We start from the raw sequence: 55389 nt of genomic DNA, 5'->3' as shown, positions 1-55389 counted from the left end.
CAGCGCCGGCCCTGCTCGCCGGTCAGGAAGCCGCCGGTTCGGCGGGCGGCCGCGCGGTCGGCCGCCCGGCTCCAGACCACCATGCCGATCGCCGCGACGGCGTAGGGGACGGAGGTGACCAGGCCCTTCTCGATGGTGTCGAGCTTGGTGCCGTACTGCTGCTCGAAGCCCGAGACGATGGTCGGCAGGAAGAAGCCGAGCGCGTAGAGGCCGTAGGTGACCCCGAAGTAGACGAAGGCGAGCGCGAGGATGCGCGGGGCGGTGAGGGCGCGCCGCAGCGTCCAGTGGCCGCCCGACCCCGCCTCGACCTCCTCGGCCTCCGCGTCGAGGCGGCGGCGCAGCCAGCCGCGCTCGTCCTCGGCGAGCCAGCGCGCCTGCTCGGGGCGGTCGGTGAGCGCGAACAGCGTGACGATGCCGAGCAGGATCGCCGGGATGCCCTCGAACAGGAACATGACCCGCCAGCCCGAGAGCCCGAACAGGCCGTCACCCGCGGAGATGATCAGCGCGCTGACCGTCGATCCGACGGCGGTCGAGATCGGCACCGCGACCATGAACCAGCCGACGGCGCGCGCCCGGTACTCGGCCGGGAACCAGAAGGTCAGGTACAGGATGATCCCGGGGAAGAACCCGGCCTCGGCGACGCCGAGCAGGAACCGCAGGATGATCAGCACGGTGGCGTTCGGGGTGAACGCCATGGCCGTCGCGACGATCCCCCAGGACACGAGGATCCGGGTGATCCACCGGCGCGCCCCGAAGCGGTGCAGCGCGAGGTTGCTGGGCACCTCGAGCAGCAGGTAGCCGATGAAGAAGATGCCCGAGGCCAGCCCGAACACCGTCGCCGTGAGGCCCAGCTCGGAGTTCATGCCGTTGGGCCCGGCGAAGCCGATGTTGACGCGGTCCAGGTAGTTGACGAAGTAGAGCAGCCCGAGCAGGGGCATCAGGCGCCAGGCGACCTTGCGCAGCGTCCGCCGACCGACGTCACCGTCCGTGCTTGATCCGCTCGTCTCCGTCGACATCCGTTCAGTGGACCAGGTGAGTCAGGTCCGTGTGAAGTCCCGGGGACTGTTCAGTGCGTGGTCAGCCGGGTGGTCAGCCGCAGCTGCGCAGCGCCGTGACGTCCGGCGATCCTCCGCGCTCGAACGAGATGTGCACGTGGTCCTCGTGGTTGGCCGTGGCGCCGCCGCGGTCCTCCATCTTCTCCCAGCCGGACCCGGTGTTGATCCGCTGGTTCCAGATGACGTACTCGACGCCGAGGTCGCTCGCGTTGTCCATGACGCAGTCCGCGATCGCGTCGCCGCTGGTGGTCATGAAGTCGAGCGCGTAGCCGCTGGGGTGGTCGGACGCGTTGCCGCGGCTGCCGACACCGAGGACGTCGTGACCGGGGAAGACGCACTCCATCGCGTTGCCGACCTCCTGCACGGAGTCGGCCACACCGCCGTACGAGCCCGACGCGCCGCAGTTCGTCACCGATGCGGTGCGCTCCTGCTCGGCGGCGGCCTGCTGCGCGCGCTGCTGCTCGGCCGCGCGCGCCTCGGCCTGCCGCGCGGTCTCCGCGGCGGCGGCGCGGCCGCGCTCGGTGGCCTTGATGAGGTCCGCCGACGCGGCGCTCGTGCCGGGGCCGCTGACCGGCGAGACCGCGGCGGCGGGACCGGACGCGCTCGACGTGTCCGCGAGCGCCGCGCCCTGGGCGGAGAGCTCCAGGGTGGTGGCCGCGTCGTCGGTGGTGTCGGGCAGGGCGATGACGGCCGGCCCGACGAGGGCCAGCGCGCTGCCGGTCAGACCCGCCGCCACCGCGCCGTGCCGGATCGCGGAGCGTCCGTTGGAGCGGTGCCGGGAGCCGCCGCGGACGGCGCCTTCCGGCATGACGAACGGGACGGTGCGGGGCTCGCGCGATGCTGCGTGCGCGTCACGGCCCCAGGGGGAGCGTTGCCGTGTCACGTGCTGCCTTCCGGTCACGGAACGGCGTGGCGGCACCGTCGGGGTCGGTGGTCGCCGGTTCGGGGTGGTGCTGGGCGAGAAGATCACTGTTGGGGGAGCCGTGACCTTCTCGTAACCGTTCCGTGAGCGACAGTAGACGAACCGGACGGCGAGATCAGGTCGGGTTGCCTGCGTGACGGCGGGCGGGTCGTCCGGCGCGGTCGACGGTCACGACCAGGTCACGGGGCGCGACGATCGGTCCTCAGCAGACCACGCGGGTCGCGATGGCCCGGCCGAGCAGCGTCCCGGAGCGCCAGGCCGTCTCGACCTTCGGGCTGCCCCAGGCGTCGCCGCAGAGGCCGACGAGGTCGTCGGTGAGCACGAACTCCTCGTCGCGCGGCTGCGCCGGGCTCGCGTACGACCACCGGTGGGCGTGGGTCCAGGCGGGCGCGTCGTCCAGGCCGAGCAGCTCGGTGACGGCGGCGACCACCGGGGCGACCGCGCCGTCGGGGTCGTCGAGGTGGCGGCGGGCGCGCTCGGCGGTGGTGTGCGCGACGAGCACCGGGGCGCCGTCGCCGCGCCGGTCGCCGTCGTCGGCGATCAGGTCGAGGTCCGGGTGGCCGTTGACGAAAGCGGCGGGCAAGGGGTCCCAGCCGCGGTGCCCGTAGCCGAGCGCCACGGAGATCACCGGCTGCCACTCCCGGTCGGCGACGAGCGCCGCGGCCCGCAGCGCGGGGTGGAGCAGGCGCGCGGCCTGCGGGTCGGGCATGGCGAGCACGGCGGCGAGGGCGGGGGCGCCGTCGACCGCCGGGCCCGGCTCGACGGTGGTGACGGTGCGGCCGGTGCTGACGGTGACGCCCCCTGGGATGTCGTCAGCGAGGTCGGCCACCAGCGAGCGCAGCCCGCCGGGCGCGCACCAGCGCTGCGGGCCCTGGCGCGACGACCACGAGCCGTCCTCGTCGCGGCTGGCGAGCGTGTCGGTCCACGGGCGGGCGAGCCCGCGCCGCTGCCAGTCGTCGACCACCGCGGCGAACTCGTCGTCGCGCACGGTGAAGTAGGCGGCGCCGAGGTCGACGACATGATCGGCACCTTCGGGGAGCGGCCGGCTCGCCATCCGCCCGCCGACGCGGTGCGAGCGCTCGAGCACCCGGGCGCGCACCCCCGCCGCGCCCAGCGCGCGGGCGCAGGCGATGCCGCTGATGCCCCCGCCGACCACCAGGACGTCGGAACGCACGGCATCGATGGTCGAGCTCCGCTGCGCTCCGTCTCCCGCCGGCGCGCTCACGCCCGCGACCGCGTCACGTGCGTGCTGTCGCGGACCGTGCCGACGTACTCCTCGACGAGGTCCTCGAGCGCGACCAGCCCGACCGTCGTGCCGTGGTCGTCGACGGCCCGGGCGAGGTGCGAGCCCTCCCGGCGCAGGGCCGCGAGGGCCTCGTCGACCGGCGCCGACAGCGCCAGCTCGGGCAGCGCGCGCACCCGCTCGGCGGGCACCGGGCGGTCGGCGGCCTCGTCGTCGGACTGGCCGTCGCCGTCCCCGTCGCCCAGGTCGAGGACGTCCTTGACGTGCAGGTACCCGTCGAGCGCCACCACCGGGGCGTGCTCGGCGGTGCCGTCGCCGTGCGACGGGCCGATGGGTGTCGTGCCGGCCTCGAGCGGGCGGGTGTCGAGGCGCGGGTGGGCGTCGGGCGCCTGGGGGGCCTGCACCGGGAACCGGGAGAACCCGGTGCGGGCGACGGCCTCCTCGACCGCGCCGACCGTCGGGTTCGGCGGGAGCACGGTGACCCGGTCCAGGGGGATCGACACGTCCGCGACGGTGCGCTCGGCGGAGCTCAGGGCCTGGGTCAGGCGGCGGGTCTGCGAGGCGTCCAGCAGCCCCTCGCGCCGGGATTCCGACAGCATCTCGGCGATCTCCTGCGGCGTGTACGCCGCCTCCCGCTCGTCGACGGGCGTGACGCCGAACAGCCGCAGCACGTGGTTCGCGCACCAGTTCAGCACCGTGATGATCGGCCGCGTGACCTTGAGGAACGCCACCAGCGCCGGCACCAGCCACAGCGAGGTCCGCTCCGGCCCGGCGATGGCGATGTTCTTGGGCACCATCTCGCCGATGACGATGTGCAGGATCGTCACGATCGTCAGGGCGACCACGAAGGCGATCGGGTGGATGAGCACGGACGGGACGCCGACCGGTTCGAGCACGCGCTCGAGCTGGTGGGCCACCGCGGGCTCGCCGAGCGAACCGAGGGCCAGCGAGCAGATCGTGATGCCCAGCTGGGCGGCCGCCAGCATCATCGAGAGGTGCTCGGAGGCCCGCAGCACCGTGGCCGCGCCGGACACGCCCTCGGCCTGCAGGGCCTCGAGGCGGTCGCGGCGCGCGGTGATCAGGGAGAACTCGGCGCCGACGAAGAACGCGTTGGCGAACAGCAGCGCGATCATCAGGAGCAGCGCGACGGTGTCGCTCATGCCGGCGCCTCCACCCCGTCGGTCGTCACGGCGGCCGGCACCCGGGGCGGCCGCACCACCCGGACCTCGGCGACCCGCCGGTGATCCACGCGGGTGACGATCAGCTGCCACTCGTCGCAGGTGACGGCGTCGCCGACGTTGGCCAGGCGCTGCAGCTCCGCGACGATGTAGCCCGCGAGCGTCTCGTAGACCTCGCTCTCGGGGAACGACCAGCCGACGGCGTCGGCGAGCTCGTCCGGGCGCAGCATCCCCGAGACGATCCAGGCGTCCTCGCCCTCGTCGCGCACCCGCGCGGCCTCCCCCCGGTCGTGCTCGTCGCGGACGTCGCCGACGATCTCCTCGACGAGGTCCTCGAGGGTGACGATGCCCGCGGTGCCGCCGTACTCGTCGACCACCAGGGCCATCTGCAGCCCGGCGCCGCGCAGGCGGTCGAGCAGCTCGTCGCCGTCGAGGGAGTCGGGCACGGTCGTCGCCGTGCGCATGAGGTTGCGCAGCTTGGTGGTCGGGCGCTTGGCGCGCGGCTCGGAGAACGCCTGCTTGACGTGGACGACGCCGCGGATGTCGTCGAGGTCCCGGTCGACCACGGGGAACCGCGAGAACCCGGTGCGCACGGTGGCGGCGAGCAGGTCGTCGACGGTGTCGTCCTGGGACAGCGACTCGACCCGCACGCGCGGTGTCATCAGCTCGTCGGCGCGGCGCTCGCCGACCCGCAGCGAGCGGGCCATCACCTCGGCGGTGCCCTCGTCGAGCGTGCCCTGCTGGGCGCTCGTGGCCACCAGCGAGCCGAGCTCCTGCGGCGAGCGCGCCGAGCGCAGCTCCTCGGCGGGCTCGACGCCGAGGCGTCGCACGATCCAGTTGGCCGAGCCGTTGAGCCCGCCGATGAAGTACGAGAACACCCGCGAGAAGCCGGCCTGGATGCCCGCCACCATCCGGGCGGTGCCCATGGGGCGGGCGATCGCGAGGTTCTTCGGCACCAGCTCGCCGAAGGTCATCGACAGCGCCGTGGCGACGATCAGCGCGATGATCGCCGCGGTGCCGCCGGCCGCGCCCGCGGGCAGGCCGAGGTCCTCGAGCAGCGGGGAGATCAGTGTCGCGATCGCGGGCTCGGAGAGGTAACCGGTGATCAGCGTGGTGATCGTGATGCCCAGCTGGGCGCCGGAGAGCTCGAACGAGAGGTTGCGGTGCGCGCGCTGGACGATCTTCGACCGGCGGTCGCCGACCTCGGCGACGTGGTTGTCGATCTGGCTGCGCTCGAGGCTGGTCAGGGAGAACTCGGCCGCCACGAAGATCGCGGTGCCGAAGGTGACGGCGACGAACCCGACGAGGCCGAGCACCGACAGCAGGACGTCCACGGTCGTTCGAGTCCCCGCCTCAGCCCGTCGCCAACCGGGCCGGGAAGCCGCCGGTGGCGATCGGCCCCCAGCGTTCCACCGACAGGCGGATCAGCGACTTGCCCTGACGCGTCATCGCCTCGCGGTACTCGTCCCAGTCGGAGTGCTCCCCGGAGATCGAGCGGAAGTACTCGACCAGCGGCTCGAGCGCGTCGGGGAGGTCGAGGACCTCGGCGGTGCCCTCGACGTGCACCCAGGGGCCGTCGAAGTCGTCGGAGAGCACGCACATCGCCACCCGCGGGTCGCGGCGGATGTTCGTGACCTTGGCGCGCTCGGGGTAGGTGGACACGAGCAGGCGCCCGTCGGCGTCGATGCCGAGCGTGACGGGCGAGGTCTGGTCGCCGCCGTCGGAGCGCCGGGTCACCACGATCGCCTTGTGCCGCGTCCGCAGGAACGCGTCGAGCTCCTCGCGTCCCACGCGGTCGTTGGTCGCCACGTTCACCATGGCGACGAGCGTAGTCGCGGACCCGGGGCCGCCCCTTACGGTGATCACCGTGGGAGCGCTCGACGGTCGGCGTGTGGTGGTGACGGGTGCGTCCTCGGGCATCGGGGCCGCGGTGGTGCGGGCGGCGGCCCAGACCGGGGCGCGGGTCGGGCTGCTGGCCCGGCGCGCGGACCGGCTGTCCGCGCTGGCCGGGGAGGTCGGCGGGCGGGCGGCCGTCGCCGACGTCACCGATGCGGCCTCGGTCACCCGGGCGGTCGACGAGCTCGCCTCGGGCCTCGGCGGCGTCGACGCCGTGGTGGCCGCCGCCGGGACGATGCACCTGGGCGCGGTGGGGGAGACGGACCCGGAGCGGTGGCGCGAGATGTTCGACGTCAACGTGCACGGCCTGCTCGCCACGGCCCGCGCCGCGCTGCCGCACCTCGGCGACGGCGCGAGCTGGGTGACGATCTCGTCGATGTCGGGCCGGCGCGTCCCGTCGGCCGCGGGCGGGGTCTACGCGGCGAGCAAGCACGCCGCGCACGCCGTCGACGAGACGCTGCGCCGCGAGGCCGGCGCCCGCGGCGTGCGCGTCACCACCGTCGCGCCGGGCTTCGTCGCCACCGACCTGATGGCCGGCGACGAGGCCGGGCGCGAGGACGTCGCGGCCTTCCGCGAGCGGATGCACGGGCTGGGCCTCACGCCCGAGCACGTCGCGGCCGCCGTCGTGCACGTGCTCGGCCTCCCGCCCGAGGTGTGCGTGGTGGAGTACGCGCTCGTCCCGACCGCCCAGCAGCGGGAGTGAGCACCCCGATCGGTGACCTGCGCCGCAGGCGGTGGCGGGGAACCCGTGGCCCACGACGACAATGTCGCGCCATGTGCACGGAGGGCGGGAATGAGTAGCCACCCGCGGAGCCAGAAGGGGAGCACGCCGACAGGGGAGCCGGGTTCGTGAGCGGAAGCCCGTTCGTCGACTTCGACCGCGGGTCCTGGGCGCAGCTGCGCGACACCAGCGCGGTGCCGCTGACGGCCGAGGAGCTCGAGGAGCTGCGCTCGCTCGGCGACCCCGTCGACCTCGACGAGGTCCGCGACGTCTACCTGCCCGTCTCGCGCCTGCTGGACCTGCACGTCCGCGCGAACGCCGGGCTGCTGGACGCCTACCGGACGTTCCTGCGCCAGGACGAGGAGGCGACGCCGTTCGTCATCGGCATCGCCGGGTCGGTGTCGGTGGGCAAGTCGACGACCGCGCGGCTGCTGCGCCTGCTGCTGGCCCGCTGGGACGACCATCCCGACGTCGCCCTGGTGACCACCGACGGCTTCCTGCACCCCAACGCCGAGCTGGAGCGCCGCGGCCTCATGCGCCGCAAGGGCTTCCCGGAGTCCTACGACCGGCGCGCCCTGCTGCGCTTCGTCGCGGACATCAAGGCGGGCAAGCCCGAGGTGCCCGTCCCGATGTACTCGCACCTCGTCTACGACGTCCTCGACGAGCAGCGCATCGTGTCGCGCCCCGACATCCTCGTGCTCGAGGGCCTCAACGTGCTCCAGCCGGCACCGCAGACCGGCGAGCGGGCGAGCGCGCTGGCCGTCTCCGACCTCATCGACTTCTCCATCTACGTCGACGCCCACCCCGCCGACGTCCGGCGCTGGTACGTCGAGCGCTTCCTGGCCCTGCGCGAGACGGCCTTCCGGGACCCGGCGTCGTACTTCCGCCGCTACGCGGAGATGGACGAGGCGGCCGCCCGGGCGCAGGCCGCGCGGCTGTGGGACGAGATCAACGGCCCGAACCTGCGGGAGAACATCGCGCCGACGCGCTCCCGGGCCGGGCTGGTGCTCACCAAGGGCGGCGACCACTCGGTCCGACGCATCCGCCTGCGCAAGCTGTGACCGCTCCGGCTCGTGTCGATGGTCGAGCTACGCTCCGCTGGGTCTCCCTGCCGTGGGACGATGAGGTATGTCCACTTCCGCCGCCGGGACACAGGCCGGGCCCTCGAGCGGGTCCGCAGCGTCGGACGCCGACCTGCCGTCGCGCCTGCGACTGGCCGTCGGCCGGCTGAACCGCCGCATCCGGGTCGACTCCGCGGCCGCCCTGCCGCCGCTGCAGACGTCGGTGCTCGCCACGCTCGAGGACCACGCCCCGTTGCGCCTCTCGGAGCTGGCGCGCCGTGAGGCGGTCACCCCGCCCACGATGAGCCGGGTGCTCGCCGCCCTCGACGAGGCGGGCCTGCTGATCCGCACGCCCGACCCGCAGGACGCGCGCTCCGCGCTGATCCACCTGTCCGAGGAGGGCCACGCCGCGATACGGCGCATCCGCACGGAGCGCACGGCGTCGCTCGCCCAGCGGCTCGACCGTCTCGATCCGGAGCAGCGGGCGGCCCTCGAGGCGGCGCTGCCGGCGCTCGAGGTCCTCGTGGAGGAGTAGCGGATCCCCCGCGCGGTGTAACGTTCCGCGCTCGGCTGACGACGGACGGTGTGTCAGGTGTGAGCGAATCGACTCCGGGAGAGCCGGTGCTGTTCCAGGCCCCCCTGCAACGCCGCCCGTCCCCGCCCGAGGTGGCCGACGAGCGTGAGGCCCTCGAGGGCTGGCTCGACTACTTCCGCGCGCTCGTCGTGCACGCCCTCGACGGGCTGGACGAGGAGACGCTGCGCCGGCGCGTGCCCGACGACGACGGGCCCAGCCTGCTCGCGATCGTCAAGCACCTCACCGAGCTCGAGCGCACGTGGCTCGTCGAGCGCTGGGGCGGTCGCGGCGGGCGCCACGTGCCCAGCTACGTCGACGAGGACGTGCCCGGGTTCCGGCTGGCGGACGTCGAGAGCCCGGACGACGTGGTCGGCAGCTACCTCGAGGTGTGCGAGAAGGGGCGTGACGCGCTCGCGGGCGCCGAGTCCCTCGACGACGCGGTCCGGGACGACCGGCGCGGGCACATCGAGCTGCGCTGGATCCTGCTGCACCTCGTCACCGAGACCGCCCGGTACGCCGGGCAGGCGCAGGTGCTGCGCGACGCGGCGGCCGCGCTGACCGGCGCCCACCCGGAGCCCCAGGACGACGAGCCGGTCTGATCACACCGGCTCGGCGGTCACCGTCAGGTCGTCGTGCGCGAAGCAGACCAGGTCCTCGATGGCGCGCGACTCGTCGGTCGGCGTCTCGTACGACCACGCGGCGTCGGGGATGAGCCGCCCGTCGGGCAGGCGCACCGAGTAGTAGGTCGCGTAGCCCTTGTACGGGCACACCGTGCGCTTCTCGGAGGGCTCGAGCGTCGCCGAGACGGACTCGCGCGGGATGTAGAGGCGGTCGACCAGGCCGGTCTCGCCCAGCAGGATCCCGCCCTTCGCGTCGGCCACGGACACCCCGTCGGCCGTCGTGACGGTGACGTGGCGGCTGGTGTGGCGCAGGCTGACGCGGTGGTACGGGTCGGGCAGGCGCCCGATGACCTCGTCGTCCTCGTCGAACCAGCGGTCCGCCGCCTCCGGCGCCAGCACCGCGAGTCCCGCGAGCCACGACGACTCCGGGATCGGGTCGGGGTAGGCCCAGACGGCGTCGGGCACGACGCGGTCGCCCACCCGCAGCGAGCGGTAGGTCGCGTCGCCCTTGAAGGGGCAGTGGGTGGTGGTGTCGCTGGGCTCGAGGAGGTCGGTCCGCAGGTCCTCCTCGGGCACGTAGAGCTGCGGCGGCAGCCCGGTCTCGAACAGCAGCGCGCCGCGGGTCGTGTCGAGCACGGTCACCCCGTCGACCTCCGCGCGCACGCGCCGCGTGAACGGCTCGAGCAGCAGCGAGTGGGCGGGACCCTCGACGGTGAACGTCCGGGTCTCCGGCACCTTGCGCGACAACGGGCCACCGAACATGGTCAGGGCCACGACGACCTCCTGGGCTGGGGATGCACCTGTGCGGTGCAACCCCGCCGCCGACGGCCGTTGTTCCCGGTTCAGCCGCCCGACGCGGCGGCGCCCGCCCCGGCCGCGACGGCGACCGCGGCGTAGAGGTCGGCGATCGCCTTGCGCACCGCCTCGCCGGCCCACTCGCCCTCGGCGATCACCTTGCTGCGGTCGCGCAGCGCGCGCTTCGGGACCTGTCCCTCGGGGACCACCTTGTGCTCCGCCTTCACCGCGCGCAGCAGGGCGACGAGCGCGGCGTCGTCGGCGCCCGGCGCCACGCCGTCGACGAGGACCGACCGCATCCGCGCGGCGACGGCGTCCCGGCGGCGACGGTCGACGGCGGGGTAGAGCGGGGAACGCGGGATGCCGAGGAACGTGCGCTCCTCGAGCCGCACGGACCCGTCGTGCACCAGGCCGGCCATCAGCGGGTCCTTGATCCGGCTCTGCAGCTTCTCGATCGCGGCCTTCGGGGTCGGGTCCGCGGGGAGGCGCTCGAGGGCGAGGTCGAGCACGTGGTCGCCGGTGGTGCCGCGGTCGCCGATCACCAGATGGGTGTTCCACCGCCGGTCCTCGAGGCGGGCGCGGTCGTCGAGCACGAGCTGCAGGACGACGGCCCCGGCGAGCGCCCGGGGCAGCGACGACGAGTCGACGAGGGGCGCGCCGGACTCGGGGTCGTGCAGGAGCAGGGCCAGGTCCTCGGCGGTGCGCATGACGTCATGGTGGCGGGGCCGGGCCCCTTGTCGCCTCCTCCTCGTGGCGGAGATCGTGTGTGGTGGCCCTCCGCACGGGGGACGACCGGGGCGTGAGCGAGCCCGTGACGCGCGAGGCCCCGGGCTACCGGGGGCCGACGATGATGACGCAGCGCTGGCTCGACGTCGCCTTCCTGCACTGGGCGGTCGACCCGGCGCTCGTGGCGCCGCTGCTCCCGCCCGGGGTGCGCCCGGACGTGCACGACGGCGTGACCTACGTGGGTCTGGTGCCGTTCCGGATGGTCGGCGCCGGGGTGCTGCGCGGGCCCGCGGTGCCGTGGCTGGGGACGTTCGCCGAGACCAACGTGCGGCTCTACACCGTCGACGAGCGCGGGGTCCGCGGCATCGTGTTCCGCAGCCTCGACGCCTCCCGGCTCGCGGTCGTGGCGGGCGCGCGGGCCGCGTTCGGGCTGCCGTACCGGTGGGCGTCGATGCAGGTCGGCGACGAGGCCGGCGGGCGCACCTACGTCACCCGCCGGCCGCATCGGAGCCGGGTGCGGATCCGTCCTCGGGGTGTACGGGAACCCGGCCCGCTCGAGGACTTCCTCACCGCCCGCTGGGGCCTCCACGAGCGCCACCTCGGCGTCGACTGGTACGTCCCCAACGTCCACGAGCCCTGGCCGCTGCACCGCGCCGACCTGCTCGAGCTCGACGACACGCTCGTCGCCGCGGCCGGCTTCCCGGGCCTCGCGCAGCGCCCGCCCGACCACGTCGCCTGGTCGCCCGGCGTGTCCGTCCGCTTCGGGTTCCCCCGGCCCCGGCGTCTGCGGCGGCTCCGTCGTCGGTGATCACGGGCGTCCTCATCCACCCGGGCGGTGCCCGCGACGTGGACAGGACGCTCCTGATCTCCACGTCCGGGGCCGTCACCGCCGGCGCAGACCCTGGGTCCACTGGAGGTCGGCGAACACCGCGACCGCCGCGGCCTGGGCGATCACGACGACCACGCCGAGCACGGTCAGCTGGTCCCAGGCGCCGACGACGAGCGCGAGGCTCATCAGCACCCAGGCGCTGTTGCCGAGCACGACGACCCACGTCAGCAGGCGCGGGATCGCCCGCAGGCCCGCGAGCAGCACGAGCCCCGTGGCGTAGACGACGAGGAAGACGCCGACGCCGAGCAGCAGCGGCGTGGAGAGGCCGATCAGGGTGTCGAGCACCCCCGCGCCGGCCGCCGCGGCGACGCCCAGCGCGCCGGACGCCGCGGCGTCGAGGCGCAGGACGCCGCGCAGGGAGCGCCGGGTGTCGGTGGTGGTGGCGGTCGTGGTGCTCATGGGGTCCTCCTCGGTCGGGCTTGTCGAGGAGAACCCTGCGGCGCGGCGGGTAAGCGGGTCGATGACCTCGTAGGTCATGGCCGCGGGCCGCGGGGCGCCCTAGCGTCGGCGCGGTGACGACGCTCGAGTTCCGGCCCGCCCCCGGCGACCTGCTGCGCGGCTGGCGCACCCGCCGCCGGCGCAGCCAGATGGACCTCGCCCTCGACGTCGGCGTCTCCACCCGGCACCTGAGCTTCGTCGAGACCGGCCGGGCGCGGGCCAGCCGCGAGCTGCTGGTCGACCTGTGCGAGCACCTGGAGGTCCCGCTGCGCGAGCGCAACACGCTGCTGCTCGCGGCGGGCTTCGCCCCGACGTACAGCGAGTCGCGGCTCGACGCCCAGGCCCTCGACGCGGTCCGGGGCGCGCTCGAGCACCTGCTGACCGGGCACGAGCCGTTCCCCGCCCTGGTCGTCGACCGGTGCGGCGACGTCGTCATGGCCAACCGTGCCGTCAGCGCGCTGCTGGCCCTGCTCGACCCGGCCCTGCTCGAGCCGCCCGTCAACGTCTACCGCCTGAGCCTGCACCCCGACGGCCTCGCGCCCCACGTGCGCAACCTCCCGGAGTGGGCCGGGCACCTCCTGCACCGCCTGGAGCGCCTCAGCGACCTCACCGGCGACCCGCGCCTGCTCGCCCTGCGCGAGGAGCTCGCGGGCTACGCCCCGCCCGCCCCGACCGGCGCCGCCGCCCGGGCCGCGCACGTCATGCTGCCGCTGCACATCGCCCACCCCGATGGGGACCTGCGGCTCTACTCGACGATCACGCACTTCGGCGCGGCCTGGGACGTCACGCTCGACGAGCTGTCGCTGGAGTCGTTCGTCCCGGCCGACGCCGAGACCCGCGCGGCGCTGGAGCGGCTCGCCGCGCAGGGGTGAGCCGGCTCCGTCGCGACCGGTGCCCTCGGCAGGCGACACGAGCCGGCGATCATGCGCACCGCGCCGCTCGCGCCGGCCCCCGGTTACCGGCGGACGGCGTGCACCGCGACCACCGGGTCGTCGGTGGAGGCCCGGCGCTGTGCGACCGGCTCGTCGAACGTGCCCGCGTCGCGGAGGTAGGTCGCGACGATCGCGGCGCGCTGCCCGTCGTCGGCGGACAGCCAGCCGCGGATCGCCTTGGTGGGGAAGCAGCGGTTCGAGAAGGTCAGCGCGAAGGTGCCGCCGGGCCGCAGCACGCGCCCGACGTCGGCGCACACGGCCACGGGCCGGATCAGGTAGTCGATCGACACGGTGCACACGACGGTGTCGAAGGACGCGTCGGCGAAAGGGAGCGACGGGTCGGCGTTGAGGTCGCGGACCACCCGCTCGTCGGCCATCGGGTTGGCGTCGAGCTCGGCGGCGTTCATCCCGAGCACGGTGAGGTGTCGCGGCCGGGTGCGCAGGTGCGAGACCCAGGAGCTCATGAGGTCGAGGACGTCGCCGTCGACGCCGATCTCGTCGTAGAACGCGCCGACGGCCGCGATCGCCCCGTCGTCGATGTGCTGCACCAGGCGCGGCGGGGCGTAGAAGCGGGTGTCGTCGTCGTCGGCGCGGTCGAAGAACCCGGGCGGGAAGTCCGTCACGCGCCCCGGATATCCCGGGGGCGGCCGTCACATGTGATCCGGGCGGTGGCGGCGGGCCACACCGCGCGGCGTCACCGACGATGGCCCGTATGGCCGACCACGCCCCGGTCCTGTCCGCCGGACCCACGCTCGACCAGGACGGCCTCGACGACCCCGCCGCGTTCCCCGTCCTGCGCCCGATGACCCCGCGCTACGCCGACCTCGGCGGCGACGGCCGGGTGACGACGGTGGCGCTGGGCCGGTGGTTCGAGGAGGCGCGCGTCGCGGCGGCGCTGCCCCGCTTCCGGCGTCGCGTCGAGGACGGCGGCGGGTCCTTCCGGATCCTGCTCGCGGCGCAGCGCATCCGCGTGCTCACGCCGATGACCCTCGGCGGCGAGTACCGGATCGGCACCGGTGTGCGGCGCGTCGGCGGGTCCTCGTACTCGTACGGGCACGGCGTGTTCGCGGGCGAGCAGTGCGTGGCGGTGTCGGACTCGGTGACCGTGCTGGCCACCGCGTCCGGACCGTGCGCGCTGCCCGACGAGCTGCGGGCGGACCTGGCGGCGCTGGTCATCGACGAGCCCGGCGGTGCCCCGCCGCGCCCGGAGGCGTCCCGCCACGACCGTGCCGAGTACTCCCACGGGCATACGGTCACGACGCGCATCGGCGACGTCGACACCAACCGCCACGTCAACAACGTCGCGGTCCTGTCCTGGTACGCCGACGCCGTCGCGGCCTGGCAGGCGGGCCGGCTCGGCGTGGTCGACGGCGGACCGCCCGAGGAGCTCGCGCCGAGCGCCTGGGAGGTGCAGTACGTCGACGAGGTCGCGCACCCGCGCACCTACGACGTCGCGCTGTCGGTCGACGACGCCCCGGACGGCCTGCACTACCGCGCGGGCATCTTCGCCGGCGGGCGGTGCGTGGGTCTCGCCGACGGCTTCGGCGCCGCCCTGGCCTAGGTCGCGGCCCGCAGCGCCGCCGCCAGCCGCACGAACCCCTCGTCGAGGCTGACGCGCGGCGCGAAGCCCAGGTCGCGCCGCGCCGCGGTGATGTCGAACCAGTGCGCGGTGGCGAGCTGGCGGGCGAGGAAGCGGGTCATCGGCGGGTCGTCGGTGCGGCCCAGCAGCCCCCAGACCGCCTCGACGGCCGCGCCCGCGGCGACCGCGACGGGCCGGGGCACCGTGCCGGACACCGGCGGCAGCCCGCCCGCCGCGAGGATCCCGTCGATCAGCTCGCGGATCGGGCGGGGGTCGCCCGAGGTGACGAAGTACGCGCGCCCGGCACACGCGGCGCCGGGGGCCAGGCGGTCGGCGGCGTCGAGGTGCGCCTGCGCGGCGTCGTCGACGTAGGTCGTGTCGATCACCGACGACCCGTCGCCGACCAGCCGGAGCCGGCCCGACCGGGCGCGCTCGAGGATGCGCGGCACGAGCTGGGTGTCGCCGGGGCCCCACACCAGGTGGGGGCGCAGCGCGACCGTCGCGAGCTCCGGGCCGTTCGCGGCGAGGACGAGCCGTTCCGCCTCGGCCTTGGTCTCGGGATACGGAGAGTCGAACGAGGTGGCGTAGGGCAGCGACTCGTCGCCGCCGTGGAGGTCGCCGCCGCTGTGCACCACGCTCGGCGTGCTGGTGAACACCAGGCGCCCGACCCCGGCGTCCCGGCAGGCCGCGAGCAGGACGCGGGTGCCCTTGACGTTGCTGCGGCGGAAGTCCGCGGCGCGCCCGCCGATCCCGGCCTTCGCGGCAACGTGCAGGACGACGTCGACGCCCTCGACGGCGCGCCGCGCGACCGCGGGGTCGGCGAGGTCGCCGCGCACGGTGTGCACGCCCTGCGCGCGCAGGTGCGGGTAGTCGCCGCGCGCGAGGCTGGTGACGGTGTCGCCGCGGGCGAGCAGGGCCGCGACGACCGCCCCGCCCAGGAACCCGCCGCCGCCGGTGACCAGCGCCTTCACGCGAGCTCCCCGGCGGCCCAGGCGGCCAGCGCCGGGCGGTCGATCTTCGAGTTGTGCCGCGGGTCGACGGGGAGCCCCGGGTGCTCGAGCAGCGTGCGGATCGTGCGGGTGCGCGGGTCCGCGGCGGCGAGTGCGAGCAGCTCGTCGCGCCGGGCCGCGTCGAGCCGGGCCGGGCGCAGCATCTCGACGACGAGCACCGGGCGCTGGGCCCCCGACGGCCCGACGCCGACCAGCGCGCAGCGCCGCACGGCGGGGTGCGCGTTGACGACCTCCTCGCACGGGACGCTGTAGAGCGGCCCGTCGGCGGTGTGCACGACGTGCGCCACGCGGCCGGCGAACCACAGCCGCCCCTGCGTGTCGGCCGACGCGAGGTCGCCCATCCGGTGTGCGGGCGCCCCGTCCCAGTCGAGGGTGGCGGCAGCGGTCGCCTCCGGGCGCTCGGCGTAGCCGGTCCGCACCACCGGGCCGCGGACGACGACCTCGCCGACCTCGCCCGGCGCGACCTCGCCCAGCTCGGCCACGCTCGCCGCCGGGCCGTCGACGATCCGCACGAGGGCCACGTCGACCCCGGGGACCGGCCTCCCCACGCAGATCCCGTCGTCGGGCAGGGCGAGCAGCTCGCGGCTGCCGATGGTGGTGACGGGCAGGGCCTCGGTCGCGCCGTAGGGGGTGTGGACCTCGGCGTCGGGCCCGAGCAGGTCGAGGACGCGGCGCTGGGTGTCGCGGGGGACCGGTGCGCCCGCGGAGATCACCCGGCGCAGGGCGGGCAGCCGCGTGCCGGCCGGCGCGCCGCGACCCAGCCGGTCGAGCACGGCGGGCGAGCCGAACATGACGGTGGCGCCGCTGCGTCGGGCCGCGCGCACGAGGCGCGCCGGCACCACCGACGCCGGGCGGGTGGGGTCCATCCGCGGGACGACCGTGGTCATCCCCAGCGCCGGGCCGAAGAGCGCGAACGGCGGAAAGGTGGCGAGGCTGACGTCGCCGGGCCCGAGCCCGTAGAGGTCGCGGACCAGGCCGGCCTGGGCGAGCAGCGCGTCGGGGGAGTGCTCGACGCCCTTGGGCGGCCCGGTGCTCCCGCTGGTGAACAGGATGGCGGCCGGGGTGCCGGGCGGGGGCGACGGAGGCGGCGCCACCGCGACCGAGGTGCGGGCACCCTCCCGCTCCAGCCGGCGCACCGACACCGCCCCCGGCACCGGGACCCCGCCCGCCGCCACCGTGATCCGCGCGTCGGGGCACCAGCGCAGGGCCCGGCGGGCGAGGTGCGCCTTCGCGACGCCGACGAACGCCTCGGGGGCGACCTCCGCGAGACACGAGCGCACGCGGCGCACCCCGATGCCGGGGTCGACGACGACGGGCACCGCGCGGACCCGCAGCAGCGCGTAGGCCAGCACGAAGAAGTCGGCGATCGGGGGCACGAGCAGCGCGGCGCGGGTGCCCGGCCCGACCCCGGCGGCGAGCAGGCCCGCCGCGGCCCTCTCGACCCGTCGCGCCAGCGTCCCGAAGTCCGTGGTGCGGGTGGTGCCGAGCGGCCCGGGGAGCACGAGTGCGGGCTGCTGCGGGTCGCTCGCGGCGTGGGCGGCGAGCATCCCGTCCAGGGTGGTGGCGGCGGTGGCGGGCTCAGCCACGGTCGCCGGCCAGGAAGGCGGCGGCGCCCGGCACGATCCGCTCGGCGGCGTCCTCGAGCACGTAGTGGCCCGCGTCGGGGAGACGGTGCACCTCGGCGCTCGGCAGGTACGTCGTCAGCTCGTCGAGGATCCGCCCGTCGAACACCGGGTCCTTCATGCCCCACCAGATCTGGGTGGGGACCGCGTCGAGGCGCGGCAGACGCTCGGCGAGGCGGGCGAGGACGGGGTGGGCGGGGTCCGCGGGGCTCGTCGGGATGTCCTGCACGAAGGCGTGCACGGCGACCCGGTGGGCCGGGGTGTCGTACGGGGCGAGCAGGCCGCGGCGGGCCTCGGGCGGCAGCCACCGCTGCCCGGTGCCCAGCACGAGCGCCCCGCGGGAGAACGCGCCGAGCCCGCGCACGGCCAGGTCCCCGACGACGGGCAGCCGCGCGGCCTGCAGCATCCACGGGATCCGGTGGTCGCGGGGCAGCGGGAACGCGCCGGTGTTGAGCAGGACCAGGCGGTCGAGGCGCTCGAGGTGCTCCACGGCCCACGACAGGCCGATGGGGCCGCCCCAGTCGTGCACCACCATCGAGATCGGCCCGTCGAGCGCGAGGGAGTCGACGAAGGCCGACAGGTCGTCGACCCGCCGCTGCAGCGTGTGCGGGTACTCGTCGGGGCCGGGCTTGTCGGAGCGGCCCATGCCGATGTGGTCGGGCGCAATGGCCCGCATGCCGGCCGCGGGCAGCGCCGCCAGGAGCGAGCGCCAGTAGAACGACCAGGTCGGGTTGCCGTGGACGAGCAGCACGGGCGGGCCCGACCCCTCGTCGACGTACGACATCCGGTGCCCGCCGATCTCGACGGACCGGGGCGTCGCGGGGTGGCCCGGCACCGTGAGCGAGGTCGGCGCGCTCACCACCGCACCTCCGCCGCGGCGGCGTTGATGCCGCTGCCGACGCCCATGAGCATGACCCGCGACCCCTCGGTCACCGTGCCGTCCTCGACGGCCTTGCTCAGCACCGTCGGGACCCCCGCCGGGCCGATGTTGCCGAACCGCGGGTACTGCGACGGGAAGCGGTCCTCGTCGAGCGCGAGCTGCTCGGCGACCGCGCGGGTGTGCACCTTGCTGACCTGGTGCAGGCAGTAGACGTCGTAGCCCGCGGCGTCCCAGGAGAAGCTGTCGACGGCCTCCTTCCAGGTGCGCCCGGCGAGCTCCATCCCGGCCATGAGCAGCCCGCGGGTGTCGGTGCGCATCTCGTCGGCCTGCCCGACGCAGAGGTCGGCGTTGCCGGTGGTGCTCGCGCGCCCGAGCCCGCCGAGGAACCGGTGCCCGCCCGGCCCGTCGGCGCGCGAGAGGACCATGGCGACCGCGCCCGAGCCGACGGTCAGCGTGGCGAACTGTTCGTGGAACATCGTGCGCGTGGCGTCCTCGCCCGCCAGGCGCGCGACCGTCGACTCCATCGCGTAGCGGCTCGTCTCGCCGGCGACGACGAGGCCGTGGTCGATCTCGCCGCGCTCGATCATCGTCGCGACCAGGTTCATCCCGTTGAGGAATCCGAGGCACGCATTGCCGAGGTCGAAGTTCACGGCCTCCGGCGACAATTCCATCCGGCCGTGGACGATGCTCGCCGTCGACGGTTCGAGGTGGTCGCGGCTCACCGAGGTGTTGATCAGGGCGCCGATCGCGTCGCGGTCGATGCCGCTTCGGGCGAGGGCGAGCTCCCCGGCCCGCGCGGCGACCTCGCTCGGCACGGTGCCCTCGTCCCAGACGCGGCGCTCGGTGATGCCCGAGAGCTTCTCCAGCAGGCCGGGCGTGATCCGCAGGCGGGTGAGGGTGTCGCCGATCCGGTCCTCGAGCCCCTGGGAGGTGACCACGTGCGGGGCGTCGAGGTGCGCCAGCCCGGTGATCACGACCTGGTCGTAGCGCTGTGCCGCTCTCATGGTGACGACGATGCGGGCGTGGGCGCATTTCCGCCATTCGCATTTCCCGGGACACGGTGTTCGAGATACTTCGCGAACAGGTGCTACCGTCGATCACGCGAACCGGGGTAACAGGAAAGGCGACGCGATTCCTCGTCCGAATGGCCCTGCATTCGCCGTCCCGGCGGGGGCGATTCCGCGTCGTCCGCATCGTACGGCCGTACCGAGGGGTAGGTGGGCGGTCCTCGTGAGAGATGGACGGCACTCGCCGGGCGGTCGGGGAACGCGCGCGGCGGGTGCCGCGTTGGTCCCCGCGTGACGACCTTCGAGGTGACGGCGGCTCCCCGTGTCGTGGCGCCGGGCGCGCGGGCCGGGCTCGCGGGCGTGCTGCTCGCGCTCGTGGTGATCGGGGCGATGCACCTCGTCGGGCCCTCGTCGCGCGTCGACCCGGTCCGGCGCACGATCAGCGAGTACGCGCTGCTGCCGGGCGGGTGGCTCTTCGACGTCGCCGTCGTGGCGCTGGCCCTCGGGTCGGCGGGGGTGATCGCGGCCCTGGTCGCGGCGCGGCTCGCGCCGGCGCGGTCCCTGCCCGTGGTGCTGCTCGGCGCCTGGTGCGTGGGCCTGCTGCTGGTGGTGGCGTTCGAGAAGACCAACTGGTCGATCGGCCCGAGCCTCTCGGGCTACATCCACCGCTACGCGAGCCTCGTCGCGTTCATCGCCCTGCCCCTCGGCGCGCTGCTGCTCGCGCGGCGCCACCGCCACGACCCGGCCGCCCGCCCGTTCCGGATCGGGGTGCGCGTCGGCTCCTGGCTGGCGCTCGCGTCGTTCCTGCCGATCGTCGGCGCCATCGCGCTGCGCGGGGTCACCGGCGTGCCGTGGTGGCGCGCGGTGCCGCTGGGGCTGCTCGAGCGGGGGCTCGCGCTGGCGGAGGTGCTGGTGGTGGCGCTGCTCGGGGCGTGGGCGCTGGCGAGTGCCCGGCGCTCGGCGGCGGCAGGAAACGATCGGCTCGTGGAGCGCCCCGCCACGTAGCGTCCCGGGCCGTGGTGGATCAGGCGGTGTGGCACGACGCGCTCGACCGGGCACGGCGGTTCGCGGGGGAGTGGCTGGCGTCGCTGCCCGACCGTCCCGTGGGACGCCCCGTCGAGGGTGGCGTCCACCTCGACGCCGAACTGCCGGTGCACGGGACACCGGCCCCGGAGGTCCTCGACGCGCTCGCGGCCGCCCTCGAGCCGGGGCTGGTGGCCACGCCGGGCCCGCGGTACGTCGGGTTCGTCACCGGGGGTTCCCTGCCGGCGGCGCTGGGGGCCGACTGGATGGTCTCGGCGGCCGACCAGAACGTCGCCGCGTGCGTGATGTCACCGGCGATGGCGACGGTGGAGGAGATCACCGGGCGGTGGGTGTGCGAGCTGCTCGGGCTCCCCGCGGGCAGCGCGCTGGGCTTCGTCACCGGCGCCCAGATGGCCAACGTCGTCTGCCTCGCCGCCGCCCGGCACGCCCTGCTCGCGGCGGCCGACTGGGACGTCGGCACCGACGGGCTCGCCGGCGCCCCGGTCCCGACGGTGGTCGTGGGCGAGTACGCGCACTCGACGATCCTGCAGGCCCTGCGCCTGCTCGGCTTCGGCTCCGGGCGGGCCGTGCGCGTCCCCGCCGACGACCAGGGGCGGATGCGCCCCGACGTGCTGCGCGACCTGCTCGCCGCCATCGACGGCCCCGTGCTCGTCTGCGCGCAGGCCGGCCAGGTCGACACCGGCGCGTCGGATCCCCTCGACGCGATCGCCGACGTCGTCGCGGCGCGCGAGCAGCGCTGGCTGCACGTCGACGGGGCGTTCGGGCTGTGGGCCGCGGCCGCGCCGGGACGCCGGCACCTCGTCGCCGGGGCCGGGCGCGCCGACTCCTGGACCGTCGACGGGCACAAGTGGCTCAACGTCCCCTACGACTGCGGCATGGCGATCGTCCGCGACCCCGCGGCGCTGACCGCGGCGATGAGCCTGTCCGCGGCCTACCTGCCCATGGAGGTCGCCGACCCCTCCAGCCGCGTGCCGGAGAGCTCCCGGCGCGCCCGGGCGCTGCCGGTGCACGCCGCCCTGCGCAGCCTCGGGCGCGACGGCGTCGCCGACCTCGTCGAACGCTGCTGCACCCTCGCCAGCCAGGCCGCCGACGAGCTCGGCGCCCACCCCGGCATCGAGATCCTCAACGACGTGGTGCTCAACCAGGTCCTGTTCCGGCCGCGCGACGGGGACGCCCGAGAGCTCGCCGCCGCCGTCGCGCGCGACGGCACCTGCTGGGTCGGGACGACCGTGTGGCAGGACCGCCCGGCGGTGCGCCTGTCGGTGTCGAACTGGTCGACGACCCCCGACGACATCGCGCGCTCGACGGCGGCGATCACGCGCCTGCTCTGATCAGGCGGGCACCCGGGCGCGGTAGAAGGCGAGCGTCCCCATGACCCAGCGGCGCCGCCCGACCACCTCGGCGTCGACGAAGCCGGCGTCGGTCAGGAGCGCGACGACGGCGTCCGTGCCGGAGTGGTGCAGGCGCAGCGCCGGCTGCTCCTGGCCGTGCCCGTGCCCGTGGCCGTGACCGTGGCCGTGCCCATGGCCCTCGTCGCCCGGGGTCGCCCGGCTCAGCGCGTGCATCGCCGACCCGGCCAGGCGGGCGAGCCGGCCCCGCGGCTCGCCCACCATGTCGACGATGTGGATCGAGCCGCCCGGACGCAGCACGCGGCGCGCCTCCACGAGGGCGGCGGGCTGCTGGTCGGCGGGCAGGTGGTGGAACATCAGCGACGACAGCACCCGGTCGACGTGCGCGTCGGGCAGCGGCAGCGCGTCGGCGAAGCCCTGCTCCAGGCGGGCGCCGGCGGGGAGCTTGACCCGGGCGCGCTCGAGCGCCCGGGTGTCCGGGTCGAGGCCGACGAGCTCGACGTCCGGGTGGCGCCGGGCGAGCGCGGCGAGCACGTTGCCGGTGCCGCAGCCGATCTCCAGCACGCGCCCGCCGGCCGGCGGGGCGGCCTGCGCGACGAGCTCCCGGTGGGCCGGCCCGGCCCCGAGCACGCGACTCATCAGGTCGTACCAGGGCAGGAACGCGTTTCCGGCCGTCGCGGGCAGGTAGGACCGACCACCGGTGCTGGCGCGCTCCGGTTCCGTCATGGTGTGTGCTCTCCTCGTGGGACGGGATTCGGTGTCGAGCTCCACGCTCGCCGCACGCTCACCTGCCGGCAAGGAACGAAGCCCGGCCGTGATGGGACATTCTTCCGATGTACTGCTCGTCGGCTACCCACGCGCCGCGGACGGGCTCGACGTCACCGTCCGGCACGCGGTCGGCGGCGCCGCGCCCGCCGGCCCGCCCGTCCGTGAGGCTCACGCGCACGACTTCCTCGTCCTCCTGCTCGTCGAGCGCGGGACCGGCACGATGCGGGTGGACGACCGCGACGTCGCGCTCGCGGCGGGCGACGTGCTGGTGCTCGCGCCCGGCGCGGTCGTCGCCCCGCGGGCGCAGCACATCGGCCCGGACAGCGCGGCCTGGATGGTCTACTTCCCGGCCGACGTCGTCGACCCGGCGACCACGGGCTCGCTGGTCTCGTGGCGGTCGCACCCGTTGCTCGCGCCGCTCGTCGGCCACGGCCGGGCCGGGTGGCAGCGGTTCGCGGTGCCGCCGGGGGAGCGGGAGGGGTGGCTCGCGCAGGTCCGGGCCCTCGACACCGAGCTGCGGGAGCGGCGCGAGGGTGCGGCGGCTGCCGTCCGGGCCCACCTGACGCTGCTGCTCGTCGGGCTCACGCGGCTCGAGGCCGCGGTCGCCGACGAGCTCCGCGACCGCGACGAGCCCCTGCTCGCGGCGGTGTTCGACGTCGTCGAGCGCCGGTTCCGCGAGTCGCTGTCCCTGCGCGACGTGGCGGTCGAGGTCGGGCTGACGCCGGGCCACGTGACGACGGTCGTGCGGCGGCGCACCGGGCGCACCGTCCAGCAGTGGATCACCGAGCGCCGCCTGCGGGAGGCCCGCCGCCTGCTGCACGACACCGACCTGACCGTGGCCGCCGTCGCCGCCCGGGTGGGCTTCCGCGACGCCGGGTACTTCGTGCGTCGCTTCCGTGCCGAGCACGGGGTCCCGCCCGGGCGGTGGCGGGCGGCCTGAGGAGCAGGCCGAGCGCGAGTCACGGGCAGGTCATCGGATGTCCTCGAGCCAGGCGCGCCAGCGGGGGCGCTCGCGGTCGGCGACGGCGGCGGCGTCGGGGCCGTCGGGGCCGTCGGCACCGTCGAAGAGGGACAGGTGGACGGTGGCCTGACCGCCCGCGGTCGCGAGGTCGGCGATCCCCGGGGTGGGCGCGTCGAGGTGCAGGACGACGCCGCTGAGGTGCTCGCCGGGGGAGAGGGCCGTGACGGTGCCGGCGAGCTCCGGGGTGCCGCGCAGGGTCACGTGGTCGTCGACCCGGGCCTCGTCGAGGCCCGCGGCGGCGAGCAGCGCCTGCCAGACGTCGGGCTGCGACCCGCCGATGCGGGCGCTCTCGGTGACCGTCGCCGACCGGCGTCCCGCGAAGTGGGCGAGGTAGACCCGCAGGGTCTCCAGCGCGAGGCCCATGCCCTCGCGCAGCGCGTCGATCTCGCCGTCCCAGTCGTCGCCCGTCCCGAAGCCGCTCATCACCATGCGGACGACACAGGTGCCCTCGTCGCGCGTGCTGACCAGCCACTCGGTCGCGAGCGTCGTGGTCTCCTCGCCGGCGGGCCAGGTCGCCGCGGTGGCGAAGCGGTCCGGGGCGTCGTAGGCGGTGACGGTGCCGCCCTCGCCGTAGCCCCCGCCCATGTCGAAGGCGAACTCGCCGCCGACGTGCTCGCCGACGCGGGTCGGGTGCAGCCAGGAGCTGATGCCGGGTCCGGTCGCGATGGCGTCCCAGACCTGGTCGGGGGTGCCGGGCACCGTGACCTCGAGGTCGACGGTGCGGGGGTCCTGCTCGCTCATGAGGCGTCCTCTCCGGCTTCGGGGGTGGGGGCCGGCACGGGGTGCGCGCCGACGACGAGACGGTGGGGGCGGCCGTCCGGGGCGTGGTAGCGGGCGGCGAGGTCGCGGACGGCGGCGCCGAGCTCCTCGGCGAACGCGGCCCGCTCGGCGGCCGAGGCGAAGCTGATCTCGGTGTCGATGGCGAGCGTCGCCAGGCGCTTGTCCTGCGCGTCCGCGCGGCGGGCGAGATCGCCCACCTCGCGCACCAGCCGCCCGCCGAGGGCCAGCAGGTAGCGCGCCGAGAGCCGGTCGGAGACACGCTCCGGGCTGCCCGCGGCCTCGCCGAGCGCGGCGGGGGAGACCAGGTAGGAGGCGGCGGACGCCTCGAGCATCCGCTCGGTGAGCCCGCGCCTGGGGCGTTGCCCGACCTCGCGCACCAGGCCGTGGGCCTCGAGCGTGCGCAGGTGGTAGTTGACCTTCTGTCGGGTGAGGCCGACCCGGCCGGCGAGGGTGGAGGCCGATCCGGGCTCGGCGAGCGCGGCCAGCAGGCGCGCGCGCAACGGGTCGAGGGCCGCGGCGGCGGCGGCCGGTTCGTCGATCACGTCCACGTCGAGCACGGACCCACGACAACATTGACAAGAAAAGTTGTCAAATAGGGGAGGCGACCTAGAGTGGCCGCCGTGGCACGACGGCATGACGCGGACGCCGGGGGACCGGCGGAGGTCAACGAGGCGAAGGCGGCGATCCGCCAGCAGGTGTGGGACGCACTGAAGGACGGCAGGCTCGCGCGGTTCCCGGGCGCGCACGGGCGCATCCCGAACGTCAGCGGCGCCGAGGCGGCCGCCGAACGGCTGCGCGAGACCGACGCCTGGCGGCGCGCGCGGACGCTCAAGTGCAACCCGGACGCCGCGCAGTGGCCGGTGCGCCAGCGCGCGCTGCAGGACGGCAAGACCGTCTACATGGCGGTGCCGCGCCTCGCCGAAGAGGCGCCGTTCTTCCTGCTCGACCCCGAGCACCTCGCCGACACCCCGCGCAAGGCGTCGTCGATCAAGGGGGCGTCCCGGTCCGCGCGCACCGTCGCGGTCGAGGACCTCGAGCCCGTCGACCTCGTCGTCACCGGCTGCGTGGCCGTCGCCGAGGACGGGGCGCGGCTGGGAAAGGGCGGGGGATTCAGCGACCTCGAGTTCGCCGTGGCGAGCGAGGCGGGGCTGGTCGCGCCGGACACCCCGGTGGTGACGACCGTCCACGAGCAGCAGGTCGTCCCGGTCGGCGAGATCCCGGTGACCGACCACGACGTGCGCCTCGACCTCGTCGTCACCGCCGACCGGGTCATCACCTGCACCCGCGAGGCCCGCCACCCGGGCCGGATCGACTGGGACGCGCTGACCGAGGAGAAGATCGCGGCGATCCCGCTGCTGGCGCGCCTGCGGCCCTGAGCGGTTTGCTTTCGCGAATCGGCACCCACGGCGCGCGGCCCGCGTCCACCGTGGGTGCATGACCGTGACACCCGAGAACGCCGCACCGCTGCTCACCGACGACGACGTGCACGACCGCGTCGCCGCGATCGTCGGACCGGCCACCCAGGACGGGTGCGTCTGGCTGATGCTCGTCGACGGCGACCGGCGCCAGACGCCCGTCGTCATCCCGATCGCGGACTCCCCGCGGTATCCCGAGACCCATCTCGTCGCCGGCCTGCGCGACATGCTCGCGCACCTCGGCGGGTCGCTGGCCACCGACGCCGGTCCCGGCGCGTGCCTGTTCGCGCTCGAACGCTTCGGACCGCGGGAGACGGACGCCGCCGACGAGGACTGGGCCAGGGCACTGCACGGCGCGGCGTCGGGGGCGGGGCTCGGGACGGTCGGGGTCTTCCTCAGCACCCCGGACGGTGTTCGCCGCATCCGATAGCGGGGACGATGGCCGACGTGAGTTCCACCGCGGCGTACACCGTCGCCGAGCTGCACGCGATGCCCGACGACGGCCGCCGCCGTGAGCTCATCGACGGGATGCTCTTCGTGAGCCCGGCGCCCGGGTGGCCGCACCAGGAGATGGCGCTGGCGCTCTACCGGCTGCTCCACGCAGCCTGCCCTCCGGAGCTGCACGTCCTGGCGGCGCCGTTCGCGGTCACCACCAGCACGGTCGACGAGGTCCAGCCCGACGTCATCGTCTGCCGCTACACCGACCTCACGCGGGCGAACCTGCCCGTCGCCCCGGTCCTGGCGGCGGAGGTCGCCTCGCGCAGCACGCGTCTGCACGACCGCAACACCAAGAAGGCGCACTACGAGCGCCTCGGGGTGCCGTCGTACTGGCTGCTCGACCCCGAGGGCGAGGGCGAGCTGGAGGTGCTCGAGCTGGGCGCCGACGGCCGGTACGAGACGACCGCCCGGGTGGTCGGCGACGACGCCGTCGACCTGACCGCGCCGTTCGCGGTCACCCTGTCGCCCGCCCGCCTGCTCGACGGCCTGCGACGCTGAGCTATCCGGTCCGCCGGCCGACGAACCGGGCGAGTGCGGGGGCCACGAGCAGCATCAGCAGCACCCGCAGCACCTGGACCGCGACGACGGAGGTGACGTCGGCGCCCGAGGAGATCGCGGTGGCCAGGACCGCGTAGACGCCGCCCGGGGTCGTCGCGAGGTAGCCCTCGAGCGGCGTCATGCCGGTGGCCCACGAGAGCACCAGGCCCAGCCCCGCGCAGATCGCGATGACGGCGAGGATCAGGCCCGTCGCCAGGGGCAGGACGCGCGCGACCGTGACCAACGCCTGGCGCGTGAACTTCAGGCCCGCCTGCCAGCCGATCGCGGCGTAGGCGAGGTCGACGAGCAGGGTCGGCACGCTCGCACCGACCACCAGGCCGGACATGCTCACCGCCGCGGCCAGCACCATCGGGCCGAGCAGCGCTCCGGCGGGCACGTGCAGCGCCCGGGCGATCGGGGCCCCGACGACCCCGCACCCGATCAGCACGAGGACGCCGACCCACCAGGGTGCCGTCGGGCCGGCGGCCTCCGGGGCGCTCGCGCCGACGTGCGAGGCGCCGTAGCCGACGACGGCGACCACCGGCATCGTCGCCGTCACCAGGCCGACGCGGACGTACTGCACGACGGAGACGATCCGCTCGTCGCCGCCGAGGTCGGCGCTGATCGCCACCAGCCCGGAGGCACCGCCCGCGGTCTGCGCGAGCATGCCCGTCAGCGGCGACACCCCGCGCTGCACGCCCATCACCAGGCCCGCGCCCATGCTCACGAGCAGGGTGGCGACGCTGATCAGCAGGATCGGGAGCCATTCCGCGGCGACGGCGGCGAGCGTCTCGGGCCGGGCGAGCAACCCGATCACCACGCCGATGACGGCCTGCGCGGAGCTCGTCGCCCAGCGCGGGACCGCCGACGGCCCGAGGCCCGCGAGCGCGAGAACGGTCGCCACCGCGAGGCCCGCGAACAGCGCGGCCGACGGGACGGCGAGCGCCGCGAACCCGAGGGTCGCGACGACGGTCAGCGCCGCCAGCAGGGCCCACCGGGCGCCGGCCCACCCCACGATGCGCTCTGCCACCGGGCGCGAGCCTAGGCGTCACCCGTCGCGACGTCGGCGCGCGACGGCAGGAACGCGGCGAACGCCACGCCGGGCACGGTCACGGCGGCGATCGCGAGGAGGCCGGCGACCGGGACGGCGATGAGCGGCTCCACGAGCAGCACGAGCACCACCCCGCCGAGGTGCCGGCGAGGAGCAGCAGCGCGGTCGTGATGGCGGCGTCGCCCTCGCCGGCGCGGGCCTCCGACCAGTCGAGGGCGACCGGCAGCCCGGCGAGCAGGAAGAACCCCGCGACCGCGAGGACGACGGCCGTCACCACGCGGCCCGGCCCGGCCGCGATCACGGCGAACGCCGCGATCACCGTGAGGGGCGTCAGGAGCAGGACGGTGCGACGCCGGTCGTGGCGGGCGGCGACCCCGGGGACGATCGCCGCGCCCGCGATGCCGGCGACGGTCATCAGCGCGATGAGGGGGCCGCCCGCGTCGGGCAGCCCGAGACCGCCGAGGAGCACGTCGAGCCAGGTGGCGGTCGCGTTGAAGACCCCGACCCCGACGAAGAGCAGGCTGGCGAGAGCCGGGGGAGATTCGCTCACGTGTTCGAACGGTGGCCGAGCGGCACGCCCAGCACGTCCGGAATCCCGATGATCATGTCGAGCGCGCCTCTCGTCGAGGCGAGGCGAGGCGAGGCGGTGCCGGCGGTCGGGCGAGCGCCGAGCGAGCGCGTGGCGATACGGACGTTCAGTGTCAGCGACGCCACGCCGCTGACATGGGGAAGGGTCGGTTCTGACGAAATGACATAATGTCGATTATCGGATCAGGCTGGTGAAGCGGAGACCGTGGAGCGGCTCCGGGTCGTGGCGACCGCCAGTGCCACCGCGCCCGCCGTGAGCGCCAGGGACCGCACCAGGTTCGCGTCCAGCAGGCTGTCGATGGTCGCCGCCGACTGGCCGATGCGGTCGAGCCGGTCGTGCATCGGGATCGCCCACGCGACCGTCGACACGAGCGACACCAGCCCGCTCGCGGCGACGACGGCGGCGAGGCGCCGCGGGACGTCCGGCGGGCGCGTCCACGGGAACGCCGCGCACGCCAGGAAGGTCGCGAAGCCCGGCACGATCACCACCAGCGGGATCGCCTGGTTGTACTGCGCGTGGTACGCGAGGAAGTCCTCGGCCGGCACTGCCCCGAACAGCGGGTACGACACGAGCTGCGCCTGCCAGCCGACGCCCGTCGAGTACGCCGTCAGGGCCGTGAGCGCGACGAGGTGCGGCCGGTGCCAGCCGGTCCGGGCGCCGACTCCCCTGATGATCCGGGTGCGGATGGTCGTGGTGCTCATGCGGGTCTCCGTGGTGTCGAGATATTCGATAGAGTGAGACTAACTCGATTTGGGCAGGAGTCAAACGAAATGGTCGAACGTCGCCGCTACGACGCCTCGGGGCGCGAGCGCCAGGCCGCCGAGACCCGCCGGCACGTCGCGCTCACGGCGGTCGAGCAGTTCGTCGCGCAGGGGTACGCGACCACCACGGTCGCCTCGGTGGCGAAGGCGGCGGGGGTGTCCGCGCAGACGGTCTACAACGGCTTCGGGACGAAGTCCGCCCTGCTCAAGGAGGGGTACGACCTCGTCATGGCGGGCGACGGCGAGGCGATCCCGCTGGCCGAGCGCCCCGAGGTGCGCGCCCTGTACGCCGACCCCGACCCCGCCGCGTTCCTGCGCGGCTACGCCCGGCTGGGCCGATCCCTGCTCGATCGCCTCGGCCCGCTCGCGATGCAGATCGCCGCCGGGGCGCTCGCCGGCGACCCGGACCTCGTGGAGCTGCGGGCGACCACCGACCGGGAGCGCCTCGTCGGCACCGGGATGGTCGTGGGGCGGCTGGTCGAGCTCGGCGCCCTGTCCCCCGGGCTCGACGAGGACGCGGCCCGCGACCGCCTGTGGACTCTCAACAGCACCGAGGTCTGGCACCTGCTCACCGCGACGCGGGGCTGGACCGGCGAGCAGTACGAGGACTGGATCGGCGACGCCATGGTCGCGGCCGTGCTGCCCCCGGAACGCCGCTGATCCCGCACTGATCGAGATCCGCTCATCGGTGCGGACCGACCGGTGACGGCGTGTCGACGGCGCGGAAACGTTGAATGGCACACGACCGATCGGCCGCCCGGCGGATAGTCGTGCCGCCGACCGCGCGCCTCCTTCCGTCCTCGCACCCGATCGAGCACGGTGAGGTCACGACCGGGTCGCACACCGCGACTTTCATGTTCGCTCTGTGACGACCCGATCCCGATCAAGCCGGGCACGCTCGGGGGGAACCGTGAGGACAGGACCAGGACATCGGTGGGGGCGCCGGTGACCGAGGAATCCGACGAGATCGACCGGCTGGTCACCGCCGTCGTGGCGGGCGACCGGGCGGCGCTCAACCAGCTGCTCGCGATCCTGCGCCCCCTCGTCGTGCGCTACTGCCGCTCCCGGCTGGGCACCGACCGCGCCGGCGTCGCCGCCGACGACGTCGCCCAGGAGGTCTGCCTGGCGGTGCTCAAGTCGCTGCCGACCTACACCGACCAGGGCAAGCCGTTCCTGGCGTTCGTCTACGGCATCGCCGCGCACAAGGTCGTCGACGCCCACCGCCACGCCGGCCGCGACCGCTCCGACCCCACCGACGAGGTGCCCGAGGGCTTCACCGACGCCGTCGGCCCCGAGCAGCACGCCCTCGAGTCGTCGGCGAGTGCCGAGATGCGCGAGCTGCTCGCCCAGCTGCCCGCCAAGCAGCGCGAGATCCTCGTGCTGCGCGTCGTCGTCGGGCTCTCCGCCGAGGAGACCGCGGTCGCCGTCGGCTCGACGCCCGGCGCGGTGCGGGTCGCCCAGCACCGCGCCGTCGCCAAGCTGCGGGGTGTCATGACCGGGGCCGACGACGACCGCGGCCCCGACGACACCCCGCCGCGCGGCCTGTTCAGTACACGGGCCGGAGCGGGAACCCGGAGCGGGCGTCGGGGCCGAGCTTGACCCCCAGCACCTGGTGGAGCTGGATGTTGTTGAGGTCGAAGCCCACCTGGCACGCCGGCATGTAGAGCCGCCACACCCGGGCGCGCCCCTCGCCGGCCTCGGCGACGCACTCGTCCCAGTGCGCCTCGAGGTTGGCGCTCCACCCGGCGAGCGTCTTCGCGTAGTGCTCGCGCAGGTTCTCCTCGTGCCGGATCTCGAAGCCGGCGGCGTTCATCCGCGAGACGAGCCAGCCGATCGGCAGGAGCTCGCCGTCGGGGAAGACGTACCGGTCGATGAACGGGTCGGCGTGGGCCCGGTGGTGCGCGTCGGGCCGGGTGATGCAGTGGTTGAGCAGCCGCCCGCCGGTGCGCAGCTTGCCGTAGAGGAAGCGGAAGTAGCCCGGGATGTTGCGGCGCCCGATGTGCTCGGTGAGCCCGATCGAGCTGACCGCGTCGAACCCGCCCTCGGTGACGTCGCGGTAGTCGCCGTGCCGGATCTCGACGAGGTCGCCGAGCCCGCGGCGCGCGACCTCCTTCTGCGCCCAGTTCGCCTGGTCGCGCGAGAGCGTGACGCCCAGCGCGCGCACCCCGTGGTGCTCGGCCGCGTGCATCGCCATCTGGCCCCAGCCGCAGCCGACGTCGAGCAGCCGCATCCCGGGCTCGAGGCGCAGCTTCTCGGCCACGAGCGCGTGCTTGGTGAACTGCGCTTCCTCGAGCGTCGCCGTCTCCGACGGGTAGACCGCGCAGGTGTAGGCCATCGACGGGCCCAGCACCATCTCGTAGAAGCGGTTCGACACGTCGTAGTGGTGCTCGATCGCGTCGGAGTCGCGGTCCTTGGAGTGCCGCTTGCCGTGCTGGCGGTGCTCCTCGGGCGGCGGGGCGAGGCGGTGCTTGAAGCGCAGCGGCGCCAGGCGCGCGGCCATCCGCACGAGCGTGGCCGGCGTGACGTCGGAGACGGTCAGCTCGCCCATCGCCGTGAGCGCCTCGTAGATGTCGCCCTCGACGTCCAGGTGCCCGGACACGTAGGCGCGCGCGAGGCCCAGGGTGTTGGGCGAGCCCGCGAGGTAGGCGAGCGCGGTCTCGCTGCGCACGTCGACCGTGGCGACGGGTGGGGCCCCCGGCGGAGCGGAACTGCTCCCGTCGTAGGCGCGGATGGCGACTGGGGCCTGCTCCCCCAGCACCGGTCGGAACATCTCGGCGACCTGCACGACGATCCTCCTCAGCCCGTCACGGTCTTGGTGTAGAGGTCGGGGAGGCGGCCGTCCGGGTCGTAGCGAGCCTTGAGCTCCCGGTAGGTCGTCCCCCCGTACAGCGCGTCGAACTCGTCGGGCGTGTAGCTGGACGTCGAGTACAGCGACTTGTGCCCGTCGAGCCCCATGAGCACCTGCTCGATGCGCCGGTTGTGGTGGTCGGGCGCCATGCCCGGGGACAGCGGGGCGTCCGACCAGAACCCGACGTTGACGTAGGTCGTGTCGGGGTCCAGGGGATAGAGCGGCCAGCTGCGCCGATCCGGAGTCTGCGCAGCTCCGCTGCGCTGCGTGCGTCGGGCCTGCAGCGGGCACAGCCAGACCGGGCTGATCCCGATCTCGTCGTGGAAGAACGCGAGGAACTCCGGCAGCCGGTCCACCGGCACCTCGACGTCCTGGATGATCGGCTCGGTGCCCGCGTGGCCCTCCCGGCGCGCGAGCACCTGCGAGAGGCCGACGCGGCGGTCGAGCGCCACGATGCGGCGGTAGACGTCCGAGCGCCGGTAGCGCGCGGGCCACAGGCGGCGCACCACCGGCTGCTGCACGCCCAGGGCGCGCGAGCACCAGAACCAGTCGGTGTCCCAGCGCCACAGGTAGTCGTGGATCGTCAGGAAGTCGACCTGTCGCTGCTGGATCGACCGGTAGTAGATCTGCTGGCCGGTGTAGTTGGAGAGGTACGGCGCGGTGTCGACCATCTCGCCGACGGTCATGTAGTGCTCGCGCGCGGAGAAGACGACACCGTCGCAGAAGTCGACGCGCTCGCCGGCCCACTCGTGGGTCTTCGCGACCTCGGCCAGCGCCTGCGTGATCTCCTCGGCCGTGTCGAACCGGACGTGGCGCAGGCGCACGAACGGCGCCACCGGCGCGAGCTCGATGCGCAGGCGCAGCGCGTAGCCGAGCGTCCCGTAGGAGTTGGGCAGGCCGGCGAGCAGGTCCGGGTGCTCGCCGCCCGCGGAGCCTGCGGAGCCGGGCGTGACGGCACGAGTCGAGAGGATCTCCCCGGTGCCGGTGAGCACGTCCGCCTCGAGCACCGACTCGTGCGGCAGGCCGTCGCGGAACGACGAGGACTCGATGCCGAGCCCGACCACCGCTCCCCCGAGGGTGATCGTCTTCAGCTGGGGCACGACCAGCGGCATCAGCCCGTGCGGCAGGGTCGCCGCCACGAGGTCCTCGTAGGTCGTCATGCCCGCGACGTCGGCGGTGCGCGCCACGGGGTCGACGGCGAGCACGCGGTCGAGGCCCTCGACCGTCAGCCCGCCCGCGCCGCCGCGGAAGCGGAACAGGTTGGAGGTCTTCTTGCGCAGCCGGACCGGGGCGTCCGCGGGCAGCGCCGCGAGCCCGTCCCGTACCGCGTCCACCGCCGCCCGGTGCGCGACCTCGGCGTCCGTCATCTGGGTGCTCCCTCCCGGATCACGGCCGAGCGTATGCCCGCCGTGAGCCCGAGAGCACCGGATCTCAGCTGTTCTGTGCGCCACCCGAGCGGACGCTCGACGCACCGTGGCCGGTGTGCCACCCGGCGTGTCGACACGGCGTGGCGCGCTGTCACTCCGTGGGAGTGCCTCCCGTGACAGCAGCGAGCACCCGCGCCAGCGACTCGTCGGCCAGCGCGGCCATCTCCGCGTCGGTGCGGTCCTGAATCGGGTGCGCGACGTAGACGGCGGGCACGGACGCGAAGCCCAGCGCGCGGGCCTGGGCGTCGGTGGCGGTCACGAACTCCGTCGACGCGACGAAGGTGGCGGTGACGCCGTCGGCCTCGAGGGCGGCGAGGTCGTGCACACTGCACGACGTGCACGAACCTCAATCGGCGAGGGCCTCGATCACCACGTCGCACTCGGCGGCGATCTCGGCCCGCAGGTCCGCGGGCATCGGTTTCGTGAACGTCGGCTTCGCGTAGCGGCGCACCGTCGCCCCGTGCTCGCCGAGGAGGGACGCGAGCCGGTCGAGGTAGACCTCGCCGCGGGGCTTGGAGATGTCGAGCAGCCCGACGGTGCGCCCGGCGAGGTCGTCGGGGCGGGGGCCGACGGTGCGCGACGCGGGACGGGACTCGTCGGTGGGGTCCAGGACGGTGACCATTCAGGCCTCCTCGATCAGGCGGGTGACGGGTGTGCTGCCGCCGGGGCCGCCGACCCAGCCGCCGACGACGGCGGAGAACTTGCCCGCTCCCCCGCCGGCGACCGCGGTCATCAGCCCGCCGGGGCGGAACTTGTGGCGCGGGCGGCTGGGCGCGGGCAGGCCCTCCTCGATGCCGTCGGCGCCGCGGGCGAGCTCCTCGGGCGGCAGCAGGAGCAGGTCGTCGAGCGCGGCGGTGAACCGCGCGCGGTCCCACCCGGCCTCGGCGAACACCGCGACGTGCTCCGGCGAGAGCACGAGCACCGCGTCGAAGCCGCCCGTCAGCTTGGGGTGCGCCACGCCGCGCAGCGCGCCGGCCAGCGTGCGCGCCAGCGAGTCGGGTGTCCGCGAGATCTGGTCGACGATCCCGCGGGCGCCCTCGGCGGCGAACACCGTGACCGCCGACGCGCCGGCCGGCACGCCGCGGGAGACCGACAGCGGCTCCCAGGGCGAGCCGTCCTCGTCCTCGGCGAAGCAGAGCCCCACCTTGCCGGGCTGCCCGAGCGTCGCCCGGTCGACCTCGCCGGGCCGCCCGCCGCCGACGTTGCGGATCACCAGCTGCAGCGCGCGCCCGATCGTCGAGTTCGCGCGCGTCCCCTGCCCGAGCGCGTTGCCCCCGGCGTTGACCCCGATCCGGCGGGCGATCGGCCCGTGCACGAGCACCGCCGGGGCCGCGCCCCAGGTGGTGGCGAGCAGGCCGTGCGCGTTGAACTCCGTGCTGCACGCGGCCTCGACGGCGGCGAGCACGACCGGGAGGTACTCGGGCCGGCAGCCCGCGAGGACGGCGTTGATCGCGACCTTCTCGACGGTGGCGGGCACGAGGTTCGGCGGGACGACCGCCACGACCTCGTCCGGCGCCCGGGTGGTGCCCGCGAGCATCCGCAGCACCCGCGGCGGGGTCGGCGCGACCACCGGCAGACCGTCGGTCCAGCCGCGGTCGTAGAGCGCCTCGGCCTCGTCCTCGAGCCCGGCGAGCTCGACGCGGCGGGCGGCGAGCTCGTGGCCGCGGGCACGCACGAGCATCTCGTCGGCCACCGCGGGGTCGTGGGTCCGCGACCCGCAGCCCGGCTTCCACTCCGGCAGCTCCGCGCCCAGGTCGGCGACCCCGGCGAGCTCGCGCCAGCGCTCGCGGTCCCACCCCTCGGTGCGCGCGGTCTCCCGGCCGCCCTCGCGGCGCAGGAGGGTCGGGACGACGTCGATGCCCAGCGCGACGCTGGCGTCGAGCGCGGTGTCGTCGCGGACCGCGACGCCCGGCGGGAACGCGGGGTCGTCCTGGCTGAACACCGTGGCGTCGAGGACGTCGAGGACCGGCGCGACCAGCCGGCACGTCGGGCAGTCCTGCTTGAGCACCACCACGAGACCGTCGTCCGGGATGCCCACGCCCGGCACGGTACCGAGATCGGGCGCACCGTTGTCGAGAATCGCGCGCCGGTTCCGTCCCCGGGATGCACGTACCGCGCCGACCTCAGGGAGCACCCCGATGCGCCAGCTCGTCGTCACCGTCATCGCCACGCTGGACGGCTTCGTCGCCGGCCCCGGCGGCGACGTGATGGTCATGCCCTTCGACGAGGGCTTCAACGACTACGCCGGCGAGCGCATCCGCGCCGCCGGCACCCTGCTCGCCGGCCGCACCACCTACGAGGACTTCCGGTCGTACTGGCCGGGCGTCGCCGACGACCCGTCGCACGACGCGGTGGAGCGCGACATCTCCCGCGTGCACAACACCCTCGAGAAGGTCGTCGTCTCCGATTCGCTGGTGATCGAGCCCGGTTCGACGTGGGCCGACATCACCCGGGTCGTCCCCCGCGCCGACGCGGCCGACACGGTGCAGGAGCTCAAGGCCGGCGACGGCGGCGAGATCCTCGTCTTCGGCAGCGTCACCACCTGGAACCCGCTGCTCCTCGCGGGGATCGTCGACGAGCTGCACGTGCTGGTCGGACCGGCCCTGCTGGGCAGCGGGGTGCCGCTCCTGGCCGAGCCGACGCGGGTGCCGCTGCGCCTGCTCGAGGCCCGGCGGGTCGAGGACTCGTCGCTGGTGCTGCACCGCTACGACGCGCGGGGCTTGCGTTCCGGTTGACCCTCCGTGCACCATCCACTTGGATGGTGGAGGGAGGGTCACGTGGTCGGTGAGCCGGGAACCGAGAAGATCACGATCAACATCGGTCCCGTCGACCTCGGTCGGATCGACCTCCTGGTCCAGGAGGGGCACTTCACCAACCGCACCGACTTCATCCGCACCGCCGTCCGCAACCAGCTCGCCGCGAGCGGGCCCGCGATCGAGCACACGGTCGCGCGCCGCACGCTCGTGCTCGGCACCCAGCACTTCTCCCGGCGTGATCTCGAGGCACTGCGCGACGCCGGCGAGCAGGTGCACGTCCGGGTGCTCGGCCTGGCCACCATCGCCGACGACGTCCCCGTCGAGCTGGCGACGGCCACGATCGCGTCGATCGAGGTGCTCGGCGCGTTCCGCGCGAGCCGCGCGGTGAAGGCCGCGCTGGGTCCGCGCATCGTCTGACGACCCGCTCCCCCGTCCCTTTGGAGGACGCCATGTTCCGCAGGATGACCGAGGCCACCCGCCTGGTGCGCGAGGGCCGCCTGCTCGACGCGACGGCCCGGATCCAGGAGCGCCTCGGCGGCGGCGTGCCCGGCACGTCGTCCGCGGCGTCGTCGCCGGGCTCCCGGGCCGGCGGCACCGTGACCCGCGGCTCGGCGGCCGGCCTGGCCTACCGCCTCCACGTCCCGCGCGGGCTGCCCGCCGGGGCGCCGCTGCTGGTGATGCTGCACGGCGGCACGCAGGACGCCGACGGCTTCGCCGCGTGCACCGGCATGGACGCGGCGGCCGAGCGCGCGGGCGTCGCCGTCGTCTACCCGGAGCAGTCGCGGTCGGCGAACGCCATGGGCTACTGGAACTGGTTCCGCCCCGGTGACCAGGCCCGCGACGCCGGGGAGCCGGCGATGATCGCCGCGATCACCCGGACCGTGGCGGCGCAGCTGCGCACCGATCCGGCGCGGGTGGCCGTCGCCGGGTTCTCCGCCGGGGCGGCGATGGCGGCGGTCATGGCCGCGGCGTACCCCGACCTCTACTGCGGGGCCGGCGTGCACTCCGGCCTGCCCTACCGGGCGGCCGGCGACGTGGCCTCGGCGTTCGCGGCGATGTCGTCCCCGCCCGGCGCGGTCGCCGACGCCGGCCCGGTGCCGCTCGTGGTCGTGCACGGCGACGCCGACCGCACCGTGGCGCCCGGCAACGGCGAGGCGGTGCTGCGCTCGGCGCTGGTCGGCGCCGAGCCCGGCCGGCTCGACCGGACCACCGGGCGCGCACCCGGCGGGCGCGACTGGACGCGCGAGCGGTTCAGCGAGCCGGGCGGGCGCGTGCTCGCGGAGTCGTGGACCGTGCACGGCCTGGGCCACGCGTGGTCCGGGGGACCCGGCGGGGTCCAGTACGCCGACCCGTCCGGCCCGGACGCCTCGACCGCGATGCTCGCGTTCTTCGGCTTCACCGCCGACCGTGTCGGGGTGCACCCCGGCGCCGCGGTCGGGTAGACCTGCGGGGTGCCCGACCTCTCCGAGTACAACGCGAAGCGCGACCCCGCGCGGACGCCGGAGCCGTTCGGGGAGGTCGATGGCGCCGCTCCGACCGGCGACCGCTTCGTGGTCCAGGAGCACCACGCCCGCCGGCTGCACTACGACGTGCGCTTCGAGCGCGACGGCGTGCTCGTGTGCTGGGCGGTGCCGAAGGGGCTGCCGGACAGACCGGGTGCGCCGCGCCTCGCGGTCCACACCGAGGACCACCCGCTGGAGTACCTGGAGTTCCACGGCGAGATCCCCGCCGGCGAGTACGGCGGCGGCTCGATGACGATCTGGGACTCCGGGCACTACGAGGTCGAGAAGTGGTCGGACCGCGAGGTCGCCGTGACGCTGCACGGCGAGCGGGTCGACGGCCGCTTCGTCTTCTTCAAGGCCGAGAGCGGCGACCACGACGCGAAGGACTGGCTCGTCCAGCGCCGGAAGTCCGACGCCCCGACCCCGGCGCGGGACAAGTCGGCCCAGTCGCCGCGGGTCGCGGTGGGCGGGCGCAGCCTGCGGCTGTCGAACCTCGACAAGGAGCTCTACCCCGACGTGCCCAAGGCGTCGGTGATCGACTACTACGCCCGCGTCGCCGACACCCTGCTCCCCCACCTCGCCGGCCGCCCTCTGACGCTGCGCCGCTTCCCCGACGGCATCGCGGCGCCGTGGTTCTACGAGAAGAACGCGGGCGCCAAGGCCCCGGACTGGATGCGCAGCGTCACCGTGCCGACCCCGGGCAGCAGCCGGGGCACGACGACGGCGAACTTCATCGTGGTCGAGGAGCTCGCGACGCTCGTGTACCTGGCCAACCTCGCGGTGCTCGAGCTCCACGTCCCGCAGTGGCGGGTGGACGCCGACGACGTCGTGCAGACGCCCGACGAGCTGGTGTTCGACCTCGACCCGGGCGAGGGCACCACCGTCGTCGACTGCGCGCGCATCGCCCAGCGGGTGCGCGACGTGCTGGTCGCCGACGGCCTCGAGCCCTGCCCGAAGACCAGCGGCAGCAAGGGCATGCAGGTCAGCGCCGCGGTCCGCGTCGACGACCCGGGCCGCACGTCGGCGTACGCGAAGGGCGTCGCCGAGCTGCTGGCCCGCGAGACCCCGCGGTCCGTCACCTCGGTCATGGCCAAGGAGCGGCGCCGCGGGAAGATCTTCGTGGACTGGAGCCAGAACAACACCGCGAAGACCACCGTCGCCCCGTACTCGCTGCGCGCGCGGGCCGCGAACGGCGCTCCCACCGTGTCGACCCCGCTGACCTGGGACGAGGTGGAGGCCGCGCAGGAGGTCCGGGAGCTGACCTTCTCCCCCGCCGACGTGCTCGCCCGGATCGAGGCCGACGGGGACCTCTACGCCGCGGCGCTGGGCGAGGGCATCACGCGCCCCGACCTGCCCGGGGCGCCGGCGGCGGGCTGAGGGCTCCGGCGCGACCGGCACGCTCCGCATGATCGTCGTGCCCCGGGACCTGTCCGAGGTGCGTGTCGCCTGGTGAGGCGTCGCCGGTGTCGCTGCGACCGGCACGTTCCTCATGCTCGTAGCGTCCCGGGACCTGCGGGAGGTGCCCCTCGCCGCGGGATCGCAAGAGCGTCAGGAGGGTCGCCGCCGGCACAGCCGCGACGGCATCGTCGAGAGATCGATCCGGCGAGCGACCGACGGTCAGCTAGCCGACCAGCCCGTTGACGACCCGTCCGGCGCCACGGGCGACGCCACGGGCGACGCCGCCGACGGTGTCGGTGAGACCGCCGACCAGACCGTTGCCGCCGCGCCGGTTCGACCCCTCGGAGCCCCCGGAGCCCCCGGAACCCGAGCCGCCCGAGCCACCCGCCGAACCCCCCGAGCCGGAACCGCCGCCGGAGGAGCCGCCGCTCGACCCCCCGGAGCCGCCGCCCGAGTCGTCGTCATCGTCGCCCCGCGTCGTGGGGGTCTGGCTGCCCTCGTCCTCGTCGTCGTCCGCGGTCGAGGTGCCCGACGTCGGGCGCGAGGTGGTGGTGCGCGTGGTCTCGTCGTCGTCGCGGGCGAGGGCGCGCGGGGTGACGGTGACGGTGCGGGGCGGCTGGGCGAGGGCGACGGTCGGGTCGTCCATCGGCGGGAGCACGGAGGCGTCGGCGGGCACGCCGGGAGCGGCGCTCGGGTCCTCGGTGCCCGGGGCGGGGCGCTGCGTCGACGGCAGCCCCTGGCCCGGCAGGTCGCCCGGCGCGACGACCGGGAACGTGCCGACGCGCGGGAGGGCGGTGTTCTCGCCGTCGTTGGCGAGCGTCGAGATCGCGGCGGGGACGACGGCAGCGGCAGCGGCGACGGACGCGGCGGCCAGGCCCCAGCCCCGCAGACGACCGCCGGTGCTCGCGCCGGCCGCGGCGGCAGCGGCCCCGCGACGGCGACGGTGACGGCCCGGGTCGGCGACCGGCGCGGAGGGCGCCAGCTCGGTCGGCGACTCCTCGAGGCCGCGGCGCGCCCAGGTCGGGAGCTCGTCGGGGACCTCGCCCGACGACCACCACGAGGGCTCACCCCCCGGCCCCTTGGGCATCTGCGCTCCCCTCAGCCCAGTGTGATCGCCGAGGCTACTGCACGTGCATGGGAGCCCCCAAGGTGGCCCGCCGATTCCCCGAAACGTGCGAAGGCTCACGGCTGTGTGCATCAGTGTGGGCGCCGGTCCCGCGGACCGGGCAGACTCGGGGCCCGTGACCCGGGCCCACCACCCGAACAGCCCGCACCCGTACCTCGCCGGCCGGACACCTCGTGCGTTCGCGCACCGCGGCTGGCACATCGGTGACCTCGACGGGCTGGAGAACTCGCTCGCCGCGTTCCGCCGGGCGGTCGAGGAGGGCTACACGCACCTCGAGACCGACGTGCACGCGACCGCGGACGGTGTCCTCGTCGTGCACCACGACGCGACGCTGCGCCGGGTGGCCGGTCACCCGGGCGTCCTGCGCACCATGCCGTGGGCGGACCTGGCCGGGGTGCGCCTGCGTGGGAAGGAGCCGCTCCCCCGCCTCGAGGAGGTCCTCGAGGCGCTCCCCGGGACCTTCTTCAACGTCGACCTCAAGGCGCCGGGCACGCTCGAGCCGATGCTGCGGCTGCTCGAGCGCGACGACGTCGCCCAGCGGGTGGCCGTGGCGAGCATGGACGAGGCGCGGCTGCAGGCGGTGCGCGCACGGTTCGGCGACCGCGTGGTCACCGGGATCGCGACGCGCTCGGCGGTGCGCCTGCGGGCGCGGGCGTCCTCGCCGTCGTCGTTGCGCCGGCCGCTGCAGCGGGCCCTGCGGGTCCGCGGGGACCTCGCGCAGCTGCCCGTGCGGTTCGGCTCGCTGTCGGTCGTCGACCCCGCGCTCATCGCCGCGGCGCACGAGCTCGGGATCGAGGTCCACGTGTGGACGGTCGACCGCACCTCCGAGATGCACCGCCTGCTCGACCTCGGCGTGGACGGGCTCATGACCGATCGTCCCGACCTGCTGCGCGACGTCCTCGTCACCCGTGGGGTGTGGACCGCGCCGGCCTGAGCAACCGGCCGGGCACAACGGGCGTCGTGTGGGTGTTGTAGGAGGCGGGTATTCAGCCCGCGTGCGCCCGGACCGGTGAGTCGGGTCACGGATGGGATGAACGGCGCCCGCCGCGGGAACGAACAGCGGTGGTCCGGCGTTGAGCACCCCGTGCCCGGCGCCGCGCGTCTCGGGTGCACTCGCAGTCGAGGAAAGGACACCATCATGGCCGACCGCGTCCTCCGTGGTAGCCGTCTCGGGGCCGTCAGCTACGAGACCGACCGCGACCACGACCTCGCCCCCCGCCGTTCCTTCGCCTACCGCTGCCCCAAGGGCCACGACTTCGAGGTGCCGTTCTCGGACGACGCCGAGGCGCCGGTGACCTGGGAGTGCCGCCTGCACGGCGACGAGGGCAAGCGCATCGACGGCACCGAGCCCGAGCAGAAAAAGGCCAAGCCGCCGCGTACCCACTGGGACATGCTGCTCGAGCGCCGCTCCGTGCCGGAGCTGGAGGAACTGCTCGACGAGCGCCTGGGGCTGCTCAAGGAGCGCCGCTCCGAGAGCGCCTGAGTCCGCTGCACCGAGGGCCGTCCCGCATCGCCGGGGCGGCCCTTTCGTGTGCCCGGGCGACCCCCGTCAGCCGGTGGGGCTGGCCCGCCGCCGGCGCACCCGGTCCCGCACGGCCCACGACGTGATCCTCCACAGCGCCTCGCGCACCACCGCGCCGCTCATCTTGGACACGCCGTGCTCGCGCTCGACGAACGTGATGGGCACCTCGCGGGTGCGCAGGCCCGCACGGTCCACCCGGAACGCGACGTCGACCTGGAAGCAATAGCCCTCCGAGGCCACCGTCGCCATCCCGAGCTCGGCCAGGGCCGCCCGGCGGAAGCAGCGGTAGCCGCCGGTGACGTCGTGCAGCGGGAGCCGCAGCGCCCGCCGCGAGTACACGTTGCCGGCCTGCGAGAGCAGCCGGCGGTGCCACGCCCAGCCCGCGGTGGCGCCGCCGGGCACGTAGCGCGAGCCGAGCACGACGTCGGCGTCGGTCGCCGCGCGCAGCAGCCGCGGGAGCTCCTCGGGCGCGTGCGAGCCGTCGGCGTCCATCTGTACGACCCACCCGACGCCGTGCGCGAACCCCTCGCACCGCCCGTCGACGATGAGGGAGAACGCGTCGACGTACGCGGCGCCGAGCCCGGCCCGCGGCGCGTGGTGGTGCACCCGGACCCGGGGGTCGGCGGCCGCGAGCTCCTCGGCGAGCGTGCCGGTGCCGTCGGGGCTGCCGTCGTCGACGACGAGGATCCGCAGGCCGGGCAGCGTATGGTGCAGCCGGGTGACGAGCCCGGCCAGGCTCTCGCGTTCGTTGTAGGTGGGGACGGTGACCAGGACGTCCGACCCGTCGGGGGCCGGGCCGCTCACGCGCGCTCCCGCCGGCGCCGCACCGTCCCGACGGCGAGCGCGCCCACGCCGAGCGCGACCAGCACCCACTCCGGCGCCGGCCCGAGACGCGTGGCGAGCGTCGTCGTCGTCCGCAGCGGCACCTGCTCGACCAGCACGCCCGGGGTGAACAGCGCGCCCGTGCGCGCGACGAGCGAGCCGTCCGGGGCGACGACGGCGCTCTGCCCGCTGGTCGCGGCGATCACGACCGCGCGGTCGTGCTCGATCGCGCGCAGCCGGGACATGCCCTGCTGCTGGTAGGTCATGTCGCTGTAGCCGAACGTCGCGTTGTTGGTCGGCACCGTGAGCAGGTCGGCGCCGCCGCGCACGGCGTCGCGCACGGCGTCGTCGAAGACGACCTCGTAGCAGGTCACGACGCCGAGGCGGGTCGGGCCGGCCGGCAGCACGCCGGAGCCGGTGCCCGGCTCGAAGTCGGTGACGCGGTCGACCAGCGGCGACACGGCCCGGGCGATGCCGCGCAGCGGGATGTACTCGCCGAACGGGAGGATGTGCCGCTTGGTGTAGGTCTGGGCGGGGCCGCGCCCCGGAAGCCAGACGATGGCGGTGTTCCGCGGGCCCCGGACGAGCGTGCCGTCGGGGGCGCGGGTGCCCGAGAGCACGGCGCCGACCACGACGGGGACCCCGATCTCGTCGGTGACCGCCTGGATCTCCGCGCCCGCGTCGGCGTTGCGGATCGGGTCGATGTCCGAGGAGTTCTCGGGCCAGATCACCAGGTCGGGACGGGGTGCGCGGCCGGCGCGGACGTCGTCGGCGAGGCGGCGGGTCTGCGCCACGTGGTTGTCGAGCACCGCGCGGCGCTGGGCGTTGAAGTCGAGGCCCGCGCGCGGCACGTTGCCCTGCACCGCGGCGACCGTGGCGGTCGGCCCGGGCGGGCTCGCGGCCACCGACGGCCACACGGCCAGGCCCGCCACCGGGCCGAGGAGCACGGCGACGAGGGCGCCCGCGAGCGGCGCGGCCCGGCGCGGCGGCCGCAGCGCCCGCACCAGGGCCCACAGCCCGGCGCCCGAGAGCGCGACCGCGAAGGTGACCAGCGGCGCGCCGCCCAGCGAGGCCAGCGAGGCGAACGGCCCGCCGGGCTGACCGAAGGCGAGCTTGGCCCACGGGAAGCCCTCGAACGGCGCGCGCTCGATGAACGCCTCGCCGGCGGTCCACAGGCAGGCGACCCACAGCGGCGCGCCGGGCAGCCGCGTCACCAGCGGCAGCAGGGCGATCGGCACCGCCATGACCACCGTCAGCGCCGCGAGCAGCAGGAACCAGACGCCGCCGACGTACTCGCCGGTCCAGTGCAGCAGCGGCCACTGGTAGGCCACGCCGACGAGCAGCCCGAGCCCGAACGCGGACCGCAGGCGGCGCCCGTCGGCGACCGTGACGACCGCCGCGATCCCCAGCGGCGCGGCCCACCACGCCCCGAGCGGCGGGAACGCGACGTAGAGCAGGAGCCCGGCGACGACGGCGCCGGCGACCCGCGACCAGGCGGCGACCGCGGGCCGGCGCGGCGGGGCGGGCCGGACGGGCTCGGCGTCCGCCGTCAGCACGACTGCAGGTCGTGGGGGCGGCGGTTCACCGACTCACAGCCGGAGTCGGTGACGACGACGATGTCCTCGATGCGGGCGCCCCAGCGACCCGGGAAGTAGATGCCCGGCTCGACGCTGAAGGCCATGCCCGGCTCGAGCGGGAGGTCGTTGCCGTCGACGATGTAGGGCTCCTCGTGCACCTCGAGGCCGATCCCGTGGCCGGTGCGGTGCACGAAGAACTCGCCGTACCCGGCGTCGCGGATGATCGCGCGGGCGGCCTCGTCGATGCTCGCGGCCGTGGCGCCCGGGCGGACCGCGTCGACGGCGGCGGCCTGGGCGCGCTGGAGCACCGCGTACACCTCGCGGACCTCGGCGTCGGGCTCCCCCACGACGTAGGTGCGGGTGGAGTCGGAGTTGTAGCCGTCGGGCAGCGGGCCGCCGATGTCCACGACGACGACGTCCCCGGTCTGCAGCACCCGGTCGGACACCTCGTGGTGCGGGCTCGCCCCGTTGGGCCCGGAGCCGACGATGACGAACGCGGCCTCCGCGTGCCCCGTCTCGACGATCGCGCGGGTGATGTCCGCGCCGACCTCGGCCTCGGTGCGGCCCGGGACGAGCCACCCGGGCACGCGGGCGTGCACGTCGTCGATGGCGGCGCCGGCCTGGCGCAGGGAGGCGATCTCCTCGGCGTCCTTGCGCATCCGCAGCTGGCGCAGGATCGGGGTGGCGAGCTCGAGCGTGGCGCCGGGCAGGGCGTCGCGCAGGCCGAGGACGTGCAGGGCCGGCATGTCGGAGGCGACGGCGACCCGCCGGACGTCGCCCAGCCGGGAGGCGGCGAGGGCGTGGGGGTCGACCCCGTCGGTCCAGGTCAGCACCTCCATCGTCTCGACCGCCGACCCGTCGAGGCCCGGGCGCTCGAGGGTGGGGACCACGAAGGCCGGCTCGCCCTGCGCGGGCAGCAGCAGGGCGGAGAGGCGTTCGTGGGAGTGCTTGACGACGCCGGTGAGGTACTGGAGATCCGGCCCCGGGGTCACGACGAGGGCGTCCACCCCGGCCTGCCGGGCGGCGGCCCGGGCGCGCTCGAGCCGGGCCGCGACGGTGCTGCTCATGGTGGTCGAGCCTAGGTCAGCGGACGCGCCCCGGAGGGATCCCGGGGCGCGTCCGACGCGTCACTCGGCGAGCTTCGCGAAGGCCTGCGCCCAGAGGAAGTACTTGTTGGTGCCGAGGTCACGCACCGTCTTGATGTTGAACGCCTCCTTGAGCTTCTCCGCGTCGCTCTCGCTGACACCCTGCAGGGCGGCCACCGGTGCGTCGGCGATCTCCTGCGCGCTCTTGGTCTCGTACTCCTTGTCGAGCTTGGACGCGATGTCGCCCATGATCGTCTCCCCTTCGTCGTGGGTCGTTCGGCGTCGATCCTCTTCCCCCTCGCGCGCCGCGTCACGCACCGTCCGGGTTGAGTAGATGTCCCCTGGGTGCCGGGACCCCGGTCCGGGAGGCTCCACGGCATGAGCACCCCGCAGGACGCGGTCCTGGCCCGCCTCGACGGCGACCTCGTCGGTCTCACACGCGAGGTCGAGCGGATCCGTGCGGACCTGCACACGCTGCGCACCACCCCCGCCCCGGTCCGGCCGGCCCTGCCCCCGGCGCCGGTCCCCGTCTGGGCGCCGCCCACCGCCTGGGCTCCGCCGCCCGCGTGGGCTCCGCGCGCCGTGCCCCCGCCTCCGCGGGGCGGACCGGCCCGTCCCCCGCGCCCACCGCGCACCCCGCGGGTGTCCTGGACGCCGGCGCGGCTGCTCGCGGTCACCGGCGGCGCCACGACCGTCCTCGGCGTGGTGCTCCTGCTGGTCCTGGCCGCCGGGCGCGGCTGGTTCGGTCCCGAGGCCCGCGTGATCGGCGGGGCGCTGCTGGGGCTCGCGCTCGTGGGCGTCGGCGTGAGGGTGCGCCGCCGGGCCGGCACGGACGAGGCACCGGCCGGGGCCGTGGCACTCGTCGCCACCGGTGTCGCCGCGCTCTTCCTGGCCGACGTGGCCGCCGTGGCGCTGTTCGACCTCCTCCCCCTCGCGCTGGCCGCTCCCCTGGCCCTCGCCGTGACCGCCGGCGGCCTCGCGCTCGCCGACCGCTGGCGCCACCTGGGCCTCGCGCTCGGTGTGCTCGTCGCCGCGGCCCTCGCGGCGCCGCTCGTGGTCGGCGCGCCGACCCCGACGCTCGTCACCGTGCTGCTCGCCGCGCAGGTGGCCGCCGTGGTCGTCGCCCGCCGCCGGGCGTGGCCGGTGGTCGCCGCCGTGGCCGCGGTCGCGAGCACCCTCGCCGCGCTGGGTGCCGCGATCCGCTTCCTCGCCGGCGGCACGTTCTCCGACCTGCCCACCACCGTCGCCGTGCTCGCGGTCCTCGCCGCCGGCGTCGCCTCGGCCGTCGCCGTCGGGGCGCCGGGCCGCGCCGTGGCCGCCTCGCTGCTCGGGCTGCCCGTGCTCCCCGTGCTCCTGGTCGCGCCGGGCCTGGCCCGCGTGCCGGGCGCGCTGGTCGCCGGCGGTGTCGCGGTGGCCCTGCTGCTCGCCGTCGTCGCCTGGGACAGCGCTCATCAGCGTCCGCTCGCCCTCGTCGCCGGCACGGCGGGCACCGTGTCGCTGCTGGTCGCGACGCTGATCGCCGTCGACGCCGGACCGGTCTCCGTGCCCCTGCTGGCCGAGGCCGCCGTGCTCGCGGTCGCCGCTGCCGTCTCCCGCCGCGTCGGCCCCCTCGTCGCCGCCGCCGTGCTGGGCCTCGTCGGCCTGGCCACGGCGTGGGCGGCGGACGCGCCGCCGGACCTGCTCGCCGACTTCCCGACCCGCCCGTTCGTCCTCGTCGCCCCCGGCGGCACGGCCACGAGCGGCGACGTCGCGGAGCTGGTCGGGGCGCTCGCCACGTCGCTGCTGCTCGGCGCGGCCGCCGCGGCGGCGGTCGTCGCCCTCGCCCGCCTCGACGTCCTGCGCGACCGGACCCAGAAGGCCGTCGCCGTCGGCGGCCTCGGCGTGATCGGGCTCTACGGGGCCACCGGGACGGTCCTGGCCACTGCGCTGCTCGTCTCCCCCACCCGCGGCGCCTTCCTCGTCGGGCACGTCCTCGTGACGGTGTCGTGGACCGCCGTCGCCCTGGTGCTGCTGGTCCGCGGCCTGCAGTCGTCGCTGCCGCGCATCCTCGGCGGGGTGCTGGTCGTCGCGGCCGTGGTGAAGCTGCTGCTCTTCGATCTCACCGCCCTCGACGGCCTCGCGCGGGTCGCCGCGTTCCTGGGCGCGGGGCTCGTGCTCCTCGCGGCCGGGACGGGCTACGCGCGCGCCGTCGCCGGAGCGGCGGGGGGCGGCGCGGGCGCCGACGGCACCGCCGCGCCCACGAGCGACGCCAGCTCGTCGACGGTCGGCCCCTCGGCCACCGGCGGCCGCCAGCCCGAGGCGTAGATCTCCTGGACCCGCGGGTGCACCGCGGCCAGCGAGTCGGGCAGCGCCCGCATCGCCAGGTACGGCCCGACCACGCGCATCAGGGACGGGTCGGCCTCCAGCGCCGAGACGACGAGGTCGGACGTCGGCGGGCGGGCGGGGTCGACGTCCTCGCCCGCCCACCGGGCGGTCTGCGCGGCGTCGGTGGCGAGGTGGTCGAGGAACCAGGGCCGGATGTGCTCGCGGCACCAGGCGTCCTGGGCCCGCGCGAGCGCCTCGGTGTCGGCCGCGCCGCCCTCGTCGAGGAGCGCGAGCAGGTGCTCGACCTGCATCAACGACGTCGACACCCCGCGCCCCGCGGTCGGGTTGGTGGTGCAGACGCTGTCGCCGAGGAACACGAGCCCGGGCAGCGGCACCCGGCCCCGGTCGTCGAGCTGGCCGCGGTAGGTGTTGTGCAGCCGCCCGCCCGGCAGCACCGGCGAGATCGGCGCCGCGCGGGCCGGGTCGGTCCACTCGGCGAGCAGCGGGATCGCCGCGACGGCGGCGCTCCACGCGGCCTCGTGGCGCAGGTCGGCGAGGCGGCGGTCGGTGCTCGGCCGGGCGATGAGCGTGGAGAAGGTGCCGGCGTCGTGCTGGAACACGATGACGATGTAGCCGGCGTGCAGCGCGACCGCGCCGATGAACGAGGTCACCGGGCCGGGCTCGGCACCGGGGTGCAGGCGGTACTGGCGCGAGACGTAGGCGAGCCCGCAGTCGGTGGAGTCCCCGGGCGGGCGGAGGTCGTCGGCGAGGCTCGCGGTGCGGCCCGTGGCGACGAGGACGAGGTCGGCGTCGAGGTGCCCGTCGCGCAGCCGCACCTCGGCCGCCCGGCCGTGGTCGGCGAGCACGGCGTCGGCGCGCGCCGGCACCCGCGTCAGGCCGGGCTCGCGCTCGGCGGCCCGGCGCAGCTCGCGCTCGACCACCATCCGCCGGCACCGCAGCCCCGAGCCCCGCGGCGGCAGGCCGTCCGGCCCCGGCTCCCCGTCCGGCGGGACGATCGGCTCGGCGCCGTGCGCGAGCAGGGCGTCGTAGGCCTCGGGCACCTCGGCCCGGATGACGTCGACGGCCTGGGGCCGGAAGCCGTGCGGGTGGTGGAACTGCATCACCCCGCGCCGGGACCAGTGCTCGGCGTCGGCTGGCCCCGGGTCGTTGTCGACCAGTGCGACGCGGTGACCGCGCCGGGCCAGCGCGACGGCGCTGACCAGTCCCGTGGGTCCTGCGCCGACGACGACGGTGTCCGTTCCTGCCATCTGGCCGCTCCCCGGGATGCGCTTCGTGGCCAGCGCACTCCTCCCGCGAGTAGCCGTCAAGCACCGTGACCGTCGGCGCCGGGGCGAGTCCGGAGCGTGGGAAGCTCCCTCCCATGGACGCGCCGGTGATGCTGCTCGACTCGGCCAGCCTGTGGTTTCGTGCCTTCTACGGGGTACCGGCGTCGCTGACCGCCGAGGACGGCACGCCGGTGAACGCCGCGCGGGGCTTCTGCGACATGGTCGCCCGCCTGGTCCGCGAGCGGCAGCCCGGCGCCGTCGTCGCCTGCCTCGACCGCGACTGGCGCCCGGCGTTCCGGGTGCGTGCGATCCCGTCGTACAAGGCGCACCGCGTCGACCCGTCGATGGGCGACCCCTCCTCACCCGTCGGCGGCGCGCCCGACGCCGAGGCCGCCCCGCCCGAGCTCGGCCCGCAGGTGGAGATCATCCTCGAGGTCCTCGCGGCCGCCGGGATCCCGACCGCCGGCGCCGAGGGCTACGAGGCCGACGACGTCATCGGCACCCTGTGCGCCACCGAGGCGAGCGACGCGATCGAGGTCGTCAGCGGCGACCGCGACCTGCTCCAGCTGGTCCGCGACGAGCCGACCCCGGTGCGGATCGTCTACATCGCCCGCGGGGTGTCGAAGTACGAGCTCTACGGCCCCGAGGACGTCGCGGCCCGCTACGGCGTCCCGGTCGCGCGGGCCGGCGACGGCTACGCCGAGATGGCGATGCTGCGCGGCGACCCCTCCGACGGCCTGCCGGGCGTCGCCGGGGTCGGCGAGAAGACCGCGGCGCAGGTCGTGTCGAAGTTCGGGTCGTGGGACGAGATGATCAACGCGGTACTCGACCGCTCCGACGACCGGATGTCCTCGGCGGTGCGGGCCAAGATGGCGAAGGCCGGCGAGTACCTGGTCAAGGCCCCGGAGGTCGTGCGCGTCGCCCCCGACGCCCCTCTCGACTGGACCGGCGAGCGCCGCACCCTGCCCCACGCGCCCGTGGACACCGACAAGCTCACCGAGCTCGCCGAGCGCTGGAACCTCACGGGCTCGGTCGACCGGCTCGTCGCGGCGCTGAAGGGCGAGGAGGCCCCCTAGCTCTTCCCGGCCAGCCAGGCCGCCGCGACCGTCTTCGGGGCGCGCTGGAGCCACGCCTCCTCGACCAGTTCGCGCAGCTCGTCGGCGCCGATCCGCTCGAGCCGCACGAGCACCGCCGGGTAGCCGTCGAAGTGCGGCGTCGTGAAGTACACGGCGGGGTCGTCGGCGATGAGGGCCGCCTTGACGCCCTCGTCGGCGACCCGCACGCCCAGCACGTCGCCGTCGGGCAGCGGGACGCCGGCGGCCTCCAGGTGGGCCTCGTCGGCGCGGCGCAGGGGGCGCTCCCAGACGAACCCCTTCGACGACACCCGCCAGTGCGCCGACCCCCACGACACCTTCTCGTCGGTGCGCGGCAGGGCCAGCGCGAGGGCCCGGACGTCGTCGAGGGTGGCCATCAGCGTGGCTGGCCGACCGAGTACGTGCCCTCGGTGTCGACGATCGACACCGGCACCTGCACCGGGCGCCCGTCGACCGTCGCCGAGCACGTGAACCGCACGCCGGGCCGGACCTCCTGGTCCGACGGGCACTGCACGTCGGTGATCTGGCGGCGCCAGTCCTCGGAGACCACGCGCGTCACGCCCTGCGCGACCGCGTCGGCGTCGAGGACGTCCACGCGGGCGAACCGCGGCCCCACGACGAACGCGAGCAGGCCGACCACGATCAGCGCGATCAGCACGAGCGCCCCGACGACGATGCCGACGACCTTCCACGGGAACGGCCGGCGCTGCCGCGGCGGCGGGCCCCACCCCGCGCCCGGCGGGGCCCCGGGCGGCGCTCCGGGAGGCGCCCAGACCGCCGTGGCCGGCGGCTGGCCGTAACCGGGCTGCTGGCCGTAGCCGGACTGGCCGTAGCCGGACTGCTGGGCGTATCCCGGCGGCGGCCCGTACCCCGGCGGCGGCTGGTGGCCGGGCGGCGGGCCGTAGCCCGCCGGGGCGGTGTACTGCTGCGTGCCCGCGTTCGCGGGGGCGTCGTAGTGCGTGTGCCGGGTGGGCACGCCCTCCGGCGGGGTGGAGACGTCCGACGTGTCGGCGGTCGCCGCGCTCGGCGAGGCGCCCCCGCCGGGGGTGTCGGTCTCCGTCTGCTGCTCGCCCGAGCCCGGCGGTGCCCAGGGCGACCGGGATCCGTCCGGCTCGCTCATGATCGGCTCAGCCCTCTCCCACGGCGACGACACCGCGGCGGATGGCGCGGACCGCGTCGGCGGCGGCACGGCCGACGGTGTCCTCGCCGCCCGCGACGGCGCGGATCTGGTCCAGCAGGTCGACGACCTGCCGGCACCAGCGCACGAAGTCTCCCGCGGAGAGCTCGGTGCCGTGCGCGCGGGCCCCGGCGAGGACCGTCGCCAGCGTGTCGCCCCGGACCCACCGGTGCACCGGCCAGGCGAAGCCGAGGTCGGGCTCGCGGGTCTTGTCGAGGTGGTGGCGGCGCTCGTCGGCGACGAGGTCGTGCCAGAGCTGCACGGTCTCGTCGACCGCGGTGACGGCGTCCTCGGGCACGCGCGGCACCCCGCCGTCGTCGCGGCGGCTGTCGTACACGAGCGACGACGCGACGGCCGCGATCTCCGCGGGACCGAGACCGCGCCAGACGCCGCTGCGCAGGCACTCGGCGACGAGCAGGTCGGACTCGCCCCACAGCCGCGACAGGCGCCGCCCGTTCTCGGTGATGTCCTGTTCGGCGTCGGGGGCCTCGTCGAGGTAGCCCCGCTCGGTGAGGAGCCCGCGGATGCGGTCGAAGGTGCGCGCGAGCGAGTGGGTCGTCGAGCGGACCCGCGACTGGAGCTGCTCGGTCTCGCGCTCGAGGCGCTGGTGGCGCTCGAACCAGCGCGCGCGGTCGTCGCGGTCGGGCAGCGCGTGGCACGGGTGGGAGCGCAGGGCGCGGCGCAGCGCCGCGAGCTCGGCGTCCTCGTGCTCGGCCGCGCCCCGGCGCTTGCGGGCGGACCCGTTGCGCAGCGGCGGCTCGATGCCCGTCTCGCGCAGGGCGTTCGCGAGGTCGCGGCGCACTCGCGGCACCCGGTGGTCGACCTTGCGCGGCAGCTTCATCGTGCCCAGGGCCGTGACGGGCTCGGGGAAGTCGCCGAGCGAGAGCCGGCCCGCCCACCGGTCCTCGGTGAGCACCAGCGGGCGCGGTTCCTGGCCGCGGGGGCTGCGGTCGACGCCCGGGTCGAGCACCACCGCGAGGCCGGCCCGCTTGCCCCCGGGCACCGCGATGACGTCGCCGGGCCGCAGCGCCTCCAGCGAGGCCGCGGCGTCCGCCTTCTGCGCCGACCGGCCCTGGCGCGAGAGCATCTTCTCGCGGTCGGTGACCCGGCGGCGCAGGTCCATGTACTCGGAGAAGCTCGCGAAGTCCTTCTCCTCGCCCGAGCGCCCGCCCGCGGCGTCGGCGTAGCCGGCCAGGGCCTCGCGGTTGCGCTCGAGGCGCTTGGCGAGCCCGACGACGCTGCGGTCGGCCTGGAACTGCGCGAACGACTGCTCCAGCAGCTCGCGGGCCTCCTCCACGCCGAGACGGTCGACGAGGTTGACGGCCATGTTGTAGCCGGGCCGGAACGACGAGCGCAGCGGGTACGTGCGGGTCGAGGCGAGACCGGCGACCTGCTCGGGGTCGACCCCCGGCGTCCACACCACCACCGCGTGGCCCTCGACGTCGATGCCGCGGCGCCCGGCACGTCCGGTGAGCTGCGTGTACTCGCCGGGCGTCAGCTCGACGTGCGCCTCGCCGTTGTACTTCACGAGCTTCTCGAGCACGACGGTGCGCGCCGGCATGTTGATGCCCAGCGCAAGCGTCTCAGTGGCGAACACCGCCCGCACGAGGCCGCGGACGAACAGCTCCTCGACGGTCTCCTTGAACGCCGGCAGCATGCCCGCGTGGTGGGCGGCGACGCCGCGCTCGAGGCCCTCGCGCCACTCCCAGTAGCCCAGCACCTCGAGGTCGGCGTCCGGCAGGCCCGACGTGCGGCGCTCCACGACCTCGCGGATCGCGGCGACGTCGTCGGGGCCGGTGAGGCGCAGCCCGGAGCGCACGCACTGCAGGACCGCCGCGTCGCACCCGGCCCGGCTGAAGATGAAGGTGATCGCGGGCAGCAGGCCCGCGGCGTCGAGGCGCTCGATGACGTCGACGCGCGACGGCGGCCGGAAGCCGGACCCGCCGCCCCGCCCGGGCGGACCGGAGCGTCCCGGGCCCCCGCGGCGGTCACCCGGCCGGCCACCCCGTCCGGGCGGACCCGAGCGGGCGCGCCCGCCCCGGACCGACGGGCCGCGGTCGACCTCGGCGACGGCGCGCACGAGCGTCGGGTCCACCTTCAGCGCCGAGGTGGGCCCGGCGCCCCCCTTCGACGGTCGAGCTCCGCTTCGCTTCGTCTCCTCCGCGAACAGGTCGAACATGCGGTGCCCGACGACCATGTGCTGCCACAGCGGCACCGGACGGGTCTCGTCGACGACGACCGTGGTGTCGCCGCGGACGGTGACCAGCCAGTCGCCGAACTCCTCGGCGTTGCTCACGGTGGCCGACAGCGACGCGATCTGCACGTGCTCGGGCAGGTGGAGGATGACCTCCTCCCACACGGCGCCGCGGAAGCGGTCGGCGAGGTAGTGGACCTCGTCCATTACGACGTACGCGAGGCCCTCGAGCGCCGACGACTCGGCGTAGAGCATGTTGCGCAGCACCTCGGTGGTCATGACCACCACGGGCGCCGAGCCGTTGATCGCCGCGTCGCCGGTCAGCAGCCCGACCGCGTCGGCACCGTGGCGCTCGACGAGGTCGGCGTACTTCTGGTTCGACAGGGCCTTGATCGGCGTCGTGTAGAAGCACTTCTGGCCCCGGGCCAGCGCCAGGTGCACGGCGAACTCGCCGACGACCGTCTTGCCGGCGCCCGTCGGCGCGCACACCAGCACCCCGTGGCCCTGCTCGAGGGCCAGGCACGACCGGCGCTGGAAGTCGTCGAGCTCGAACGAGAGCTCCGTGGCGAACCGGCTGAGCTCCGGGTGGGCGGTGCGGGTGCGAGCCTGCTCGTAGGCCTCGGCGGGAGAGCGAGTGGCCACCCACCCACACTGACACATCGGGACGACGTGCCGCTGGATCAGGTGACGTCCCACCGGTCGGCGGACCCGTCGTTCGCCCGGTCGGCGGGCGGTGGTGCCACCGGTTCGATGCGGGGTGCCGGCGCCGGCGAGGGTGCTGCGGAGCCGAGCCGGTCGTCGAGCGGCGAGGGCTGATCCGGGTCGAGACCCTTCCAGTCCGGGATCTGGCTCCAGCCCTGTTCGAGACGCCGTCGCGCCTCACGCTTGTCGTGGACGCGGGCGACCTGGATGGCGAACTCCAGCAGCAGGACCAGCGAGACGCCGAGGGCGAGCATCGAGATCGGGTCCTGGCCGGGGGTCGCGAGGGCGGCGAAGACGAACAGCCCGAAGATCAGGCCGCGGCGCCAGCGCCTGAGCTGATCGTAGGAGACGACGCCGACGCGGTTCAGCATGATCACCAGCAGGGGCAGCTCGAAGCTCACCCCGAAGATGACCAGCAGCGCGAGCAGCAGGCTGAAGTAGTCGGACCCGCGCAGCACCGTGGCCTGGATGTCACCGCCGATGGTGAACAGGAACAGCAGCGCCTGGGTGACCACGAAATACGCGAGGACGGCGCCGGCGGTGAACAGCACCACGGCGGCGGTCACGAACGTGTACGCGAAGCGCTTCTCCTTCGCGTACAGCCCGGGCGTGATGAAGCCCCAGATCTGGGCGAACCAGATGGGGCTCGACAGCAGCGCGCCGGCTGTGGCCGCGACCTGGAGGCGCAGCACGAACTGCTCGAACACCCCGAACGCGACGAGGCGGCACTCCTCGCCCCCACCGAGCTGGACCCGGTTCTCCGGGGGCAGCGCGCAGTAGGGCTCGGTGAGGATCTGGCCCAGCGAGGGCAGGCCGAAGGGGTAGGCCGTGTACCAGACGAAGCCGAACGCCGTCCCGACCGCGATGGCCAGCAGCGCGATGGCGAGGCGGCGCCGCAGCTCGTAGATGTGCTCGACGAGCGTCATCGTGCCGTCGGGGTTGGCCCGACGGCGCGCTCCCGGCCAGCGCAGGCTGCGCCACCACCGGGCGCGGGACCCGGAGGAGGGGGAGGTCACGCCCTGCTCAGGAGGTGGTGCCCGGGCGCGTGGCCGGGGTGTCGTCCTTGGGGGCGGTGGTGCCGTTGGTGGCCGGGTTCGTGGACGACCCCTCGTCCAGCTGACGGCCCGGGGCCTGCGGCTCGGCCGACGCCTGACCGGCCTTCTCGTCCTCGCGCAGGCCGCGCGTCTCGGCCTTGAAGATGCGCATGGACTGGCCCAGGCCGCGTGCCATGTCGGGCAGCTTCTTGGCGCTGAACAGCAGCACCACGCCGACGATGGCGATGATGACCCATTCGCTCACGGTGTGGCTCCTTCCACGGTGCCGCTGATGCTACGCGCGGCGCTCGGCGAGGCGGACCTTCAGCGCGGCCACCCGCGCGGTGATCAACCCGACGTCCTGGCCGATCTGCTCGCGCGCCACGCCGGAGACCAGCACGAACCGCTTCACCGGCCCGAGGAGCGCGGCCACCACGAGACCGAGCCCGACCAGCGCGACGAGCACCACGACGACGCTCAGCAGGTACGGCACGGCCCCGACCCTAACCGGGCGGGGTGACCGCACGGTGAACGGCCGTGCGCGGTGCGAGCGATGCGGCATCCTGCTGGCGAT

General features: G+C 75.2%; 59 protein-coding genes and 1 pseudogene (1 of these 60 only partly in view). 23 read left to right on the top strand and 37 right to left on the bottom strand.

Annotated features, from left to right (window positions below; translation table 11 throughout):
• The 6 genes from WCD58_RS26110 to WCD58_RS26085 form a co-directional block, all read right to left on the bottom strand.
• Positions 1-1016, bottom strand: partial view of an MFS transporter gene (locus tag WCD58_RS26110; RefSeq protein WP_337706027.1) — the 5' portion only. It extends 385 nt beyond the left edge of the window; the window shows 1016 of its 1401 coding nt (coding positions 1-1016); the start codon lies at positions 1014-1016; the stop codon falls past the left edge of the window.
• Between the two features lie 73 nt (positions 1017-1089).
• Positions 1090-1863, bottom strand: coding sequence for a VldE C-terminal domain-containing protein (locus tag WCD58_RS26105; protein ID WP_337706026.1), 774 nt, complete (start codon positions 1861-1863; stop codon positions 1090-1092).
• Between the two features lie 316 nt (positions 1864-2179).
• Positions 2180-3151, bottom strand: coding sequence for an NAD(P)/FAD-dependent oxidoreductase (locus tag WCD58_RS26100; protein WP_337706025.1), 972 nt, complete (start codon positions 3149-3151; stop codon positions 2180-2182).
• Between the two features lie 47 nt (positions 3152-3198).
• Positions 3199-4380, bottom strand: coding sequence for a hemolysin family protein (locus WCD58_RS26095; protein WP_337706024.1), 1182 nt, complete (start codon positions 4378-4380; stop codon positions 3199-3201).
• The gene (locus WCD58_RS26090; protein WP_337706023.1) at positions 4377-5732 is read right to left on the bottom strand and encodes a hemolysin family protein; all 1356 of its coding nucleotides are present in this window, start codon (positions 5730-5732) and stop codon (positions 4377-4379) included. The genes WCD58_RS26095 and WCD58_RS26090 overlap by 4 nt, the downstream gene beginning before the upstream one ends.
• A gap of 19 nt (positions 5733-5751) precedes the next feature.
• Positions 5752-6216, bottom strand: a complete 465-nt coding sequence (locus WCD58_RS26085; RefSeq protein WP_337706022.1) for a PPOX class F420-dependent oxidoreductase — start codon at positions 6214-6216, stop codon at positions 5752-5754.
• 49 nt (positions 6217-6265) lie between these two features.
• On the opposite strand from WCD58_RS26085, the gene WCD58_RS26080 reads away from it, so the two are divergent.
• The 4 genes from WCD58_RS26080 to WCD58_RS26065 all read left to right on the top strand — a co-directional run bounded on the left by WCD58_RS26080 (position 6266) and on the right by WCD58_RS26065 (position 9249).
• Entirely contained in the window at positions 6266-6997 is a 732-nt protein-coding gene (locus WCD58_RS26080) for an SDR family oxidoreductase (protein WP_337706021.1), read from the top strand.
• Positions 6998-7143: 146 nt separating this feature from the next.
• Entirely contained in the window at positions 7144-8076 is a 933-nt protein-coding gene (coaA, locus tag WCD58_RS26075) for a type I pantothenate kinase (RefSeq protein WP_337706020.1), read from the top strand.
• A 67-nt stretch (positions 8077-8143) separates the two neighbouring features.
• Positions 8144-8611 carry a MarR family transcriptional regulator gene (locus WCD58_RS26070; RefSeq protein ID WP_337706019.1) on the top strand — a complete coding sequence of 156 codons (468 nt, stop codon included), beginning with the start codon at positions 8144-8146 and terminating at the stop codon, positions 8609-8611.
• Between the two features lie 86 nt (positions 8612-8697).
• Complete coding sequence (locus tag WCD58_RS26065; protein ID WP_337706018.1) at positions 8698-9249, top strand: mycothiol transferase; 552 nt, start codon at positions 8698-8700, stop codon at positions 9247-9249.
• On the opposite strand, the gene WCD58_RS26060 is transcribed toward WCD58_RS26065, so the two are convergent.
• The gene (locus tag WCD58_RS26060) at positions 9250-10044 is read right to left on the bottom strand and encodes a DUF427 domain-containing protein (protein WP_337706017.1); all 795 of its coding nucleotides are present in this window, start codon (positions 10042-10044) and stop codon (positions 9250-9252) included.
• A gap of 68 nt (positions 10045-10112) precedes the next feature.
• Positions 10113-10772, bottom strand: a complete 660-nt coding sequence (locus tag WCD58_RS26055) for a GOLPH3/VPS74 family protein (RefSeq protein WP_337706016.1) — start codon at positions 10770-10772, stop codon at positions 10113-10115.
• A 92-nt stretch (positions 10773-10864) separates the two neighbouring features.
• Between WCD58_RS26055 and WCD58_RS26050 the strand changes: the two genes are divergently transcribed.
• Positions 10865-11599: a YqjF family protein gene (locus WCD58_RS26050; RefSeq protein WP_337706015.1), complete on the top strand. Its 735-nt coding sequence runs from the start codon at positions 10865-10867 to the stop codon at positions 11597-11599.
• A gap of 75 nt (positions 11600-11674) precedes the next feature.
• Here WCD58_RS26050 and WCD58_RS26045 read toward each other — a convergent pair whose 3' ends face one another.
• Positions 11675-12079: a hypothetical protein gene (locus WCD58_RS26045; protein ID WP_337706014.1), complete on the bottom strand. Its 405-nt coding sequence runs from the start codon at positions 12077-12079 to the stop codon at positions 11675-11677.
• A gap of 113 nt (positions 12080-12192) precedes the next feature.
• Between WCD58_RS26045 and WCD58_RS26040 the strand changes: the two genes are divergently transcribed.
• A complete protein-coding gene (locus WCD58_RS26040) occupies positions 12193-12990 on the top strand; it encodes an MmyB family transcriptional regulator (protein ID WP_337706013.1) in 798 nt (265 codons plus the stop codon).
• 83 nt (positions 12991-13073) lie between these two features.
• On the opposite strand, the gene WCD58_RS26035 is transcribed toward WCD58_RS26040, so the two are convergent.
• Positions 13074-13673: a methyltransferase domain-containing protein gene (locus WCD58_RS26035; RefSeq protein WP_337706012.1), complete on the bottom strand. Its 600-nt coding sequence runs from the start codon at positions 13671-13673 to the stop codon at positions 13074-13076.
• 89 nt (positions 13674-13762) lie between these two features.
• On the opposite strand from WCD58_RS26035, the gene WCD58_RS26030 reads away from it, so the two are divergent.
• Positions 13763-14611 (top strand): acyl-CoA thioesterase family protein, encoded by an 849-nt coding sequence (locus WCD58_RS26030; protein WP_337706011.1) that lies wholly within the window; start codon positions 13763-13765, stop codon positions 14609-14611.
• Here WCD58_RS26030 and WCD58_RS26025 read toward each other — a convergent pair.
• The 4 genes from WCD58_RS26025 to WCD58_RS26010 are packed head-to-tail and all read right to left on the bottom strand — an operon-like array spanning position 14608 to position 19145.
• Positions 14608-15600 carry an NAD-dependent epimerase/dehydratase family protein gene (locus WCD58_RS26025; RefSeq protein WP_337706010.1) on the bottom strand — a complete coding sequence of 331 codons (993 nt, stop codon included), beginning with the start codon at positions 15598-15600 and terminating at the stop codon, positions 14608-14610. The genes WCD58_RS26030 and WCD58_RS26025 overlap by 4 nt on opposite strands.
• Positions 15597-17225, bottom strand: coding sequence for a fatty acid CoA ligase family protein (locus tag WCD58_RS26020; RefSeq protein ID WP_337706009.1), 1629 nt, complete (start codon positions 17223-17225; stop codon positions 15597-15599). Before WCD58_RS26020 ends, WCD58_RS26025 begins: the two co-directional genes overlap by 4 nt.
• Complete coding sequence (locus WCD58_RS26015) at positions 17218-18120, bottom strand: alpha/beta fold hydrolase (protein ID WP_337706008.1); 903 nt, start codon at positions 18118-18120, stop codon at positions 17218-17220. The genes WCD58_RS26020 and WCD58_RS26015 overlap by 8 nt, the downstream gene beginning before the upstream one ends.
• Complete coding sequence (locus WCD58_RS26010) at positions 18117-19145, bottom strand: 3-oxoacyl-ACP synthase III (RefSeq protein WP_337706007.1); 1029 nt, start codon at positions 19143-19145, stop codon at positions 18117-18119. The genes WCD58_RS26015 and WCD58_RS26010 overlap by 4 nt, the downstream gene beginning before the upstream one ends.
• Positions 19146-19439: 294 nt before the next feature.
• Here WCD58_RS26010 and WCD58_RS26005 point away from each other — a divergent pair, with 294 nt between their 5' ends.
• The gene (locus WCD58_RS26005; RefSeq protein ID WP_337706006.1) at positions 19440-20153 is read left to right on the top strand and encodes a DUF998 domain-containing protein; all 714 of its coding nucleotides are present in this window, start codon (positions 19440-19442) and stop codon (positions 20151-20153) included.
• An 11-nt stretch (positions 20154-20164) separates the two neighbouring features.
• Positions 20165-21523, top strand: coding sequence for a pyridoxal phosphate-dependent decarboxylase family protein (locus tag WCD58_RS26000; protein WP_337706005.1), 1359 nt, complete (start codon positions 20165-20167; stop codon positions 21521-21523).
• Here WCD58_RS26000 and WCD58_RS25995 read toward each other — a convergent pair whose 3' ends face one another.
• Positions 21524-22267, bottom strand: a complete 744-nt coding sequence (locus tag WCD58_RS25995; RefSeq protein WP_337706004.1) for a class I SAM-dependent methyltransferase — start codon at positions 22265-22267, stop codon at positions 21524-21526.
• Positions 22268-22358: 91 nt separating this feature from the next.
• On the opposite strand from WCD58_RS25995, the gene WCD58_RS25990 reads away from it, so the two are divergent.
• Positions 22359-23249 (top strand): AraC family transcriptional regulator, encoded by an 891-nt coding sequence (locus tag WCD58_RS25990; protein ID WP_337706003.1) that lies wholly within the window; start codon positions 22359-22361, stop codon positions 23247-23249.
• A gap of 30 nt (positions 23250-23279) precedes the next feature.
• On the opposite strand, the gene WCD58_RS25985 is transcribed toward WCD58_RS25990, so the two are convergent.
• Complete coding sequence (locus WCD58_RS25985) at positions 23280-24071, bottom strand: SRPBCC family protein (RefSeq protein WP_337706002.1); 792 nt, start codon at positions 24069-24071, stop codon at positions 23280-23282.
• A complete protein-coding gene (locus WCD58_RS25980) occupies positions 24068-24667 on the bottom strand; it encodes an ArsR/SmtB family transcription factor (protein ID WP_337706001.1) in 600 nt (199 codons plus the stop codon). Before WCD58_RS25980 ends, WCD58_RS25985 begins: the two co-directional genes overlap by 4 nt.
• Before the next feature lie 63 nt (positions 24668-24730).
• On the opposite strand from WCD58_RS25980, the gene WCD58_RS25975 reads away from it, so the two are divergent.
• The 3 genes from WCD58_RS25975 to WCD58_RS25965 are packed head-to-tail and all read left to right on the top strand — an operon-like array spanning position 24731 to position 26521.
• Entirely contained in the window at positions 24731-25486 is a 756-nt protein-coding gene (locus WCD58_RS25975) for a 5-formyltetrahydrofolate cyclo-ligase (protein WP_373696287.1), read from the top strand.
• Between the two features lie 58 nt (positions 25487-25544).
• Positions 25545-25955: a hypothetical protein gene (locus WCD58_RS25970; RefSeq protein WP_337705999.1), complete on the top strand. Its 411-nt coding sequence runs from the start codon at positions 25545-25547 to the stop codon at positions 25953-25955.
• 8 nt (positions 25956-25963) lie between these two features.
• Positions 25964-26521: a Uma2 family endonuclease gene (locus tag WCD58_RS25965; protein WP_373696286.1), complete on the top strand. Its 558-nt coding sequence runs from the start codon at positions 25964-25966 to the stop codon at positions 26519-26521.
• Between the two features lies 1 nt (position 26522).
• Here the strand turns inward: WCD58_RS25965 and WCD58_RS25960 are convergent, their stop codons facing one another.
• The 4 genes from WCD58_RS25960 to WCD58_RS25945 form a co-directional block, all read right to left on the bottom strand.
• Positions 26523-27590 (bottom strand): AbrB family transcriptional regulator, encoded by a 1068-nt coding sequence (locus tag WCD58_RS25960; protein ID WP_337705997.1) that lies wholly within the window; start codon positions 27588-27590, stop codon positions 26523-26525.
• A 79-nt stretch (positions 27591-27669) separates the two neighbouring features.
• Positions 27670-28161, bottom strand: a complete 492-nt coding sequence (locus tag WCD58_RS25955; RefSeq protein ID WP_337705996.1) for a hypothetical protein — start codon at positions 28159-28161, stop codon at positions 27670-27672.
• Positions 28158-28325 carry a hypothetical protein gene (locus WCD58_RS25950; RefSeq protein WP_337705995.1) on the bottom strand — a complete coding sequence of 56 codons (168 nt, stop codon included), beginning with the start codon at positions 28323-28325 and terminating at the stop codon, positions 28158-28160. The genes WCD58_RS25955 and WCD58_RS25950 overlap by 4 nt, the downstream gene beginning before the upstream one ends.
• 57 nt (positions 28326-28382) lie before the next feature.
• A complete protein-coding gene (locus WCD58_RS25945) occupies positions 28383-28901 on the bottom strand; it encodes a hypothetical protein (RefSeq protein ID WP_337705994.1) in 519 nt (172 codons plus the stop codon).
• A 69-nt stretch (positions 28902-28970) separates the two neighbouring features.
• Here WCD58_RS25945 and WCD58_RS25940 point away from each other — a divergent pair, with 69 nt between their 5' ends.
• Both WCD58_RS25940 and WCD58_RS25935 read left to right on the top strand, forming a co-directional pair.
• Positions 28971-29621 carry a TetR/AcrR family transcriptional regulator gene (locus WCD58_RS25940; protein WP_337705993.1) on the top strand — a complete coding sequence of 217 codons (651 nt, stop codon included), beginning with the start codon at positions 28971-28973 and terminating at the stop codon, positions 29619-29621.
• Positions 29622-29906: 285 nt separating this feature from the next.
• The gene (locus WCD58_RS25935; RefSeq protein ID WP_337705992.1) at positions 29907-30560 is read left to right on the top strand and encodes a sigma-70 family RNA polymerase sigma factor; all 654 of its coding nucleotides are present in this window, start codon (positions 29907-29909) and stop codon (positions 30558-30560) included.
• Here WCD58_RS25935 and WCD58_RS25930 read toward each other — a convergent pair.
• From WCD58_RS25930 to WCD58_RS25915, 4 genes are all read right to left on the bottom strand, one after another.
• Positions 30508-31746, bottom strand: a complete 1239-nt coding sequence (locus WCD58_RS25930) for a class I SAM-dependent methyltransferase (protein WP_373696285.1) — start codon at positions 31744-31746, stop codon at positions 30508-30510. The two genes, WCD58_RS25935 and WCD58_RS25930, sit on opposite strands and share 53 nt — an antisense overlap.
• Positions 31747-31757: 11 nt before the next feature.
• Positions 31758-33176: an FAD-binding oxidoreductase gene (locus WCD58_RS25925; RefSeq protein WP_337705991.1), complete on the bottom strand. Its 1419-nt coding sequence runs from the start codon at positions 33174-33176 to the stop codon at positions 31758-31760.
• Positions 33177-33327: 151 nt separating this feature from the next.
• Positions 33328-33858, bottom strand: a complete 531-nt coding sequence (locus tag WCD58_RS25920) for a UGSC family (seleno)protein (protein WP_337705990.1) — start codon at positions 33856-33858, stop codon at positions 33328-33330.
• Positions 33859-35274: a thioredoxin family protein gene (locus WCD58_RS25915; RefSeq protein WP_337705989.1), complete on the bottom strand. Its 1416-nt coding sequence runs from the start codon at positions 35272-35274 to the stop codon at positions 33859-33861.
• Between the two features lie 100 nt (positions 35275-35374).
• On the opposite strand from WCD58_RS25915, the gene WCD58_RS25910 reads away from it, so the two are divergent.
• Genes WCD58_RS25910 through ligD form a run of 4 tightly spaced genes read left to right on the top strand, consistent with a single transcriptional unit; the run spans position 35375 to position 38871 of the window.
• On the top strand, positions 35375-35971 hold the full coding sequence (locus tag WCD58_RS25910; RefSeq protein ID WP_337705988.1) for a dihydrofolate reductase family protein: 597 nt from the start codon (positions 35375-35377) through the stop codon (positions 35969-35971).
• A 42-nt stretch (positions 35972-36013) separates the two neighbouring features.
• Positions 36014-36409, top strand: coding sequence for a ribbon-helix-helix domain-containing protein (locus WCD58_RS25905; protein ID WP_337705987.1), 396 nt, complete (start codon positions 36014-36016; stop codon positions 36407-36409).
• 44 nt (positions 36410-36453) lie between these two features.
• Positions 36454-37434, top strand: coding sequence for an extracellular catalytic domain type 1 short-chain-length polyhydroxyalkanoate depolymerase (locus WCD58_RS25900; RefSeq protein WP_337705986.1), 981 nt, complete (start codon positions 36454-36456; stop codon positions 37432-37434).
• 9 nt (positions 37435-37443) lie between these two features.
• Positions 37444-38871: a non-homologous end-joining DNA ligase gene (ligD, locus tag WCD58_RS25895; RefSeq protein ID WP_337705984.1), complete on the top strand. Its 1428-nt coding sequence runs from the start codon at positions 37444-37446 to the stop codon at positions 38869-38871.
• A gap of 244 nt (positions 38872-39115) precedes the next feature.
• Here the strand turns inward: ligD and WCD58_RS25890 are convergent, their stop codons facing one another.
• On the bottom strand, positions 39116-39979 hold the full coding sequence (locus WCD58_RS25890; RefSeq protein WP_337705983.1) for a hypothetical protein: 864 nt from the start codon (positions 39977-39979) through the stop codon (positions 39116-39118).
• Between the two features lie 154 nt (positions 39980-40133).
• On the opposite strand from WCD58_RS25890, the gene WCD58_RS25885 reads away from it, so the two are divergent.
• Positions 40134-40952 (top strand): glycerophosphodiester phosphodiesterase family protein, encoded by an 819-nt coding sequence (locus WCD58_RS25885; protein WP_337705982.1) that lies wholly within the window; start codon positions 40134-40136, stop codon positions 40950-40952.
• A gap of 204 nt (positions 40953-41156) precedes the next feature.
• The gene (locus WCD58_RS25880) at positions 41157-41501 is read left to right on the top strand and encodes an RNA polymerase-binding protein RbpA (protein WP_133828683.1); all 345 of its coding nucleotides are present in this window, start codon (positions 41157-41159) and stop codon (positions 41499-41501) included.
• Positions 41502-41567: 66 nt separating this feature from the next.
• Here WCD58_RS25880 and WCD58_RS25875 read toward each other — a convergent pair whose 3' ends face one another.
• The 4 genes from WCD58_RS25875 to WCD58_RS25860 are packed head-to-tail and all read right to left on the bottom strand — an operon-like array spanning position 41568 to position 45273.
• A complete protein-coding gene (locus WCD58_RS25875) occupies positions 41568-42344 on the bottom strand; it encodes a polyprenol monophosphomannose synthase (RefSeq protein WP_337705981.1) in 777 nt (258 codons plus the stop codon).
• Positions 42341-43918: an apolipoprotein N-acyltransferase gene (gene lnt, locus WCD58_RS25870; RefSeq protein WP_337705980.1), complete on the bottom strand. Its 1578-nt coding sequence runs from the start codon at positions 43916-43918 to the stop codon at positions 42341-42343. The genes WCD58_RS25875 and lnt overlap by 4 nt, the downstream gene beginning before the upstream one ends.
• Positions 43912-45006 (bottom strand): M24 family metallopeptidase, encoded by a 1095-nt coding sequence (locus WCD58_RS25865; protein WP_337705979.1) that lies wholly within the window; start codon positions 45004-45006, stop codon positions 43912-43914. Before WCD58_RS25865 ends, lnt begins: the two co-directional genes overlap by 7 nt.
• Positions 45007-45066: 60 nt before the next feature.
• The gene (locus WCD58_RS25860; RefSeq protein WP_133828686.1) at positions 45067-45273 is read right to left on the bottom strand and encodes a hypothetical protein; all 207 of its coding nucleotides are present in this window, start codon (positions 45271-45273) and stop codon (positions 45067-45069) included.
• Between the two features lie 129 nt (positions 45274-45402).
• Between WCD58_RS25860 and WCD58_RS25855 the strand changes: the two genes are divergently transcribed.
• The gene (locus tag WCD58_RS25855) at positions 45403-47328 is read left to right on the top strand and encodes a DUF2339 domain-containing protein (protein WP_444876328.1); all 1926 of its coding nucleotides are present in this window, start codon (positions 45403-45405) and stop codon (positions 47326-47328) included.
• A gap of 1040 nt (positions 47329-48368) precedes the next feature.
• Here WCD58_RS25855 and WCD58_RS33835 read toward each other — a convergent pair.
• Positions 48369-48596, bottom strand: a pseudogene (locus tag WCD58_RS33835) (FAD-dependent oxidoreductase); the annotation flags it as partial.
• Positions 48597-48709: 113 nt separating this feature from the next.
• Between WCD58_RS33835 and WCD58_RS25845 the strand changes: the two are divergent.
• Positions 48710-49690: a 5'-3' exonuclease gene (locus WCD58_RS25845; RefSeq protein WP_337705977.1), complete on the top strand. Its 981-nt coding sequence runs from the start codon at positions 48710-48712 to the stop codon at positions 49688-49690.
• Here the strand turns inward: WCD58_RS25845 and WCD58_RS25840 are convergent.
• From WCD58_RS25840 to WCD58_RS25815, 6 genes are read right to left on the bottom strand one after another with little or no spacing between them, the layout of a single operon-like run.
• The gene (locus WCD58_RS25840) at positions 49687-50085 is read right to left on the bottom strand and encodes an MmcQ/YjbR family DNA-binding protein (protein ID WP_337705976.1); all 399 of its coding nucleotides are present in this window, start codon (positions 50083-50085) and stop codon (positions 49687-49689) included. The genes WCD58_RS25845 and WCD58_RS25840 overlap by 4 nt on opposite strands.
• Positions 50085-50828, bottom strand: coding sequence for a DUF4333 domain-containing protein (locus WCD58_RS25835; RefSeq protein ID WP_337705975.1), 744 nt, complete (start codon positions 50826-50828; stop codon positions 50085-50087). The genes WCD58_RS25840 and WCD58_RS25835 overlap by 1 nt, the downstream gene beginning before the upstream one ends.
• Positions 50829-50835: 7 nt before the next feature.
• Positions 50836-53739: a DEAD/DEAH box helicase gene (locus WCD58_RS25830; RefSeq protein WP_373696291.1), complete on the bottom strand. Its 2904-nt coding sequence runs from the start codon at positions 53737-53739 to the stop codon at positions 50836-50838.
• 20 nt (positions 53740-53759) lie between these two features.
• Positions 53760-54797 carry a twin-arginine translocase subunit TatC gene (tatC, locus tag WCD58_RS25825; protein WP_337705973.1) on the bottom strand — a complete coding sequence of 346 codons (1038 nt, stop codon included), beginning with the start codon at positions 54795-54797 and terminating at the stop codon, positions 53760-53762.
• 7 nt (positions 54798-54804) lie between these two features.
• The gene (tatA, locus tag WCD58_RS25820; protein ID WP_337705972.1) at positions 54805-55080 is read right to left on the bottom strand and encodes a Sec-independent protein translocase subunit TatA; all 276 of its coding nucleotides are present in this window, start codon (positions 55078-55080) and stop codon (positions 54805-54807) included.
• A 30-nt stretch (positions 55081-55110) separates the two neighbouring features.
• Positions 55111-55308 carry a hypothetical protein gene (locus WCD58_RS25815; RefSeq protein ID WP_337705971.1) on the bottom strand — a complete coding sequence of 66 codons (198 nt, stop codon included), beginning with the start codon at positions 55306-55308 and terminating at the stop codon, positions 55111-55113.
• Positions 55309-55389: the final 81 nt, after the last annotated feature.

It is taken from the genome of Actinomycetospora flava, assembly GCF_037400335.1.
Classification (GTDB): Bacteria; Actinomycetota; Actinomycetes; order Mycobacteriales; family Pseudonocardiaceae; genus Actinomycetospora; species Actinomycetospora flava.
This window is presented reverse-complemented; position numbering and strand designations above follow the sequence as displayed.

Bases quoted from the DNA above. Each gene is read 5' to 3' on its own strand.
- WCD58_RS25835 (WP_337705975.1), bottom strand. From the start codon at position 50,828: ATGAGCGAGCCGGACGGATCCCGGTCGCCCTGGGCACCGCCGGGCTCG.
- WCD58_RS26055 (WP_337706016.1), bottom strand. From the start codon at position 10,772: ATGCGCACCGCCGAGGACCTGGCCCTGCTCCTGCACGACCCCGAGTCC.
- WCD58_RS26070 (WP_337706019.1), top strand. From the start codon at position 8,144: ATGTCCACTTCCGCCGCCGGGACACAGGCCGGGCCCTCGAGCGGGTCC.
- WCD58_RS25855 (WP_444876328.1), top strand. From the start codon at position 45,403: ATGAGCACCCCGCAGGACGCGGTCCTGGCCCGCCTCGACGGCGACCTC.
- WCD58_RS25845 (WP_337705977.1), top strand. From the start codon at position 48,710: ATGGACGCGCCGGTGATGCTGCTCGACTCGGCCAGCCTGTGGTTTCGT.
- WCD58_RS25830 (WP_373696291.1), bottom strand. From the start codon at position 53,739: ATGTGTCAGTGTGGGTGGGTGGCCACTCGCTCTCCCGCCGAGGCCTAC.
- WCD58_RS25865 (WP_337705979.1), bottom strand. From the start codon at position 45,006: ATGAGCAGCACCGTCGCGGCCCGGCTCGAGCGCGCCCGGGCCGCCGCC.
- WCD58_RS26095 (WP_337706024.1), bottom strand. From the start codon at position 4,380: ATGAGCGACACCGTCGCGCTGCTCCTGATGATCGCGCTGCTGTTCGCC.
- WCD58_RS25880 (WP_133828683.1), top strand. From the start codon at position 41,157: ATGGCCGACCGCGTCCTCCGTGGTAGCCGTCTCGGGGCCGTCAGCTAC.
- WCD58_RS26105 (WP_337706026.1), bottom strand. From the start codon at position 1,863: ATGCCGGAAGGCGCCGTCCGCGGCGGCTCCCGGCACCGCTCCAACGGA.
- WCD58_RS26030 (WP_337706011.1), top strand. From the start codon at position 13,763: ATGGCCGACCACGCCCCGGTCCTGTCCGCCGGACCCACGCTCGACCAG.
- WCD58_RS25945 (WP_337705994.1), bottom strand. From the start codon at position 28,901: ATGAGCACCACGACCATCCGCACCCGGATCATCAGGGGAGTCGGCGCC.
- WCD58_RS25940 (WP_337705993.1), top strand. From the start codon at position 28,971: ATGGTCGAACGTCGCCGCTACGACGCCTCGGGGCGCGAGCGCCAGGCC.
- WCD58_RS25970 (WP_337705999.1), top strand. From the start codon at position 25,545: ATGACCGTGACACCCGAGAACGCCGCACCGCTGCTCACCGACGACGAC.
- WCD58_RS25890 (WP_337705983.1), bottom strand. From the start codon at position 39,979: ATGCCCAAGGGGCCGGGGGGTGAGCCCTCGTGGTGGTCGTCGGGCGAG.
- WCD58_RS25860 (WP_133828686.1), bottom strand. From the start codon at position 45,273: ATGGGCGACATCGCGTCCAAGCTCGACAAGGAGTACGAGACCAAGAGC.
- WCD58_RS25925 (WP_337705991.1), bottom strand. From the start codon at position 33,176: ATGACGGACGCCGAGGTCGCGCACCGGGCGGCGGTGGACGCGGTACGG.
- WCD58_RS26085 (WP_337706022.1), bottom strand. From the start codon at position 6,216: ATGGTGAACGTGGCGACCAACGACCGCGTGGGACGCGAGGAGCTCGAC.
- WCD58_RS25990 (WP_337706003.1), top strand. From the start codon at position 22,359: ATGGGACATTCTTCCGATGTACTGCTCGTCGGCTACCCACGCGCCGCG.
- WCD58_RS25995 (WP_337706004.1), bottom strand. From the start codon at position 22,267: ATGACGGAACCGGAGCGCGCCAGCACCGGTGGTCGGTCCTACCTGCCC.
- WCD58_RS25965 (WP_373696286.1), top strand. From the start codon at position 25,964: ATGGCCGACGTGAGTTCCACCGCGGCGTACACCGTCGCCGAGCTGCAC.
- WCD58_RS25900 (WP_337705986.1), top strand. From the start codon at position 36,454: ATGACCGAGGCCACCCGCCTGGTGCGCGAGGGCCGCCTGCTCGACGCG.
- WCD58_RS26045 (WP_337706014.1), bottom strand. From the start codon at position 12,079: ATGAGCACCACGACCGCCACCACCACCGACACCCGGCGCTCCCTGCGC.
- WCD58_RS26010 (WP_337706007.1), bottom strand. From the start codon at position 19,145: ATGAGAGCGGCACAGCGCTACGACCAGGTCGTGATCACCGGGCTGGCG.
- WCD58_RS25910 (WP_337705988.1), top strand. From the start codon at position 35,375: ATGCGCCAGCTCGTCGTCACCGTCATCGCCACGCTGGACGGCTTCGTC.
- WCD58_RS25840 (WP_337705976.1), bottom strand. From the start codon at position 50,085: ATGGCCACCCTCGACGACGTCCGGGCCCTCGCGCTGGCCCTGCCGCGC.
- WCD58_RS25985 (WP_337706002.1), bottom strand. From the start codon at position 24,071: ATGAGCGAGCAGGACCCCCGCACCGTCGACCTCGAGGTCACGGTGCCC.